A 56,624-nucleotide genomic window follows, 5' to 3' on the forward strand; every position below is an offset into this window, starting at 1 on the left:
CAATAGAAATTAATAAACAATAAAAATTCAAAATTGTAGGGCATCTTTCGGACAGGCAGTAACGCAGCGCCCACATTTTATACAGTCTGATTTTGCATCGTCCTGAGTGATTTTTAGCTGCATGGGACAGACTTTTTCACATTTCTTGCAGTTAATGCATTTTTCCTTTTCGAGTTTAAGAAGATACTTTTTACCACCAAGCAGGCGTTGAGCTGTGCCCATAGGGCAGAAGGAACACCAGGTTCTTGGGCTCAGGTAACTGCCCAGAAGGGTTGCGATCGCAGTTGTTACCAGACACATCATCACAAACACCATGCCGATTTTCTCAAAAGTATTGAGACTCCCTATAGCGTTTACTATCCTGTATCCCATAAAGCCCATTAGCACGAAGAAAATTGGCAGGCGGACCCACAGGGAACGCAGAGTGGCAGGTATTTTCTTTTTCCTTGAAATCTTACTAACCCAGAAATCAACAAAACTTCCCCTGGGACAGAGGTTCCCGCAGAACCATCGACCTCTGAAAGGACTAATCAGGAAGATTGCTGCAAAAACCAGCAGTATAAAGTACCCGAGTGCATGATACCAGAGCCCTCCTATGGAAACTATAAGAACCAGAATTCCCAGGTAAGGCGTTATTTTAAGCAAAGTTAATCAAACTCCGTTTTCCCATTTTTCAAGTTCCTGTCCAAGTCGGTCAGCCCAGGAATTCACCACACTCATTATAATATTTTTTATTTTAGCCCTTGAGTTGACCTTATACTTGAAGACATAGCCCCCTCCATCTAGGTTCTGCTGCGACCTTTGCAGAATTTCTTTTTCGTGCAGTTTTTTGACGGAACGCTGAACTGTGGAAATATCCAGCTTCAGGACTTTTGAAAGATAATCGGTGTCAACCCACTGCTCTTTTTCATTCAAAAAATACTTCAAAACCTTCAGGTCTGCCTTTGTGAGATTAAGGGCACACTTGATCACATCTTCGATTTTGAACTCTTTACAGGCAAAGTCTATCATTCCAATCCCTCTAAATCACTACAGTACTGTAATATTATTGCCGTAGTATATATATAATGCTAAGTACTGTATTGTCCAGCCAAAAACAGGAAGTACTGCATTTTTAGTGCGTTTGTAACCTTACCTCCATGCAGAAAACTAAAGGTATTCCGCATGGAGAATAAGAGGAGAGCGCAAGTAAAGTCTCTTCGTTGCATCTTTAAAAAATGAGATATTTATCTGATAACTTCTTTATCTTATTCGTTTATAACCTGCATGGAAACATTTTTATACTTCCGTTTTAATCTGCGAACTGCGGTTTAATGAGCAGCCTTAAACTTTAAGGCTTTCTTTTTCACAGGAAAACCCTATTATCCTTGCATTTAGCTCATTAAAACCCACAACACTCAACAAAAGGCCGACAGGTTTCTCCTTTTTTCCTGCCGGCTTCACACACCCAGTTCAAGAATATTCTGGTCAGGAGAAGCTATATTCTTCAGTTTTTTCTATGCCCCTCATTTTCCGTTAGCTGAGACTGTTTTTCAAGCCTTCTTTTTTAAATCAAATATGTCCTGGATTATGTTCGGGATTCTACTCGTTTAGAATTACATTCCAAAGGCTGTCTGTGTAATTGTATTTTCTATTTCATTTTTCAGTTCCTCTGGAATTCCCCTGATCCCGACATCCAGGAAACCACGTACGATCATACCTACAGCTTCATCCTCGGTAAGCCCTCTGGCCATCAGGTACTCCACCTGGTCTTTAGCAATTTTTCCAACTGCGGCCTCGTGAGTAAGTTCGACATCGTCTACGTTTGCTTCAAGGATAGGGATTGCAAGCTGGCTTCCTTTGTCGGTAAGGACAAGCCCTTTGCATTCCAGGTGCCCTTTTGCTCCCTTTGAATTGGCTATCATCTCCCCTCTCGCGATTATTCTACCGCCGATTGTAATTGTTCTTGAAACCAGTTCCGCTTTCGTGTCAGGGGCATTGAAAATCGCCCTGCTTCCAAGGTCGAGTTCAGAGCCAGGATGGGCAATTGCTATAGTATTTAGCCTGGTTACTGCTCCTTTCCCTTCGAGCTTGACAGTTGGGTACATCTGGACAGAACGAACTGGTTTCAGGCAAATGTAGTTGCTAACATAAGTTCCACCTTCTTCCACATGAACCACTGTTCTCGGGCGAACTCCTATCTGCTCGGCCCAGTTATGGATCATTGTAAAATTCAGGGTAGCGCCTTTTTTTACGTACATCTCGGAAATTCCCATATGTATCCCTTCTTCTACTCCTTTTCTGGAGGTACAGCCCGTAATAATGTCAAGGCTGGCGCCTTCTTCGACGATTATGATGTTATGCACGGTCTGGTACACCTTTTTACTGTTCAGCATAAGGCAGGTCTGGACAGGCATTGAGGATTTCTTACCTGCAGGCACCCGGACAAAGTATCCATCCGCGTTTTCAAGGTAAGTTTTTGCCGTGTATTTATCGGTATCCACAGCTACAAGCTTCCAGGAGTAGTCTTTGAGCCATTCGTACTTTTTCAGGGCTTTTTGGGTAGATGTAAGTTCTATATTTTTGTCTTTCAGGGACGAATGCGAAACTGCATTATCGAGCACCAGCAGACTGCCGGATCTTCCTTCTTCGCTCGGGATTACCCCTACCTGGAACAGGGTTCTTTTGCTTTCTTCGTCAAGGGTCTGGAGGTCTTCTATAGGCTTGCTAACTCTGGAACCTTCCTCAAACTTCCCCAGCTCAAAATCCTCTCCGAAAGCCGCTTTTTTCTCGGCTGCACTTTCAGCTCTCTTTTTCAGGTTCACTTCATCAGTTTGCATTCCAAACACTCCTCATACCCTTTGCTCTTAATCTCTTCCAGCATTTTCAGGGGATTTCCTGAACACATAATTGTTCCGTTGCAAAGAATATATCCCCTATCTGTAGTTACATAATCAAGAATCTGGCCTGTGTGCGTGATTATGAGGGCTGATTTCCCTCTTATGCAACTTTCACCAGGGCATTCGACACCTTCTTCAAGCAGCTCTTTTATTGTCATTCCTACCTGTTCTATGCTTACGAGGTCTACTCCCGACTCAGGTTCATCCAGGAGATAAAGATTCGGGTTCTGGGCTGCAAGTTGCAAAAGTTCAGAACGTTTGATTTCTCCCCCAGAAAAGCCCACGTTTACGTCCCTATCCAGAAAACGATTCATATTAAGGTTCTCAGCAAGAGCCTCAGGATCTTTCTTTCCTTTCGATACCACCTTTATAAGATCTCTGAGTTTAATCCCGGACATATCTGGCGGGCGTTGCATCATAATTCCCAATCCGCGACGAGCTCTTTCGTCCATTGGCAAACTGGTAATATCTTCCCCATTAAACAGAATTCTGCCTTTTACAACCCTATATTCACTAAAGCCCATGATTGTTCTCATCAGAGCTGACTTTCCGGCTCCGTTTGGCCCAAAAAGCACATTAGTATACCCTTTTTTGACTTCAAGGTTAACGTCATGAAGCAAAATTTTTCCGTTAACCTCTACAGTCAGATCCTCTATTTTTAGCATCGATATTTTTCTCCCTTTATTTCATTTTTGATACGGTTCCCCTCTACTTTTATTCCGTTTTCATAAAAACAATGATTGAAAGTATATTTATTCAAAGTACATTTATATGGCAGGAAAAACGCCAAGAGCCGAACAATTCCGGTATCTTTTCCCACCTTCCGTTATTTCCCGCCAAATCTTATATTCTTTTTAGAGGACATTGTATTTCTAACTATACATTCTCTGTAAATTTATGTATTCTTTAAAATTAGGGTGTTAAAATTCAGAACTGTTAAATTCTGTTTCAAATACAGGACTACAAAACAAGATTTCCAAAATAGAAGTTTTTAATTTCTTTAAAATATTTCACTTTATTCCAGGTCCACACGCAGACCAACTTCGATTTCTACAAATTTCGCCGGAAAAATCTCCTTTATTTTTTCTCTATGAGCGGTACAATGCCCTGCTGCTATGAGTTCCATCCCTCCCAGCCTTTCAAACTCCTCGTTATCATGGAGCCCGCCGAGAATCCCCTTTACTTTCCCGTAATGGCTGGCAGTATCCAGGATTGCGGCAAGCCCGGGGTGAGCACAGCCTGTAAGTACGTAAGATCCGTTTCCAGTATCCAGAATAAGCGCCTGCTCCTTTACCCGGTCTCCTAGTTCCCCTGTACTCCTGATACCCTGAGAGATTTCTACAGGCTCTCTTATTTCGATAAGAATCGCCCTTTTCTCAATTTCTCTCTTCAGATTCTCCGAAAAAGAAGCAGGAACATAGACCTCAAGCCCAGGATTTGCCTGAAGAATCTCGGGAAGGCCTCCTATATGGTCCCAGTGCTGGTGAGAGAGAACCAGTTTTCTGATTCTAGTGGGATCAATGTTGAGCTTCTTCATATGTCTAAGAAGGAGCGGCCCATCCCATCCAGTGTCGAAAAGCAGGGTTTCACGATTTGTTTCAATGAGAGCTGCAAAACCCCAGCTTGCTGTGAAATCCTGATTGGCTCTGTTGTCATAGATGACAGTAAGCCTGAACATCGGGGTTCCTCAGATTTCTTTCATAGTTTTATATTCCATAACAGTAGAAACAGGATTAGTCTTGATTTTAATTCCGGTCTCTTCAAGGGCGCAGATGCCATTAATGCCTCCTACGATTGCAATCCCGAACTTTCCGGTTTCAACAGGTGCCCCAAGCAAGGTTTCATCAACCTCTCCCGGAGGAAAATAACCTGCAAGGCCGACTCTTTCTACCTTTTTCATAACTTCTCTGGCTCTGTCGTAAGCTGAGGAATTGATCTGCCGTAGATTGGCAAGGATTTTGCCTTCCCCTTTTTCAAGCACGTCAAGGACAGAAGTAGTCTTCCTGCTCATGAAAATCTGTATGGGATCAATTGAGGTTCCGCTGTAGGATATTAAATCTGAAAACCGTGCAGGTTTTCGATTTTCTATCTGAAGAATTCCGCCGTAGGCCGGTTCCACAGGTATGCCCGCTTTGAGAAGCAGCCCGTCAAAAGCAACACTGCAGACCGTAGCTATTCCTATTTTTCCTGGAGGCAGGGAAAGCAGTTCTTCATCTTCTTCGATGATCCTCACTCTTGGGCTTATCATATACCCTTCGTGTGCAGTATATGAAATCACTTCAATAACAGTCTCTAAATCGTCCTTATCAAAGTATGAAATATTTACAGGCATTACTCCCTCATTGGTCTCGGGGTTATATGTGGTTCTGAAAGCCATCTCTTCTATTCGGGATATTACAAAGCCAAACCGATCTGCGATGAGGGCGTCATTCATCTCCCTTTCTCCAAGTTCGGTAAGTGTACGTCCTGCATATCCGTGTTTGCTTGTGAACCCTCTCTCGTCCAGGATCCTCAGATGGTAGCGGACAGCCCGCTCTCCTATATCATAGCCCCGGTTATTAAGTTCATCAGCTATTGCCCGGGCACCTATAGGCTTGTCACTTTCGTGAATCACCCTCATAATTTCAATGAGTTTTCGCTCAATTTGCGGATCCATCATATTTAACACCGTTATACTTTATAGTAAAATGTTATCTGTGATCATGACAAAATTCTATAGTCTTTAAATACTCTTTGAGCAAAACCCATGTCTTTCGGCTTGCCCAAAACGGATTCAATTCTTATTTATATTCAATTATAGTAAATCTTTTCGTAGTTAATATATTTTGTCGCCCGAGTTCCGCCACCCGAGTCCCGTCACCCGAGTTTCGCTTCGGGAGCACGAAGCCCTTTTCGCTTCGCTCAAGAGGGCTGAATTATGGACAAGATAAGTTGCTTTTCAATTTGCTGAAAGGGGCTGATTTACCTGCAAACCTTTTCAAAAAAGGCTTGATCACAAACCTTTTTAAAAAACTGCTTGATCACAAACCTTTTGAGAAAAGGTTTGATCGAAAACCCTGGCAACTTTTGGATTTGATAGTCTTATCCCCAGACCCTATCTGCGTGATAAACCGGCGCAACGGTTTTGATCAACCGGCGCAACGTTTGCGGCTCAACGGTTGATTTTAAGAGTTATTTCTTTAATGTCTTGCGAGGTTATCTAGTCTAGATTGTTTTTTCCTTGCCCGCTCTGGTTATAGAGGTCTGGGTCAGTTACTGGTTATGGGATTTGTGTTGAAATTATGATATTTCATACAATTTTTATAATTCCTGGTTGGGGGGAGTAAAGTTCTCCTGCTTCCAGGAGGTTTTTGAGGATTGTTTCGAATTTTTCTTGAGTTATTCCTTTTTCCAGAGCTTTCTGTCGAAGTTCTTCTTTCTCTATTTTTCCGTCAGTGGTGTTCAGAATTTCGAGAAGAGTTAATTTTGGGTCTTTTTTTGCAGGGGGGGAACTGGAAAGGTTTTTTTCTGGAAGTTTAAGTTTTTTTACTGGGTTTTCGTTTTTGGAGATTGAGGGTTCAGACTCTCTGGAGGGAGAGGCCAGTGAAGAGGTTTCGTTACCTTTTCCGGAGATCTCAGCTTGCAGGCGAGTCCGAAAAAGCACTGCGTCTTCGAGATCTTCGGAGAAGTGGAATACCCTCAGTTTTCGGGTTTGCAGGAGAACGCCGCAATGCTGGCATTTCAGGGTCTTTTTTCCGGTTTCTATGATCTGGGCGTGCTGTCGGCATTTCGGGCACACAATCACAGCATAGCAAAGATTTTTGCGCTTTTGTCCGAATTCCAGCTCAATTCACCTTCCGTATCTTCTCTTTCTTTTCTGGAAATCCCTCATAACTCTCAGCAGGTCGACCTTTCGTACATCTTTCCAGTTGACATCTGTAAAATAAAGTTCCGAATAGACTGACTGCCACACCAGGAAGTCCGAAAGATTCTGCCCTCCCGAACGAATCATGATGTCAGGCTCGTGATTGACAAGGAGATAGGATTCGAGCATTTTTTCGTCCACCTCTTCAGGCCTGACAGTTCCCGCTTTAACTTCGGCAAGGATAGTCAGTACAGCCCTCATAATTTCGTCTCTTCCTCCAAATCCCAGTGATACATATATAAGAAAATCCTTTCCAGGAGCAGTGCTATTTACCTCTCCATCAACACCATAAATTCTATAACCTGTGCCGCTAGGAAGGTTAGAAAAGCTCTTTTCCAGCCTGGCTTTGAGCGTTGATGCGATTTCGGCTTTTAAAGCCAGATCAGTTTTCAGGATGTCTACATAGATGCTCACAACTTCGACCCTGAATTTTCTAAAAATACTCAGTACAGATATGAGCCTCTCCATTCCTTCAGGGTCAAAAAGGTCGGTTTCCTTGAGTATGATTGCTACATGTCTGGGAGTATTTGAAAATTCCCTGGCTATTTGCCAGGTCAGGAACCTCTCATAGACCGGATATGCAAAAGAAAGTAAATCCATCTGGAAAATATCCTCCCTGACAAGCTAAAGCAATCCACTATTTCATCTTTTCTGTTGTATATCTAAACTCCAGAGTCTTTTCCAGACCTGTTCCTAATGACCTGTTTCGGATGATAGCTTTTTCGGGTTTATCGGATCTATTATTGTGTTGTTTACTTTGCAGTGGATACGATCTTGATTACATCGCCATTTTTCAGTTCATGCTTTTCTCCAAGCCTGAGTCTTGTCCTTGCATCTACTGCATACAAAAATCGATCCCCTATATCGGTATGTATCTGGTAAGCAAGATCATGACAAGTGGATCCCCTTTTCATAAGGTAGGCATCAGGTAGAATATTCCCACTTTTATCGGACCATTTTCCTTCATCTTCTACGGGATATACAACAATGAGGTCCAGAAGCTCAAAGACAGTCCTGTTTATGCACTCCTGGACACCTGTACTGCCAAGCCTCTCAACTACTTTATGGATAGCTTCGAGCCCTTTTTTCTGGGCTTTTGTAAGCTCCCCTCCAAGTATCTCGAATTTCCTGTCTCCTGGACTGTATTTTATAAGCCCGCTTTTTGCTGCAGACTTAAGTGCCAGTTCGGCTGCTGCACTTGCAGGCACTACTATTCTATCAAGATCTTTAAGCCTGTCCAGGTTTTCTCTTGAGGCGATGTCGGCTTTATTTGCAGCAATGAGCAGAGGCTTGCTGATCTCCCTCATTGCGTCGCAGAGCCGGATCATGTCTTCTTCGCTCCATTTAACATGGTCCAGCCTTGCAAGCCCTGTTTCCATCAAAGCTGCACTTACATGGGATTCTCTTATTCCTGCCCCAGCAAGCTGTTCTGCAATTACAACTTCGAGCTTAAGCCCCTCAGCCTGGATTTTTCTGGCAAGTTTGAACCAGTTTCTTTCCAGAATTCCATAAAGCCACATTGTGATTTCCCTGTTCAGGAAAGCTACATCTTCGAGAGGGTCGTGATCTCCGATATCTACAGGGTTGCCCTCGGCGTCAGTTCCACCTGAGGCATCTACTACATGAATTATTGCCTGAGCCTGCCTGAGTTCATCCAGAAAAGTATTTCCAAGTCCCCTTCCTTTGTACGCATCAGGGACAAGTCCGGCAACGTCAATAATATCAATCGGGACGAGCCTGATGCCGTCCACACACTTTCCGCATCTCTTTTCCTTCTCTTTGCAGGGACATTCAACCCGCACATAGGTAACTCCGTGATTGGCATTGATAGTTGTAAAAGGATAATTTGCAATTTCAACGTCTGCAAGTGTAGCAGCTTTGAAAAAAGTGGATTTTCCCGCATTGGGTTTTCCTGCAAGTCCTATAGTCATTGACATAAATTATAAAAACGAACTTGTTGCATTTAATCTTTATTGATAGTGATGCCGGAGAAGCAGGATTTCTTCCTTAACTTTCAGACCGAGGTCAGAGTTGCAAATTCTGGGTTTAGCCGGCTCTTGAGGAATAAGGTTTATATCCTTGAATGTGCTTATGAATGTTGCTCGCTTGTGTCCCGATAGGGTAGTGGATATCCTTGAGGCCTGCGGAGCCTTAGACCTGAGTTCAAGTCTCAGTCGGGACGTAAATTCTTATTTTAATTTTCTGTTTTCTTATTTTGATCTTCTGTTCTTCATCGGATTTTCGTTTTTACTCTTCTCGATTCCTTCTTTGCTTCGATTTTATAACGGAAGACTCTGCACCTAGAGATACTCGACTGTTTTAACGAGTACAGGAACAGGATAAAAAATCAATCTGGCAAAATTATTGGGCGCGTGCTTTTTTATTGTCGAGGCAGAAAGAGTGAATTGAAAAAAAGCAGTGAGCGTATCTCGTAACCGGACGATGATATGGAAACAATTGGTGTACAAAAACAAGGATTATATCATATTCTGAACTCAGAATAGGGATGATTGGGGCATCATCGATAAAACCTGATGGGCTGGAAAAGAGCCGAGCTTCCTGTTTCTCCCAAAAAGCTACTCTTTATTTGAGAGTTAAAATACCTCTTAGAGCGGTTTATTTCCAGAATTGGAGAAACCTGGGGAAATTATCATACTCTGGTAATAGGTCTTGCTATACCTCTATAGTGATCGGAAAGTTCTTTTCCCCATTTGAGTGCACTTTCATCAAAACTTACTAGGTTATGATTATAGTAAATTCCACTGTTACAGAAGAGGGAAAGCGCCATGAACTTTTCCGTGACTATGCTTGAAGCAATTTTCATATTATTATTGTTGCAGACATAGAGTTTGGTATGTTTCAGGTTCAGAAAGTGCTCAAGTTCCTTCTTGTAGTCATTGAGCATTCTATCATAAACATATTCTGTAAATACCAGGGTTATGTCCGTGCCTTTTGCGGCAAGCTCTATGCACAGGGAAGGATAGATGGGCAGGAAAAAGGAGGATGAAATCCTCACTTTCTCAGATTCGCAAAGATGTTTTACAACTTCTTTTGGATATTCAAACACGTGGTTTCGGTCAGGATTTACTTCCATATAGTTTCCAAGCTTTCCTATCTCATCAAGAAACTCAGGAGGGATTGATGTCATATCCTGATTTATCCAATAATCGTGGTTTTTATCAAAAACGTTAAACGTTTCAAGAATTGTTTTCATCTTCGGAACCAGAATTTCGCCGATACTGGAAAGTTTGTAAAGCCTGTTACTCTCAACAATAAGATCCTGCTTCATCAGTATCTTTATCTGGGTCATTATCGGACTTGAACGGACATCAAGCGTATTTTTGATTTCTTCGATGTTCTTGGGTCCGTCCAGAAGCAGTAAAAGTAGATTTTTCCTTTTTTCTGAAAGAAAGAGAACATCCAGTAGTGATGAATCCATCTGATTCCCTCTCTTAGGTCTCATCCTATTATATGTGACATCATATATATCTCTATACTAGAAGACTCTGAACTTTTTGCCTTTATTCATGCCATTGTAGTTTTTGATGGAATAAAGGATCTTTAGGGCTTTAGGGTTTTTGGGGTTTTGGGGTTCATACTTTGAGGGTTTTGGGATTTATACTTAGGATACAAAGAAAATTACCATTTTTTTATGTATCATAATATCATATATCATAATATTACTTGTAAATATAATTACTTTTCATTATCTTCTAATAAATCCCTTAAATACTTCTATATGACAGTTCTCTTATAACACATATAACACATAACACCTCTTTACACATTTATTTAAAGAGTTGCTCTTCTGAAAGTATTTGGGGATCTTAAGATCTGTATCTTTTCATATCATATCTTGTTTACCAGTCTGGAAAGCCTCTTGAAATAATCAAACAGCTCCTGACCCCACAAAAGGGCGCTGGGTTCGGAACTCATAATGAATTGCTGGTCGAATTTGCCATTTTTATCAAAAAGACCCAGCATCATTGTCCTATCAGTTACGGTAACCTCAGTAAGCTTTATTCCTTCTTTGGAAACATACAGGCTTACATTATCCATGCCCATTAATTCATTTATCATATTTGTATGTTCGTTTGATAGATGATCCCAGACAGACTGAGTAAAATTCAGGGAAAGTTCGGCATCTTTTCTGCCAAGCTCAACGTACAGGGGGAGATAGGCAGGATTGAAATAAGAAGCAAAAGTCGAAGCATGTTTCGCATTAGCCATCCTGTCAATTATTTCTTGAGAGGGTTCATATATATGATTAAGGTCGGGCTCTATAAAGGTACAGTCTCCCAGTTCAGATATACGTTCCAGTAGGCGGCGCGGGATTGCATTCAGATCGTGGCCTGTCCAGTATGCGTTGTTTTTCTCAATTACCTCAAGAGCACTTATCAGGGGCTTTATCTTCTTGATAATGAACTCTCCCAGGACTGTGAGTTTATACATTTTGTCTTCCTGGACAATAAGATCGTGATCTATCAGTTTCTTTATCTGGGGAAGGATCGAGGTGGCTGTGACATCAAGTATGTTCTTGATTTCATCAATATTTTTTGAGCCGCTATCCAGCAACATAAGAAGGTTTTTTCTCTTATCAGAGCGGAAAACAAGATCAATAAGCGAAGAATCCATGTTCTCTTACTTCCTGTTATTCAATAGCTTACAGTTCTAGCCGATCCTTCTTTTCGGCAGGCTGGTTCTATAGCTGTTCGTTTTCAAATTGGGCATTTCTCCGGCTTTTCAAATTAAATTTTATATGTAAATAATATTATTTCTAATTAGTTAAAATCCCAGGGTCACAGACTCCTACAAAAATCATTTTTGTCTCCATTGGTGTATGTTTCCAGCCAGGTGGAGAAAGGTATTCCTTACTTGTGCTTATTTTTATTGAGCCTTCCGGAAGTCCAAAATCCTTCATTGAATCCAGAATAAGTTCTTCGCCAGTTTTATAGGAATATTCTACCGCCATCCGGTATTCTTCAAATTTTTTCCTTCCTTCGGGGGTAAATACAAGGAAGTTTTGATCCGGATTTTCCATTGAGAATGGCCTGATAATTATCTCAATTCTCTTAATACCTTTTCCTACGAGGGCTCCAACTGCGTTTCCTACTTGGGCCTGTTCAGGAACTATAATTTCTGCATCAATAAGAGCTTTGAGGTTTTCATAATAAGCCTTTACAGGACCTCCGAGCAGGACTACAGGAATATTTAATTTGTACTGGACAGGAACATCTTCCTCCAGCATTTTTTTTATTCCTTCTTTTCCTCTTCCTTCCATGATAAAGGACATCAGGCTGTAAACCATGTTTTTTGCAACTTGCTGCTTTATTTTTTTGCAAAAGGCATGGACTCCCATTTGAGTGAAACGTGAAAGCTTTTTGGCGCCAATCTGGGCAGTTTCTACATCCCATTCAGTATACTCCCCAAGCACATGCAGGGCGTCAGTCGGTGTGAAGCCTATAGCCTGGATCACACGCTGCTGAATCAATGAATCAAGAACTTCTGGAGAGGGAAATCGCTTCATTTTATTTAAAATCTCGTAGATAGAAAGAGGTTCGTCTCTTATGAACTCAATTAATTTTCTCTCGCTTTCTGTGGGATTAATAGGATCTGCTCCAGTACTGACAAAGAATTTGGTGGGCTGAATATGCTCATTGAGCATGGTTCTCAGGGGCACGGGATTCTTTTCGAGTTTCTCCTTAAAGTTCGGGTACCGTACAGCAGCAACGCAGAGGGGCATAACTCTTCTGGGGCCTATCATGATGCATTTTTTAAACCACACATGACTATCCCCGCCGTTTGCCGAACTCTCCATACGTATGGCTTTTATGCGTGTTTGCCAGCCATCAACCACTGCTCCTTTCTCACAAAGCTCAGGAGCGCCTTTTTTTATTATGGAGACGTCTGTACTTGTCCCCCCAACATCGATTACAGCGCAGGTATCTAGTCCTGAAAGGTGAGAAGCTCCAATTATACTTGCTGCAGGGCCTGAGAATATGGTTTCAATGGGACGCAATTTTGCACCTTTTATATCTGTAACCGAGCCGTCACATTTCAGCATAAGGATTTTCGCATCAAGGTTTCTTTCCTTTATTTCAGATGTGATGGAATGGATAAATTTATAGGTTATAGGAATAAGCTGGGCGTTTAAAACAGCTGTAGCTGCCCTTTCATAGGCTCCAAGTTCCTGAGAAAGTTCATGCCCGCAAACCACAGGATGCCCTGTCAATTTAAGGACTATCTGTTTTACTTTAAGCTCATGATCTGGATTTCTTGTACTGAAGTACGAAGATACCGCAAATGCAGAGACTTTCTTTTTAAGGCTTATTGCAAACTGTTCTACGGCAGTAATGTCCAGAGGTTGCAACTCATCTCCATTACTGTCATGTCCCCCTCTCACAGTAATACAGTAATCTGCGGGGAGTTCCCTTGGGACGGTATAGTCCCCTACCAGGATCAGGCCAACAGGATATCCTGTTTTTTCAAGAATGGTATTTGTCGACAGAGTTGTGGAAACCGACACCAACTTTACTTTGCTGAGATACTCCGGATTCAGTTTGTCAATTGCATTTCGAATTCCGACCATAAGGTCTGGATAGGTAGTAATTGCTTTGCTGGTATCAAGGATCCGGCTGTCCGAATCTCTTAAAATTACAACATCGGTGTAGGTTCCGCCTGCGTCAATACCCAGACTATATTGCATGTCAAAACAGCCCCATTTTTACTTTATATTACACAATTCAGATCCTTTTTTAGCTGTATACATCCTTTTTATCCGGATTTGTAAAATTATTCTCAAGATATATATTCCTGTTTACAACATCCGACTGATGATATTACGATTTATCTTTATCCTCTCAAGCCGTAATCGTAGTTTTTGGGATTCCTATCCCTACGAAAACAAGTTTTGTTTCCAGGGGCACATCAGTCCAGCCGCTCGGCGCCAAATGCATCCGGCTTACGTCTATTTTTATATTCTCCTTTTGAAGTCCTGCACTCACCATGTAATCCATAACAAGCTGTCTTCCAAGCTTTTCTGCGAACTCAACGGCTTCACTATAGCTTTCAAATTTCTTTCTTTCAGATGGGGAAAAGACAATGAACTCGTTTTTTGTTTCATACGGTAAGATATCTTCTGCAGTACATTTCTCGTGAGCCTCGTAATCTATATTCTCAGCCTCACCTTCAAGGGACTTAATAACTTTTGTTTTTATAAGAATCTCTACCCTTTTAATTCCTTTCCCAACAAGGGCTCCGACAGCGTTGCCAACCTCCGCATGCTCTGGAACGATAAAATCAGCGTTAATCAGGCTTTTCAGATCCTCAACATATGCCTTTACAGGTCCTCCGAGAAGCACCACAGGAATTTCAACCCTGAAGCGGGTAAAGTTCCTTCCGAGAAGAACTCTGTCAATCTCGTTTCTCGGCATCCCTTCTATAAGGTAAGCAATAAGATCTTCGGCAATATTACGCGCAACCCTGCGTTTTGCTTCCGCACTGAAAGTTTCTGGGCTCTGTTTTAGTATCCTCCCAAGCATGGAAGCCCCAATTGTTGCAGCCTCCACATCCCATTCGGTATATTCTCCAAGCACATGAAGGGCATCAGTAGGGGTAAAGCCTATTGCCTGGATCAACCTTTTTTGGATTAGTGAGTCCAGCATTGATGGGGAAGGGCGTTTTTTCAGGGCTATGAGTAGGTCACCGAAGGAAACAGGCTCTTTTCCGATATGTCTGTAGATTTCTCGCTCTCCTGCCTTCAGTTCGATAGGCCTGAAGTCGGTCCTGACATAAAATTTTGTTACTTGGATGCTCTCGCAGAGATATCCTTTTGCAACCTTGTTCGATTTCAATTTATCTCTGAAATCTGGGTATATGACCGAAGCCCGGCAGAGTGGAATTACCCGGCGAGGGCCTATATGAATTCGGTCGCCTTTTACCCAGATATGGCTGTCTCCTCCGGTTGCAGAAGTCTCCATACGGATGGCTTTTACGCGAGTTTGCCAGCCTCCTACAACAGCACCGAAATTACTGAGTTGGGGAAGCCCGTTCTCCATCATAGCTACATCCGTGCTCGTGCCGCCAACATCGATCATGGCACAGGTATTGAGCCTGCTCAGATGAGACGCTCCAACAAGGCTTGCGGCAGGCCCTGAAAATATGGTCTCAATGGGTTTTTCTAGGGCTTCTTCTATTCCCACCACTGACCCGTCGCATTTTAGCATCAGCAGGTTCGCGTTTATACCTCGGATTTCGAACTCCTCAACTATTGCTTGGATAAACTTGTGAGTAACAGGAATTAACTGGGCGTTAAGAAATGCAGTTATAGCCCTTTCATAGGCTCCAAGATCCTGGGAAAGTTCGTGCCCGCAAACCACAGAGTGCCCTGTAAGTTCCTTTACGGTTTTTTTGACAGCAAGCTCATGTTCTGGGTTGCGGTTGCTAAAATATGAAGAAACCGCAAAAGCCGAAACCTTATCTTTTACCTTGAGGGCAAATTCTTCTACGGAATCGAGGTCAAGAGCCTTCAGTTCTTCCCCATCACTGTTATGCCCGCCAGAGACCGCTACCCAGTAGTCTGTAGGATGTTTCTCAGGAATAACATAATCTCCTACCATAATTAACCCTACTGGAAATCCGGTGTTTTCCAGGATAGTATTTGTAGATAGGGTTGTAGATACGGATACTAGTTTAATGTCTTTAAGATGCTCAGGGTTTAGCGCATCAATAGCGTTTTTCATTCCAGGGAGGGGATCGGGGTAGGTAGTCAGCGCTTTGCTGGATTCGATCACAGCTCCGTCCGAATCCCTAATTATGACTGCATCAGTATAAGTTCCACCTGCATCGATTCCAAGACTGAAGTGCATTTTTAGCCTCTTTTGTGAACTAAATATAACTTCCCAATATTTCCAGATCTATTCTAACTTCGGGTAATTAATTTTCTTAGCAATCAGTATTCAGCATCTCTGTGAATCCAGGTATCGGTTTATACCTAATATATGTAGAGTCTGGATATCTGTTAAGCATTGCAGTAGCTAAATGGATAGCTGCTAAAATAAATAGCGACGGGTTTGATGTCTTCCGAACTGTCGGTTTTCGCACTGGGTTTTCCACACCATTATTACAATATTATTTTATTTTTTCTACGTTTTTATCTTTTTAAAATAAACTTACCTTTTCACCTTTATTCTCATTAGAGGATCTATCTTTGATTTCGAAATTCTGGTTCTTTAACGGGATGGGCTCTATTTTTATCAGTACATACGTATCTTCCGTAAAAGCCGCTTTCAGTCTTTTTTCTACCAGGTTTGCTATCTCTGCGGCTTCTAGGACACTCAGGGAGTTATTCACATTGACACTGGCATTGATTGCTATGCCATTCCCTATCCTGCGGGTTTTAAGTTCCCCGGAACCCGTGACGTTTTCGGTTTTATTTATAATCTCCCTTATTCTAAGGTTATTTTTCTCATCAAGGGAGGCTTCTATCAGCTCGTTTACAATCCTGTAGAGAAGCCTGCCTGAAGTTCCAAGGAGATAGAGGCTTAAAAGAAGCCCAGCAAAAGAGTCAGCTATATCAAAGCTTTTTCCAGACAGGAACGTGAATCCTATCCCTGAAATAACAAAGCAGGATATTAATAAGTCTTTTATTGGGATGATTGATAAGCCTTTTACGGGGATACGAGCTTTCGAGGAAACCTCTTTAGCCTGTGCTTCAGGAGTTCCTGTCAAAACAGCCATAACATTTCTTAATACAAAGGCTGCGATTGCGGCATAGAGTGCAATGATTTCAGGAGTTTCGGGCTCTTTATCCTGCAAAAACGTGAGCAATTCCCCAGAACTCAGGAAAATCGTATGAAAACTTGCAAAAAGAAGAATAAAAGCCCCTGCCCCCATACAGAGGGTTGTGAGTTTTCCATGTCCGTAGTTGTGGTTTTCATCTCCAGGCTTGCTTCCAATAGAAAAATCCAGGAGTTTTATACACTCATTGATAAATTCGGAGAAGGAGCGAACTGCATCAGCAAGAAGCAAAGTACTATTTCCCAAAATCCCGGCTAACAGCTTGAAAAGTGTGAGCAGCAAACTGAAAGCAAGCCCTATGTAAGATTTATTGCGGGTTTCGTCAAACTTTTTATCCGCTTGCATTCGAAGTTCACCGTTAATTAATTTTCCAATCTTCCTTCGTAAAGCGGACCTTTTTATGCAGGCCGACAAATCAAAAAAAACTGTATTATCTCTAAAAATTAAATAGGCCCTCGAGTGCCTGTATTTTTCTAACGCTGTCACAACACAGAATTTTAGCCACTAATGCAATAATATTGGGGAGGACTGGAAAGCGCAGACTTAAGATCTGTGCTTGCCTGAAAACTTATTTTTGGCTTATTTTTGGCTGCTTTTTCTGTTTCTTCCTGCCTTTATGGGTTTCATACCGATCTCGAGGTTGGCGCAGGTTTTTTCCTCAAGTGTTCAAGAGTTTTACTTAAATGCTGATTGTTTTACTATTAAAGTGGGATTACAGTTTTTCCGTGGATTTCATTCATTACCATGCCCAGAGCTGTATAAAGAGCTCCAAGACCCATAATAAGTCCTACATAGCCAGCCACTACAAGCAACCCTGTACTTCCGGTTGCGTTTACAACAGCCAGCAATATAAATAATAAAAATAACGTAAAAAATACAAACTGAAGGGCATGGACTCCGATTTTCATAGTAGCGATCAGCATCACAAAGGTATAGACACCCCAGATTAAGAGATACGCGGCCATAGCAGTTCCGGAAGAAGCCTCAGCCCAGCCGATTGCAGGCATAACAAGCAATCCGGCCAGCGAGAACCAGAAAAGGCCAAAAGCTGAGAATGCAGTCCCTGCAAAAATATCTCCTTTTTTCCAGGACATAATTCCTGCAAATACCTGGGCGAACCCACCTAGAAATATTGCCATGGAGACAATCATTGATTCTACGGGATATATCCCTATGTAGCTCAGACTTAACAGGACTGCCGCAAGGCCAAGGCCAGTAAAGCCAAGGGGGGCAGCATTCGCAGTCTTGTCAACTATTATGGTAGGATTTCCCACGTTTTCGCTCATGGTTTCACCTAAAGCCAGTTTTATATAAAAATTAAAAAAAAGAAGTTTAGGGCTTAGAGCCCGTAGTTTTCTGGTTTGAAAACTGCAACTTCCTGTTTGAACTTGGTCAGGTTGTCGCTCACGAACTTGTCAGCATCGTCGGTGAGGGCTTCGAGGTCGGCCTTAACCTTTGCAAGAGCATTGGTTTCGAATCTTGTAAGTCTGAGCTTACCAGATTTGGCGCCTTCTTCGACAATGTTGCAACATTCGATTGCAGCGTTCTTTGCACGGAGATAGTTGTTCTCTCCGTCCTTGACAATTGCCTGTCCTACCTTGTAGGCATTGTCGTAAGCAAGCACATAGCCCTGTGGGTCTCTGAATTTATCAGAAAGCACGAGAATGTCCCTGAGATCCTTTGCTTTTCCAGTCTTAAGTGCAACGTTCATCATCGAACAGTCATATGCAAGTGTCTCTGACCAGCACTGGACAGTTGTACCACCGAATTCACCGTGGTATTCAACTGATTCGTTGGACCAGAGGTCACAGCATTCCATGATCAGGTTACCCATCAGGTCAGAGTGGGCGCAGGTAGAGGTCTTACCTTCTGTGGTCATCGGCATACCTGTGATGCCTTTGATAATAACGTTCTCATATCCACAGTCCTTTCCAGGGCCTACTGCACCAGCTTCGTATGCACAGAGAGATCTTGCTGCAGAGATTGCCCTTGCAACGATTGCAGTTGTGTGGGCAAGGTTCTTGTCGAGTAAACCGCCTGCAATGAACATTGCAGTGTTTGCCTGGGCGCAGTCTGTGTCACCTGCGGCAACAGTTCCAGTCTTCTTTGCGATGTCTGCAATGTCGGACCAGATCATTTCCATGTCCATGCTACCGAGAACACCGATACCGAAGAGCATACCTGCAGTGTCATTTCTCAGAATGGAGTAGTCGAAGACTTCCTTACCACCCATGCTCTCTACGGAAAGCAGGTCTGCACCATTATTGGCAACTTCTTCAAAGGCTTCAATGAAGGTGTTATACTTATCTCCTCTAAGCTGGAGGAAGTTGCGGTCTTCACGGATATCACCAATAGTGTGGCGGAGTGCACACTTTATGCCATATTCGTCATGGTACTCTTCCATGATGGTCTTCTGAGCATGTGCAACAGCACCTCCCCAGTCGGGGTTGTTGGACATCTGCTGGACGTGTTCGGTTTCAAGCACAACAGAGGGAGCTCCAATTTGGACCATCCTTGCCATAATATCGGTGGTGATCCTTTCATACTCTTTTATGAGCTTTTCTTTGGATGCACCGGCTCCAGGTCTTGGGGCATAGTTAACTTCGGGGGATGTGTAACCTCCACCTATTTCGAGGCCAAGGCCTGCCTTTACTGGGAATTTTGCTTGCCCAAAAATTAGTTCATCTGCGCTAGCATAAGCCATTGAAGTGTATTTTTTTACCATTTTTGCTCCCTCCTCAGTGTTTGTGGAACTTCTCCCTTAATGCTGTGATATCTGTAGTACCTGCAACGATTGCGTCAGCAATCTTAGAGGCATCTGCAGCTTCTTCACCATAGACTCCAAGTTCATACTGGGACACGAAGTCCTGGTTGACAGCACCGCCACCACATGCGAACGGGATCTTTATGCCCTTTTCAAGGAGCTTGTCATTAACTTCCTTGAATGCATACATGGTGGTTGTCATGAGAGCAGTACCTGTGAGCAACATCGGCTTCTCTTTTTCAACTGCAGTGATTACTTCATTTACAGGGACATCTCTTCCAAGATCAATCACTTCATAGCCGTTTGCTCTGAGAAGAGCGGTAACAATGTTCTTTCCAATGTCGTGAACGTCACCTTCTGCAACATGGCAGACGACCTTACCCTTTTGCACGGGAATTTCGGTAGTCTGGGTCTTGCAGAATTCGATGCCTGCTAGCATTGCATCAGCGGACATCATAACATTCGGGAGGAAAATGATACCATCATCGTAGAGCTGGGTTACAACTCCCATTCCTACCATCAGGGCATCATCGATAAGGGCGATTGGCTTCTTGCCTGCATCGATTGCAGCCTGAAGTGCGTCAACTACGTCATCCTCTTCTCCCTCATAGATTGCTTTTGCAACCGGGTAGATGAGGTCGTCTTTGGGATAAAGCTCTTCTGCGGCTTCATCGGGGGTCATTTCCTTTTCGAGGGCGACGTTGTAGCGTACTAATATGCCGTCGATGTCTTCCAGTTTCAAATCCAACATATTTTAACCTCCATTTAGTAAAAGAGTCTCGGATTGCTCAGATCGTTGACCCTGCAAGTTACATCTCCCTGAAGATTCTAAGCGTTTTTTACCGAACGCTTCTTGAATATAATGTGGAATTCGAAAACCTCCAGATCGAATTCCTTCCATTGGGGGATTTGGATAACTTTGAGTGGTGTACTGATCATTCAAAAGCTGGATTTCAGCCCTTTCTCTCGTTTTTCAAGCTTTCTGAAAAGAGCTTTTGAGTTACTTCCCGTTTTTATCCCGTTTTTTAAGCATTTTTCAGAAAGCTTTCTAGTCGCCAGGTTCAGATATCTTCTATTTTCTGGCTCTAAAGGATCTTCTTTCCAGTTAATTCTGATAAGTGTACTCCCTTTAGTATTCCGGGATGCACTTGCAGATCACAGTTATATTTTATTGCATATACCTTCACCGATGCTAATTTTTGAATTGCTATAATTTTATAATTCTCTTCTCAATTTTCTCTGCAAATGATTTTATAAAAAAGAAATCTTTTTTTGCCCATATTGATCTAATCAATGAGATCAAAATTTATGGGTTGATTATTCTCATTTTCGGGAAGTTTTAAATTGCAGAGGGTGAAGATATGGAGGTTTTTATTTTGAGCGCGGAGGTTATCAAGTAAATTTGTTTTTTACTGGAGGTTTGAAACAGGCAAAATGAGATAATCAAAGTATATTTTTGAAAGCACACAAGTGAAATGAATCTCCTGTTCAGTTCTCCTCAGAAATTCCCTAATCTCTTGCTTTCGGTGGGAACTGTGTGAGAGCTTCCATAGCTCCGATCTTTTAATTCTCTGGAATTTATTCAGATTCGTTTTTTTGCCGTTTTTTAACTCTTTTTTAAACAGAGGCGAACTATTTTCCTAGCAGGTTATTCGGTCTCTGTCTTTAATTTCTTATTAAGCAGGCTTCTTTATAACTGTTTGAAATTCTGCTGTTTATCCAGAGCCAGTTTTCTCCAGATGGCTGAAAGAGTACCTTACCTCTCTATCTAAGGGGTCATCTTCCGGACAGGGGCCGATGACCCTTTTATAATATATAAAGTTTTTGTGTGTCAAATCACAGTTGTCCTTTACCGGAAAATTTATTCCTCTATCATTTCCTTATCCATGCCCAACTGTCCTTACTCGGAAATTTTCTAACCGGAAACTTTCTTCCTCCTAGAGTTTTCTTCTCCCTGCCGGGCTGATAAATGAATCATTCTTGTCCCCTGGTTCACCGAAGGTTCAATAAAGAAGTCCTAAGTTGTCAAACTCTTCCTTTATAACCTGCAGGCCCTCTTCGCAATCCTCAGGAGATTTTCCACCTGTGATCACCAGTTTCCCAGAGCTGAATATGAGAACTACTACCTTGGGAGCCTCGAGCCTGTAAACAAGCCCAGGAAATACCTCTGGCTCGTACTCGACATTCTCCATCCCAAAGGCTATAACAATGGTATTCAGGTTCAAGTTCGTTTTCAAATCAGCGGTGGCTACAATGTTCTGAATATGAATCTCAGGTTCTGGATTTATTTTCTCGCAGCCAATGGACTTGAGTGTGTTAGCCAGATTGATTATGGCTATATTAGCGTTCTCGACGTTCTTGGCTCCGGTACATACTACTTTTCCGGAGGTGAAAATAAGAAAAGCAGCCTTTGGATTAGCAATTCTGTAGACCAGTCCGGGGAACTTCGCTTTGTTATATTCTGCGCCTTCCAGCCCGGCCTCTATTTTTTGCAGGTCGAAATCTTCCGCCAGGGTGGTGGATGCCACTACATTCTCTATGGTTATTGTATATTCCATACAACATATATCTTAAATGTTTTATAGAAGCTATTGTCGGTCTAATTTCTACAAAATGGTAAAAATTAGTGGTTTGTATAGGACAAACAGTCTAACGCAAATATTATCAAAATAGCAAAATTGGTCGTCTACCAGTACACTCTTGATGTTTTCATGATCAAGTTTCCAGTGTAAGAATTATTTCATTTTCGTGTGTTAAAATAGGTCTGCTGTAACAACCGAATTGGAGCGCTAAAAGCTTAGAAACATCATAAAGAGTATTCCCAAAAAAGAACACCAACCAAATAATAAAGAAAAGCCAAAGTTTTCCAGCTTAAGAAATGGTCGTTGCCTGGCTATTATAGCCTGGTCTTTTTCTTTCCACTTTTTTGAAGGAAAGCTGCCTTTCTTTCAGACATCTGCTTATTGCCATCCACAGCTTTAATAAGTTCATCTCTGGGCACGGACGTTAACGCAGAAAGTATCTTTACTCTTGATTGAGATTTTCCTTCTTTTTTAAAGACTTCAATTTTAGGAGAGCGAAGCAGAATCCCCATCACTTCAGTGATGGGATGAATGCGTTATCTCTCTCATAATGTGTTTACTGATAATGTTTTTTTACTTTCGAGGCTATTACTATATTGTCGAACTCTGCTTTGGAGGCTGGAAGTGCCACAAAGGTCATTCGACTTTGCTTCGGAACTTAAACTATAAGGTTCTACAGAGAAGTTCTGTAGGTAAAAGTTTGAACGTTGACAGCGAGAACCAATTAAATAGTGGCTCTTGGGCAGAATAGCCTCGGTTGAAATACCGTAGATGCCTGCCGTTTCAACGGCGGGAGCTGTCACGGATTTTATGCGCAGAAGTTACAATTTCCTTTACAAAATTTTCCTGACGCCTGAAAGAAAGCTTAATGTGACTTATGAATTCGGAGTTCAGCTCTTCTGCCTTATTTCTTATGCTTTCCATAATCTACTCGGAAACAGAAATCGCTGTTTCGATGGAAATCTTCTGTGAAGCGATTTCAAATTAGGATGAATAAGCCGTAACTCCAGACACTTGAATTGAGTTTTCCCTGCCCATAGTCATTTTTCTCCTGCTGGTTTCTTCCAGTAGTCCGAGTAATTTGTCTAAACTTTCTCCTCCCTGCCGGGCCGAAAAATGGATCATTCTTGCTCTAGGGTTTAGTTTGCGCAGGAACAGGCAGATTTCTAGGAGCTCTTCACAATTATTTATAAGTTCAACTTTATTAATGCCCAGGATCTCAGCCTCACCTATCTGTTTTTTCATGAAAGTCTGCAGCTCGCCTGTCTCCTTACTCAGGCGGCCAGCGTCCACAAGATTCACTATCGGGGCAAAAGTTATTCCCGAAATTCCTATATTCTCAATATTTCTTTTTATTTGTCCAGGAAAAGCTATTCCTGTGGGCTCTATTATAATAGTGTCTGGATTGTAAGATGCGATGAGAGTTCGCAGGGTGTATTCCATGTTGATTTTCAGGGTACAATAGACACAGCCACTTGTAATTTCCCTGGTTTCAACCTCACCTTTCGAGATTGTATCTCCATCGATCCCTATTTCTCCTATCTTGTTAACGATAACTGCCACTTTGTGCCCCTGTTTTTCCAGGTGTTCAACAAGTTTTCTTATCAGTGTGGTTTTCCCGCTTCCCGGGAATCCTCCTATTAATATACATTTCATACTATTACACCTTCCATAGGTTAAGCAAGAGTCCAAATTACTCTCTGGGTAATGACAATGTCTCTAGAGGGTGTCGAAAATGGAGAGATACTGCCACCAGCGTTTAAGTAATTTCCTCCGGATTTATCTCCAGAGATCGTTACTCCTTTTGACTCTATGATTATCAATTAGAAATTGTCTCAATTGTATATAGCTTAACCGACGCTGTTTTTTATTGAGGTGCAATATTTTCCCCTTTTAAAAATAATCTTTTCCTGATATTTCATAGTTGCCTGAATTTTTCAACATATTACATTTTCAACATTACAGGAGGGATAACAAAATTACGCAGGATAGAAAAAAAGAGGTCATTAAATATTGAAGGGTATTGAAAATTTGAAGGCTTGAATTTCATATTTAATATATAGGAATCCAGAGTCCTGAGTATCCAGAGTTTTAAAGAGCTTAGTCCTGCTTACAGGTCAGTAGTTTATAATATTCGGTGCAAATCAATAAAAGAGCTTTATTTCAATATACTTTAAATATCATCTCCGCAATATCTGTTATGTATTATCCTAAATTAAATATAATCTTCACAATGTTAATTTAGTTCTGGTTGAAAATTATTTCCCGTTTTTAAGACGAGAGCGTTTTATCAATTGATACAAGGATATATGTTTCTAGCAGGATCCGAATAAGCAATAATAAAATCTTAATTGCTTTTAATATTGATTAACGTGATATGTATCGATTGATATGAAACGCTTTTTATTTCATCATCTCTTGATTAAAGGCTGAAACTATGCTGCTCCATGATCGCTGTAGGTTTTAGGCAAATTCTGGCGAATTTATTCTGGTTTAGGCAATATGTGAGTAATTGGAAGCTGATAAACATGAGTTCCCTTGTAGACCTTATTTTTTTCTCTGAAAAAAGAAAAAATCTTCTTGTTCAGTTAGCTAACGGGCCGATGGATATTAACGAGATAAAAGAAGTTCTTAACGTAAAATCCTGTGCTCTAATGCCTCAGATTAAAAAACTGAAAGATATGGATATGATAGTGCAGAAGGGAGATATCTACCAACTTTCGGATATAGGAGAAGTAATCGTTGAGAAAATGCTCCCTCTTAAATCCCTTCTTGACGTTTTTGATGGAAACAAGGACTACTGGTCAAAGCATGACAGGTCTCCTATTCCCAAACACTTAATTAAGAAAATTGATATGCTGGAAAAATGTAGCTTGGACGAACCTGATCTTGACCACATTTTCGAGTTTCCAGGGTATTTGCGTGACAGGCTAAACGGTTCAAAAACTGTAAAATCCTTTTACTCCTATTTCTGTCCTGAGTGCCCGTCGATCCATGCTGCCTGTGCGGAAAATGGGGCCGAAGTACACCTTATGCTCGATGAAAAAGTACTTAATAGATTTAAAAACGATTTTGTAGAAGAATATAACGTGTTGCTTGAAAATAATGTATCGCTTTATATATACTCCGGCAAAATAAGGCCCTCTTCCTTCATGGTTACAGATAATTTCTTGATGCTGAAACTATTCGGAAAAGAAGGGGAATTCGATCACAGGAAGATTACGAGTTTTACTCCGAGTGCCCTTGAGTGGGGCAATGAACTGGCTCAGTATTATATAGACCGTTCCACGAAGATCAATTAAGGCAATGACGGTTAATTAAAATTATAAAAATCAGTTAAAACCGAAGATCAATTAAAAAGCCGTGAGGAAAAATTTATTTCACTAATTTCTTCCTCTTAGTTTTTGCTTTTAATATTTGAAATTCTCTGCACGTGACCGTGATCACCATGCTTATGCTCTTCATGATGATCATGTTCATGATTATGTTCCGGCTCGATTTTATTTACTTTTATTTGTTTTCTCTCAAAGACCTCATGTACCGAATTCTTTACAGCAGCTTTAACAGCTTCCTTGTCAACGTTTGAGACCGCTGAAAGTATCTTGAGGGTAGGGACAGCTCCTTCCTTCGATTTGATTACATCTTCCTGAGGCTCTTCATAATATACTGTAACACTCTGTTTCACGGTTTCTGAGCCATTATCAAGGAAAAGTTTGATGTGTCCTACAAATTCGGGATTTAGTTGCAGCACCTTCACTTTTATTGTGTTCATCAGCTCGGTTGTTAATTCCCTGGCAGCCTCAGTACTGAGATTTCCATTTTTAACTGCAAACTCAGCAGAATAACTGCCTACTCTTGAGGCTTCAATTGAATTTTCAGTCTCCTGCGGTGCAGAAGGTTCGGCTTTAGAAGGCCCGGCTTCTTCTGTTATTTCAGCTCTCAGAGCTCCTTTGGATATTTCTTCGAGATCCGGAAGCACTATTCGCATGAAATTCTCGAAACTCTCACCTGTATCCTTTCCTGAAAGCAGGACTACCATGGCTTTTGGATTCAGCTGTTGGACCGAAGCTTCAAGGATCGGAAGTCGGATAGGTTCTATTAAATCTATCTTGTTTATCCCGAGAATTTCCGCATCAATAATCTGCCTCATGGCAAATTCTTTTACTTCTTTCATCAGGTGCTTGAAACGGCTGCCGTCAATCAGGGTTACAAGAGGAGCGATTTTTACCTGCTCGCCGAGGTTCATAAGCTCGACTTCGTTCCTAATAACATGTGGGAAAGCTATTCCTGTGGGCTCGATCATTATAATATCTGGCTTATATTCTTTTACAAGAAGGTTCATTGTTGTCCTTAACCCTACTTTCAGAGTACAGCATATGCATCCGCTTGTGATCTCTTTCGTATCGAACCCAAACCTCTTTATCACGTCTCCGTCAATCCCGATTTCCCCTATCTCATTCACGATAATGGCAACTTTTTTCCCTCTTTCTGCCAGGTATTTTCCCATATTGATAATAGTGGTGGTTTTCCCGCTTCCTAGGAACCCACCCACTACAATGACCTGCACGTTTTTTCCTCCCTTCGTATCTTCTGGTCTACTGCTTATTTCCCTTTATTCGTTTTTACTCTCAATAAGCTTACCCTTTTTACTTTTAGCTTACTCCATTTACTTTCCTGCAACTGTCAGATTTTCCCATTTAAATCTATCATCAGGGCAGGCGTGCAGACAGCGCTGGCAATTTGCGCCATCACAGAGGTCAGTCCTTATTTTCACGGTTCCGTTTTGTTCCATTCTCAGGGCTCCGGTTGGGCAGACCTTTACGCACTTACGGCAGCCTTCACACCCCTCAATTACCATAGTAAGGTAAGTCCCGACTCTTTCGAGAACTTCAAGCCCTTCTTCTCCGAGTATGGGAATATCTCTTTCAACCTGGCGGTCAATTTTAAGAACAGAGGAAGGCTCACCAATCATGGGTAATTTTTTCTTTTTCAGGAACTTCTGCAGCATCTTGAAAGCCATGCCCTCGTTCCAGTATGCAAGTTCCAGCAGATAAGCTTCCTTAAAAGCTTCGGAGGTTGCAAACATTACATGGGTACCTACTATTTCCTTTGCAATTGCCTGCAGTTCCCAGAGTCTGTCTTCAGAAAGCAGAATTTCCCTGGCAACTATCAGAGAGGTATTTCCTATCTGGGAAACATAATTCGTATTGTAAGGGATCATGCCCACTTTATGAGCTTTTGCAGCATCCATATAAGTACCTGCAGCTCCTGACATGTAAGCTGTCTGAAGTTCTTCCATTCCTATACCCGCGGCTGCACAGAGAGTGATGTGCCCGGCCCTGAGTGCTCCTATGGCTCTTCCGGCTGCGATAAGGTCTTTATTCGTGAATATTATCCCGTCCTGAAGGTGAATAATGCCATCCGGGGTCTGAATCTTTGGCAGCACAATTAATTTATTTCTCATAGCTGTTTCTATAAGGGCAATAACTCCAGTGCCTGTGATACCTTTTGCAGTGAGCTCTTCCTTTTCCACTATTTCCCCGGTTTTAGGATTTACAAGGTCTCCCTTGGTGGTATTCATATCCCGATCGAGTACGTAGCAGCGCAGATTATCTCCTTCAAACTCCACGTCACAGATTGTGTGAGGGGAAGCAATGGACCCGCATTCTATCTCCTGACCTTCAAGAGCAGGACCAGCAGCTGCCGAACCGGTGTATATAATACCGTTTGCTTTGAGAGCCATTTCGGCATTTGTTCCGTAATCTGTTGCAATCGCGATATCGTTACTCTCAATCATGCCAGCCTTTATAATAAGCGCAAGCGCATCGGCTCCAACTTCATGTTTAATCGCCGGGGGTACCAATAGTTTGCAATTTACAGCTTCTTCAAATCCTTCTATCTCGGCCAGAGGTATTATGCGAGCGTCCCTATTCTGTTCCTCTATGTGGTATTTTTGCTTTTTACGCTCTCCGGCGTATGCCAGATCCTCAATTGGAATTCCCTGAAAGATGGAAAGCTGGATAGGGTTTCCGCAAATTGCAAATTTTTCCATTTCTGCCAGGTTTACTCCAAGTTCGGTCAGGATATTTTTTACTGCTGTTGCTGAGAGCCCGTGGGCCTTATCAAGTCCGTAATGGATTGCAAAGTCAAGATGGTCCATTACGTTTGCTCCTGGCAGGGGATTTCTCAGTGTTATGACAGTTTTCTTAATCTCACCGGTCTCTAGGTCAATTTTCTGGGCCCTAAAACCGCTGGTTCCGAGGTCAATTGCAACTCCTATTCTCATATCTTAACCTCCTTTAAAAAAATTAAAAATTCTTAACCCGTACGTTCCAGACAGATCCTAAACTTAATAATAGGTAAAATTATAAACTTAATATATCTAACAAGCTTATGCTGAATAAGTTCTAAAGCTATTTATACTGAATCATTTATCCAGACTGTTTCTCCTCAGCTTACAGCCTGCTAGGGCCGCTTGGCTCTGGAGTGCTCACTCCGCCTGTCAAAACTAAAAATACAAAGTGGAACACAAGTTCCAGAAAACCTAAAAGCTTTGGAGTTCTGGATGTGTTCGTGAAAAAAAATAAAGAAATTTTGGTGCCTTTTCAGGCGTAATACTCGTCTCTTGCTGCAACCATTGCTTTGATATTCTCGAGGGGTGTCATGGGTGCAATTCCACAGCCGGGTGCAAGCACATCGACTCCGCCTTCAAGAGCTGTTTTTGCTTCAGCTTTTATCTTGTCAATAGGACCAGGCAGCAGGGTAAATGGACTGGAGATGTTCCCTACTAATCTTGCTCTGTCTCCAATGACTTCCTTTCCTTCCTTTGCGCTACCTATCTTTTCTTCTACACTGAGTCCTTCAAAACCGCAGTCTGCCATGTCACTGAGGATCGCGTTAACCTTACCACAGATGTGGAGTACAGTCACGGAGTTCACACTGGCAGAAAACTTCTGTAACCTTGACTGGAGGAACTGTCTAAAAGTATCAGGGCTCATGAGGTCAGGGGAAGCGACAGGATCTGCAATAGCGATAATATCTGCACCGGCTTCAACCATTGCGTTTGCATAGGCGATTGCAGCTTCTGTGGAGATATCAAGAGCCTGTTCAAAGAGATCAGTCTTTTTAATGGACCATTTCATGAAGGATTTTACACTTATCAGGTCGGAAGCTAGTGTAACCGGGCCTTCCATTCCTCCGATAATTGGCACATCAGGTCCTACCTTTTCTCTGACAATTTTAATGGCTTCGAGTACGGCTGGAATTCTGTTTCTCTGCAGGAGATCTGCAGGGACGGCTGCGCCATCGAGGTTTTTGGGGAAGGGGCTAGCTATGACAGACGGCTGCCTGTTCTTGGTACCCATGTTGATTTCACAGCCCATTGCTTCACCAAGCACGGTAAGACAGTAGGGAAGCCTCACAGCTTCAAGTCCACTAAGTTCATAGTTGGCAATTGCCAGCTTTGCCATAAGTTCAGGATTGGTTTGGGCTTCAGGCCATGCAGCTCCAACTTTATCCATAAGTTCTACAATCCCGGTCTGGGTCACGGCGCAAACAGGTACTTTGTCAACAGGCTTGCCTTCAAGGGCAGCTAAGAGTCTCGTTTTGAGTGTAAATTCGCTCATAGTCATACCTTTTTTAATTTATTTATATTATTTTTATTAATTATTATGTCTACTTGACAATAATATATTTAGATCTTTTCAATCCAAAAGGTTTCACACCCCGGAGTAGAAAATCCGAGTTTTGAAACGAAGTTAAAATCGAAGTTTTGCCTGGGAAATCAATAATAAATTCGAATTTCCTTTTCCACCTCGCCCGAGCAGAGATGGAAATCCGGTACTAAAAATAATTCTCAGGCTACTTACGATCACATTAGAATGCGGCATTTTTTAGTTAACAACTTATAAAACCTATTTGTCAAGAATATTTTCTTGCCATATTTTAAATAAACAAGGTCATAAATTTTGACCTCGCTGTTCGGTGTTTTACGATAATTGGATTCTCTACTTTTTACTCCATTTTAGTGGATCAAGTTTGATCTGGTAACGCATCAAGTGTCATTTCCTCTCTTACTTTAGATTTCGAGATGGTTTTCGGAACTTATGTCAAGTTTCTTATTCTTGTATTACATAAAATCACAAAGGGGATTCGATGGGGAAGAATCTAACTGGAGGTAACGGCAAGATTTGTTCTCCTCAGGGGAACGAGCATAGTATTTCGCTTCAGGAGTTTCTTGAAAAATTAAACGTTGACGAAAACGGACTTAGCGAGCAGGAAGCTGCAAGTCGGCTCAAAGAGTGTGGACCCAATGTTCTCGAAGAAATAGGAAAAGAAAGCATAATAAAGAAGTATCTCAGGCAGTTCAGGAATTTATTTTCTATCCTGTTGACTATGGGAGCGATTCTATCTTTTATCGGAGAGTATATTGAGCCCGGGCAAGGAAACCTGTATATCGGAATTGCTCTTGCAGGCGTTGTAGTTATCAATGGAACTTTTACATTCATACAGGAATACCAGGCTGAAAAAACAATGGAAAGCTTTCGGCAGCTTCTTCCACCCCATGCCAGAATTCTAAGAGAAGGTAAGGTAAGGGATAGCCTGGCATCAGAGCTTGTTGTAGGGGATATTATTCTTCTTGAGGAAGGAGATAAGGTTCCTGCCGATGGACGCTTGATTGAAACTAACGCTCTGAAAGTTGATAATTCAGCCATTACCGGCGAATCAGAACCTCAACTTCGATCTCTTGAGCGCACTCATCCAAATATGTTAGAGTGCAGAAACATGGTTTTTTCAGGGACTCTGGTACAGAGTGGAAACGGGAAGGCAGTCGTTTTTGGAATAGGGCATAATACCCAGATCGGAAGCCTTGCAACTCTCACACAACAGACTTCAGGCGTTGACACTCCTATCCGAAAAGAACTCAACCATTTCATAAAGGTTATATCCACGATTGCTGTTATTATGGGAGTAGTCTTTTTTATACTTTCGTTTTTTCTCCAGAATGTTTTTTTTGCAAGCCTTATTTTTGCCATTGGAATTATAGTTGCCAATGTTCCCGAAGGACTTTTACCCACAGTTACCCTTGCCCTGAGCCTTGCCTCCAGAAGAATGGCTTCGCAGAATGCTCTCATAAAACAGCTCGAATCAGTAGAAACTCTAGGTTCGACTACTGTCATCTGCGCTGACAAAACTGGGACTCTAACTCAAAACAGGATGGCAGTTAATACTCTTATGATCGGTTTTGAATGTCTAATTCTTCAATACACTCTGAGTTCTAAGAAAAAAGCTGCAACGCAGGAGGTCGAAGAAAGCAAAAACAAAGCTGTTACTGAAGAAATTGCAGATTCAGGAACACAAGGAGCTTGCGTTACAGAAAAACCTGCATGGGTTCCTGAAAAACTGTCGTCTGTTTTCATAAGAGTTGCAGGCCTTTGCAACAATGCGAAACTTCGTGAGTCTCCTCCAGGGTATACCGGTGACCCCACCGAAGGAGCACTTCTTGTTTTTGCAAATAGCATAGAAGATATAAAAAGACTACAGAATGATTATCCAAGACTGGAAGAATTTCCCTTTGATTCGCTTACCAAAAGAATGGAAGTTATCTGCCGCACTCCTGAAGGAAAACTTGAAGTTTATCTCAAGGGTGCCCCGGAAGTAGTTGTGAAAATGTGCAGTTCATCCCTGGATTCAGGAGAAATCAGAAAATTGGATGAAACTAAGCAACAAGAGCTTCTTGACCGGCATCTGAGCCTTGCAAAAAAAGGAGAACGAGTTATTGCCCTTGCGTATAGGCAGATAGAAGAGCTAAAGGAATATACAGGGGATTTCATCTTCCTCGGATTTGTAGGAATTGTAGACCCTCCACGCCCTGAAGCCAGAGAAGCTATTGCAAAGTGCCATACAGCCGGGATCAAAGTTGTCATGATCACGGGTGATCACCCGGTTACCGCAGAATCAATTGCAAAGGATGTAGGACTTGCAAATGCTGGAAACCTTGAGATTGTTACCGGAGACGAGCTGGCTACGCTTTCAAGCACAGATCTTGCGTCAAGATTAAAAAATCCAAGCATTGTATTTGCCCGTACTTCTCCTGTACAAAAGCTGAAAATCGTACAACTTTTTCAGGCTGAAGGGGAAATCGTTACCATGACAGGTGATGGGGTCAATGACGCTCCTGCGATCAAGAATGCGGATATGGGCGTCGCTATGGGCAGTGGAACAGATGTTGCCCGTGAAGCTGCAGATATGATACTGCTTGATGATAATTTCGCTACTATTGTGAATGCTGTAGAGGAGGGCAGAACCGTTTTTGATAATATAAAAAAGTTCATTGTGTATATTATTACCCACACCATCCCTGAAGTTCTACCTTATATAGCTTTCATCCTTTTTGCCCTGCCTCTTTCTATGCCAGTACAGCTTATTCTGGCAATTGATCTTGGTACAGATATGCTGCCTGCACTTGCTCTTGGGGAGGAAAAAGGAGAAGAGGATATTATGAAAAGACCTCCCAGATCTAGGAACGAAAAATTATTAACTCCTCAGGTGCTTCTTACAGCTTATGGGATAAAAGGACCTATCGAAGCTATTGCAGGCTTCTTTTGCTACTTTTCCGTACTTTTTGGAGGAGGATGGAATTTTGGCGAGCAGCTTGCAAACAACAATCCCCTTTATATGCAGTCAATAACTGCTTTCTTTTCAGCAGTAATTATATGCCAGATTGCTAATGTTTTCGCTTCCAGAACCCGGTTCCAGTCAGTCTTCACAATGGGTTTATTTAGTAATCGTACGGTTCTGGTAGGGATTGTAACTGAACTCCTGATTCTAGCATTTATTATCTGGAATCCGTCGGCAAACCTTATTTTCAATACTCATCCTCTTGATCTCAGATATTTACTGATTGCTATTCCTTTTGCAATTTTATTGCTCGGAGTCGATGAGTTAAGAAAATATCTGTTGAGAAGGAATATAAGCTGGGCAATCACATACCTTAAATGGTAAATCAAGGTTACAGAAAGCAGGATTTACGATGAAACTTGCAATGCTAGTCAGGGTAGAAAAATAAGTAAGTCCTAGTTTTTTGTTTTTTTACATTAATAACTTTTATTTAATTATTAATATCTGTTATCAATTGAATAATACCATAGCTCCAGAATTAGTATTGTTTTGTTAATTTCAGAATACCAAAATTGTATTATTTTGTTGATAACTGCTTTTTAAGTCTTTTTTTCTATAAAAATTCTAACGTAAGCTCCTAATTGGTATAATATGCGTTATTATTCTCTAGTTTTGATTCTCGAAAGATACTTTGTTATGAATTCATATAGAAAACTTTTATATAGATTCCAATTTAATTTTATCTGTTAATGTTATTTTATTACATTATAAAGTTCCTTTCAAACCCAACCCATAACCCACTTTCGGCTTAATTAACCCAGGACTCGACCCCGAGCTTAAAGTATGAACGTTAGTAGAAAGATCCTTGATATTACTCTGGATGTCTTCCTGCCGGATACTAATGGCTGTTTTGTCCTGAAGCAGCTAAAGAATGACCCTTGTACGGTTTCTATACCTGTACTTATCGTCTCTATGACCGATAATAACGAGCTTGGAGTTACCCTCGGAACAACCTACTCCTTTACGAAGCCGGTAAAAAGAATTGACTGGTAAACTCTCTCAAAGAAATTGCCAGACAGTTCCGGTTCGAATATCCTAAAGTTCTTATAGTAGATGACGACGAAAATAATGTAGAACTGCTAAGTTCGATGATTGAGCTCGAGGGCTTTGAGGCTATAAAAGCCTATAGCGGGAGGAAAGGTCTGCAAAAGCTTTTCTCTGAACCACAGCCTCATATTCTGATTCTTGACCTCATGATGCCGGAAATTAGCGGGTTTGATGTTATATCCAGCATGAGGGCCGATGTACGCACAAAAGATATTCCTTTTATTGTATGCACTTCCGGAGAACTTACTGAGAAGAATATCGAGGAACTGAATTGTGAGCTAAAAGGGCATCTTATTTCTATTCTGAAGAAAGGTACTTTCGGAAGAAAAGAGTTAATTAATAGAATAAAACAATTAGCTATGCTGGAGAGTTGTAATGATGAAAAAAATCCTGATTGTTGAAGATAATCCCATGAACATGGAACTGGTCCTGGACCTTCTGGAGTTCTATGGACATAACATAACTAAAGCCGAGGATGGAATAAAGGCTCTTGAACGCCTTGCTGAAACAAAATTCGATATTATCCTGCTGGATATGCAACTTCCGAAGATGGACGGGCTTGAGGTTCTCGATCAAATTAAGAAAAATCCTGCGACTGCAAATATTCCTGTGATAGCGGTTACTGCCCATGCTATGAAAGGCAGTGAAGAACATTTCATAGAAATGGGCTGCGTAGACTATGTCTCCAAACCCATAGATATCCACAAATTCAGGGCTCTGATCAATAAGTATCTGGGAGAAGACTCATCTTAATTTCAGAAGGGTAGTTATAATCTCTCCAGTTGTGTGGACCTGTCTTTATAGTATGAAAAGAGCTCTTCACACCATTTCAGTGCACTCTCATCAAAGCTCATCAGGCGTTGATGGTCAAACTTTCCCTTCTTGTCGAAAAGCACAAGCGAGCAGAAACGCTCTGTCACTACGTTTTTTAAGGTTACACTTTTGTCACAGATGTAAATCTCAATATTTTTCGATTTCAAGAGAAATTTCAGATCTTCGTAGTAATCCTTTTTCATTCTGTCAAAAACGGGTTCTGTTAGGATAAGACATATTTCAGCCTCTTTTCTTGCAAGTTCCAGGTACATTTCAACGTGAAGAGGGTTGAAATATGAGAGAAACATCTTTACGTGCTTTGATTCCAGAAGGTTACTTCTAAAATCTTCAGGGATTTCGAAAAGCCGGTTAAGGTCGGGTTCAAGCATGAAATAGTTCCCTAATTCATCAATCCTGTTAAGGAGAGACTCGGGAATTGCGGTAAAGTCATGGTTTGTCCAGTAATCGTAATTTTCCTCAAAAACCCTTACGGTATTCAGCAAAGGTTCCATCTTTTCAACTACTATTTCTCCCATCTCCGAGAGCCTGTAAGTGTTTTTATCATCCTGTACTATCAGGCGTCCCTCTTTTAATTTCTTGATCTGGGGCATGATCGATGTCGAGTTGACGTTAAGAGCTGTTTTTATTTCGTCTCCGGTCTTTGGCCCTTCTTCTAGCAGGAGCAATACATCCTTCCTTTTTTCTGAAAGAAACGCTAGATCAATAAGTGATGTTTTCATTTTGTTCCATCTCCCCGGGAAACTTTTATATTTAGAAGAGATATTTCCCCTTTATTTCTTTTCAGAAAGCAGTCTGAGTTAACAAAAATTCTTTCATTTTCCAGAAGAACTTTGAAGGAATTTCTCGCAACATTACTGCGTTACTTTTTAATTGATCCTTTATATTTTTTTCCAAAAAAAACCCTTATTTTTTTCCCGTAGCTAATACATAACCCACATATTTTGAGGTTGATTTTTTTCGGAGGAGAATTTTTTTGCTTTCTTCCAGCCTTTTGAACCGGTATCGAATCTTTCTGCTTAAGAGGTAGTACTTCGTCATTTTCAAGATCGTGCCTATAAGGTACTCTACAAAGCTCCAGGTTCCTCCCATCGCTTCTGCCATATATTTTGTCTCTTGAAGGTACCGGATAGGTTTGTACATTCTTACATTAACATCTTTCAGGCCTGCTCTTTCAAGTTCTTCTTTCCATTTTTCAGATGACAACAGGGAAAACGGAAGCCCTGTTATTTCTCCAATTATTTTTTCAGCTTGAGCGATTTCTTTGGTGGCTTTAGCAGGAATCTCCTTTTCTCTATACATTTCGTTTATCCCTACGTAAGCCCCCGGCCTCAGAACCCTTGTGAATTCTTTGAAAGCTCTTTCCCTATCCAAAAACTGGGACACAAATTCTGTTATCACGGCATCGAAAGTTCCTGCTTCAAAGGGCAGGACGTGAGCATCCCCTACTCTGAATTTTACTTTGTCGGAAACTCCCTGGCTTTTTGCCCTTTCTTTTGCTTTCTCAATCGAAAGTTCCGCAATATCAATTCCTACTATCTCACAGCCAATTTCTCTGGCAAGGTAACAGGCAGAAAAACCGGTCCCACACCCTACCATCAGGACTTTTTTCGCAGAGTCGATCCTGCATAACTCCGCAAGTTTTTTGGTGGAGATAAGGCCGCCTACATGATAATAAGGTACTCCCAGATAACTCATAAAGTCGTAATAGCCCAGGGCTTCAGCTTGTTTAACTGAAAGTTTTAGTTCTCTGTGTGGAATGTCTCTTTCGGCCTGCATATCCAATCTGCCAGTTTCTGAAATAATTTAACATTCCAAATGATGTTAGTTTTCATTTTCCTTATTTTTTACCAGGGCAAAGATCCCACGCAGGATTTCTTTCGGAGAGGGAGGGTTTCCAGGAATTTTTATATCCACAGGCAGGATTTTGTCAACTCCGCCAAGTACGGCATAAGAGCCTTTATAAATTCCCCCATCACAGGCATCATCTCCTACTGCGACAACGAATTTGGGGGAGGGCATGGCTTCATAGGTTTTTAGAACGGCTTCGGCCATATTCAGGGTGACTGCACCTGTAACCAGCAGGACATCAGCATGCCTTGGAGAAGCCACAAAAGAGATCCCGAACCTCTCAACATCATAATGCGGGGCTCCGAGGTTTGAAATCTCAATTTCTGTTGAATTGTCGCTGCCTGAGTCCAGTTCGCGGATTGCAAGGCTGTGCCCGAAAACCTTGTTAACTTCAGTTTTCAGTTCGGAGCCTAGGGCTTCAAGTTCACTATCGGAAAACTCAAATTTTTCAGTTACTTTCGGGCGGAAGAAGTATGTAAGTGGGTTTACCATCCATTTCACCTCAGAGGTCGGTTCCTGCATAGGAGAGGTTTAGGCTTTTATTTATAAGGGGAAAATCAGGAACAATATTCCCGAGTACTGCATGTTCTACAGCTTGCCAATTGCAGAAAGATGCGGTCCGCACTTTGTAGCGGTCAATTACCCCTCTTCTAATATAGATCCAATGCAGGTTCTGGCCCCGTGCAGCTTCAACCATTGAAAGGACGTATCCATCCGGAATATTTGAAATTGCAAATTCGATTGTCTCGGAAATGATTGCGCCTTCCGGGATTGACGCTATAAGCTTTTTTATCAGGGAAGTTGAATTAATAACTTCGGCAGCTTTAACCTCGAACCGAGAAAGGACATCGCCTGCGGTTTTAATCGCTCTTTCAGGAGTTATGTCTTCGTATATACCATAGGGATGGTCAAACCGGACATCATATGTAGCTCCGGCCGCTCTGGCAATAGGACCTGTAATATTAAGTGGAGCGATCAGTTTTTTTTTCAAAACCCCGGTTGTTGAAAACCTGTCAATAAGGGATGAGGAAGCATGGACAGCCTCAATAGCGGATTCAAACTGCAGTACAAATGTTTTCAAATAAAGGTTGAGTTTTGAAAGAGCCTCGCCTGAAATCTCCTTTTTTACGCCTCCTAAATCTATGGCGCCTCTCATAAATCGGGAGCCAGTGAGAAGTTCGTTTTGCCTGAAAATGTTTTCGCGGAGAATAAGGAAAGGCGTTGTCATTCTTGGGAATCCTATATCGGTAATCATACCTGAGAGATCACCCATATGCGAGTAAATGCGTTCCAGCTCAAGGAGAATGCCCCTTAAGTAGTTAGCTCTTTCCGGAACTTCGATTCCCGCAATTTTTTCTACGGCTGTACAAAAGGCAACGGTATTGGCAACGGTTTCGTCCCCACTTATTGCCTCGGCAATCGGGACACAGGCAGAGGTTTTCTTTCCCTCGGCAAGCTTTTCGATTCCCCTGTGTTTATAAAAGAGCCTTATTTCGAGATTGAAGATTGGTTCTCCAATGACGCTGAACCTGAAATGTCCAGGCTCGATAATTCCTGCATGTACAGGCCCAACCGGAATCTGGTAAACGCCTTCGCCTCCCACCTGCTTGAAAGGATATGCTTCCTCCGGGTTTTCGACAGCCTGGATTTTTCCGTTTTTAAAGGATTTCAGGAGAGGATGAAAGCCTTCAGGATACACCTCGTGTAAAAAGAGCCTTCTTTTGTCAAAAGCATCCGTAAATTCTATCCCAAATCCGTCCCGGATCTCCCGTTCATACCAGCAGGCTGAAGGGAAAAGAGTGGCAATAGAAGTCGTTTCCGTTTTTACATACCGCATAAATGCAAATACGTCAGTAGAACCGTTCAGCCTGAAAATATAAAAGAGAGTAAAACAAGGGCTTTCCTCAAAATCCTGAACGCAGAACAGGCTTATAAGGACAAAACCCTTCTCGGAAAGCTCAGGTACTATTTTTAAAAACTCTTCTTCTGCCAGGGGAATATAGAATTCCCCATTTTTTCCCCTCCTGATTTGCGGTTTTGTGCCTGAAATGTCAATCATTAAATCCGTAGCATATTGGGTTTCCAGAACTGCAGGATTAACTGAAATCTGGCAATTATCTCTTAATTTCAGGCCTGCCGGGCTCAGGGAACCAGTTATGTTTTTGGTTGAGTTCATCTTCTCTTTGCCTCCTATTTACAGGTATCCAAGCTCATACACAATTTCGTTCAACAGGTTTTTCAGAGATTCTGGAAAGAAAACTCCAAGTACCAGAATCATGAAAATAATGGATATTATTGGGAATTTCATGCCGCTTCGGACTACATAGGGAAGAGGCGGAGTTTCCAGCCCTTCGGTTCCAGCCTCTTTCGAGCTCCGGGTAAAGGCTTCGATTAAAAACCTTGCAAATGCAGCAGATGCAATGACCAGGAGGAGAAGAACTGCAAAAACAAGCGATTTCGAAAACCCGAAAGCTTCCAGCAGGATAAAGAATTTGGCCGAAAAGATCGGGAACGGAGGCATCCCTACTATTGCAAAGCTCCCAATAACGAATCCCCAGCCTGCGATTGGCTGGAGTGAAAAGACGTCTTTTACGTCCTGAATCAGATTGCTCTCATATTGCCTGTGCAGAATGCCTGCCGAGAAGAAGAGTGCGGCTTTGGTCAGCGAGTGGGCAAGGATATAAAAAAGTGTCCAGAAGAGAGCAAGAGGCGTTCCAATGCCTATTCCGAGGAGGAGGATGCCCATATGTTCTACACTTGAAAAAGCAATCAACATCTTCAGGTTTTTCTGCAAAAGCATATTCAGGACTGCAACTGCGACGGTAAGCAGCCCAAAACCTAGAAGGAACTGAGATATCATATCTTCGGCCTGGGTCTGCCTGACAATCGAGTACATCCGCAGAATTCCGTATACGCCTATATTTAACAGGACTCCAGATAAAATTGCGCTTACTGCTGAAGGGGCTTTTGAGTGGGCATCCGGAAGCCAGGTATGGAAGGGGAAAATCCCGGATTTTGCTGCAAAGCCAATAAACAGAAATACAAAACTTGCAGTCAGCATTTTAGGGGATAGGAGGGCTGCGTTTTCAAGCAGTAGGGTCCAGTTCAGAGTCCCGCTGCCCAGGACTTCCCCGGAGAGCGTGTATAAAAAGATCAACCCTATGAATGAAAAAAGCATGGCTCCAGAGGCTATGAAGATATATTTGATGGCAGCGTCGATGTTTTCTCTGGCAGACAGGATTGCCACGAGTGCGGCTGAAAACACTGTTGTCAGCTCGGCAAAGATCCAGAATAGAGCAAGATTGTCCGAAAAGAAAGCCAGGGTTACTGTCGTAAGCAGAAGGCTGAAAACCATATAAAAGATTTTCAGGTTATTCCTGTGCAATTCCTGGGCCTGCATCAGGCTCTCTACATAGCCGTTTGCGTAGACTGAAGCCAGGAAGAACAGCAAAGCCGCAATAAGAACTTCATAGAGGCTGAGATGATCCACATAGAAGTATTCGCTTCCAGTTTCAAAGCCCGGCGCTGTGATGGTGAGTAGCGCATAAAACCCGATTGCAAGAAAAGCGAGAGTATGCAGAATGAAGAAGACGTTCATTGCTCTGTGAGACTTTGAAAGCAAGATAAGGGCAAAAGCTACGGCTCCGACTGCCAGATAATTGAGTATTATCATTAATTATCCCTCCCTGACCAGATTTTAAGCGTTTGGAGGTGCTGGTGATATTCTTCTATTGTAGAATCGAGACCGATTGCCAGAATAGTTGTTAACAGTACAAGGATCATCAGGTCTATTACTATCAGGATTTCTATAATAAAGGGGAGATCCGCAACAAAAATTCCGAAAAGCAGAACCCCGTTTTCCATTGTCAGATAACCTATGGCCTTTGTAATCACTTTTCTCCGGCTGAATATCACAAGCATACCCATGAGTGTTAGGGATAAACCTATAACAGCTCCCATGAAAAACAACTTTCCCAGGACATACTCATTGAAGAAGCCTGAAAGGAAGACATATGCAAGCAGGATCAGGCCCATGCTAACAAGTAGGGACGCTGTTGGCTCCAGGTAATTAAACTTCAGGTCCCGGCTGATTTTGATTTTTTCTCCGATAAGATTTATAAAAAGGGGAATTAGCATCACCTTGCTTACAAGTGTAAGAACTGCAATCGCAAGCAGGGTCTTGTTGCCTTCAATCAGGTAGAGAAACTCTGCGATCAGGACCAGCAGCAGGGATTGGACGGCATAGACGGTCAGTAGAGAGGCAATATTCCTTGTGGAAAGGGTAAAAGCTGCAGTGATCAACACAAATACAAAGAGAATCCTGATTATGTCTTCGAGGAATGCCGGATCTGCCAGGAAAGAAGATATCATGCAAACACTTCCATCAGGATGGTAAGCGCGGAAAAGAAAAATGCCATCATATAGAAGCTGGGCAGCCTGAAAAGCCGCATTTTTGCAATGGAAGATTCAAAAAGGCCTATTACTCCTGCAAGCAAACTGGCTTTTACAAGGAAATAGAGGCATGAGACCGCAAGACCTGCAAAGGTAACCTTGGTTGCAAGCCCCCAGGGAGCCAGGATATTTATCAGGACTGCCATCAGGATTGTCTGCTTAACGGCGTGGGCAAGCTCTATTAAAGCCAGGTTTTTTCCGGACTGTTCCAGAATCATGGCTTCGTTAATCATGGTAAGTTCAAGATGCGTTGCGGGGTTGTCCACGGGAATTCTTCCGGTTTCCACTATGATGATGATAAAAAGGGAAATTGAAATAAGGGTCAGGGTAGGGCTTTTCGGAATCGTTGACCCGGCAGTTATTGCAAACATTTCATGAAAGTTTACGGTTTTTAATACATATGCAAGCGCGGCAAAGGCTATGACCATTGTAGGTTCAATAACGGCCGAGAGGCTCATTAAGCGGGAACTTCCCATGCCTCCGAAAGTGCTGCCTGCATCAAGCCCGCATAGTGCCGTAAAAAAGCGTTCTATTGCGAGCAGGTAGAGGAAAACTATTATATTTCCGATTCCTGCCGGGGCTTCGGGAATAAAGACGATTGGGACAAAAAGTGAGGCCAGGATAAGGACTGCCAGGTTGAGATAGGGAGTAATTCTCATAATTCCTGAGGAGTTAGGCGAGTAAATAACCTCTTTTTTCATAAGTTTGCGCAAATCGAAATAGCTCTGCAGTAAATTCGGGCCTTTTCGTCCCTGGGTAGACGCCTTGACCTTTTTAATCAGGCTCATAAATAGTGGTGATACCAGCAGAATAAAGCCAGTGTTTAGCAGAGTGAATAAGAGGAATGAAGCATTCATGCGAAATACCTCGTAAATGTCATCAGTGTTAGTACCGCAATGAAAACATAGAGTACATAGGTGTCCAGCTTCCCATTCTGCATTTTGGAAACCTGGGAAGAGACAAGGCTGACCGCAGAGGCTACAGGAAGATATAGACGCTCTTCAAAGAATTTAATCAGATGAATTCTGGCAGTCCCGTTCTTAAAAATGCTTTCTCTGGTATCTGAATATATTCGCGTACTGGAGATCTCAGTCCTGTAAATCTTTTTGAAAATGACTACAAGAGGCTCCGAAAAACCTGCAGAGGTATATTCCATTGTAGGGTGCTGGGCCAGGATTCCGCATCCCCAGGTTTCTTTACTCATCCTTGCTTTCGCAGGGCCGGAATTTCGAACCGCAAGCCATACAAGCCCGCAGGCGGCTGCAAGAATCAGCCCTAGAAGCAGCATGTCTGGAATCCCAAGGTCAAAGCCGAGCAGAGCCAGAATTCTGGATGAAAACAGCCCTGAAAGGATGCAGAAAGCTGCAGGTATAGTTTCTCCTAACAACATGGGTTTTGGGACTTCGGTAGCTTCATGTGCATATTTCGTTCTTGGAAGGGCAAGGAAGGTAATTCCGAAAAGTTTCACAAAAAGAGCTGCTGCAAGCGCACTGGTAAGGGCAAAGACCGACAGAGTAATAATTAAAAGCACCTTTAGCAGAGGGTCCGGAATCGCTGAAGAATTAAAGTAAACCTGAAAAATCATTAGTTCGCTTACAAAACCGCTTGTTGGGGGAAGGCCGGCAATTGAAACCGAACCTATCAGAAAAAGAGTGGCGGTATAAGGCATACGTTTTATAAGGCCTCCGAAGGCTTCGATATTCCGTGTGCCTGTCGCATGAACCACCGAGCCTGCACCGAGAAAGAGCAAACTTTTGAAAAGAGCGTGGTTAAAAGCATGGAAGCAGGCTCCTACAAGGCTTAAGAGCGCAAGGCTTTCAACTCCTTCCAGTTTAAATATAAGATACAGGCCAATTCCTGTGAAAATGATCCCTATATTTTCTATGCTGCTGTAAGCAAGCAGCCTTTTTATATCGCTTTCCTTAATGGCGTAAATTACCCCCAGTATGGCTGAGAGAGTCCCTGCTATAAGGATCAATGTACCCCACCAGAGTTCTGGGGTGGCGACTGAAAGCAAAAACCGCAGGAAACCATAAATTGCAACTTTCAGCATAACGCCTGACATCAGGGCCGAAATGCTCGAAGGGGCTGCAGGATGAGCATATGGCAGCCATTTGTGGAATGGAACAAGCCCTGCTTTGATTCCGAAACCTGTAAAGAGGCAGAGGAAAGGCAAAGTCAGGGAGCTTGTCGGATAATCCAGCTGTCCGAATTCGGCAGAGCCCGTCAGACTAAACAGACTCATAAAACCCATAAAAAGGAAAGCTGTACTCAGGCTTGTCATTATAAAGTAGAAGAGCCCTGCTTTTTTGTTCTCTTCCGAGGTATAATCGTGGAGTACAAGCATTAAGGAAGAAAGAGACATTATTTCCCAGAAAACCAGGAAACCTACCATATTTCCTGCAAGCACGACCATCAGCATTGAAAGGATAAAGAGGTTTGTAAGGGCTGCCTGAATATCTTTTCTGGCTTCACTTTTAGCATGCTCCACATATTCAACGGAATATATTGAAACCCCTAACGTAACGGCTGCAATCAACAGAATAAAGCCTGCTGAAAGCCTGTCTGTAGCGAGGGTGAAGTCCAACCCGGGAAGAAATCTGAAGGCTGGAAAAGAAGGCTCTTTTCCGGTGTAAAGGATGATGCCTGCAAAAATCAGTAGCAGGATCGAAGAAAGAAATGATAGGACAAAAGAAGCCTTTCTTGAATTTTTACTGTGGTACAGGAGAGGCAAGACAGTTCCGGCTATAAGAGCTATAATAGCACTATAAATGAAGGCTTCGAGCAAATTCATTCACTCCTTAAGCCAATTAACCGTGCGTTCAGCCTTTTCATCCCGTATACCACAACACGTAAAATTATTAAAACTGTCTTTTCTATTAGAAATTATGAAAACAATCTTGTGATCCGTATTATACATTCCACCCAAAACTTCTTTTTAGAGAGTTCTTTTTTCCCGGAAACTTTTCGCCTAATTCTTCCTAACATTACACAGATTTACATTATAAACTTTTTTGTAAACAGCGATCCATTTTCATTTTTGACACTTGCTCTCTAAAAATAGGAAGCATAGAACTTCTCAAAGTTTAATAAAAAGGCTTTTTTCCTCTCTTGAAAGGAAAAATCTTCATTTTTCACCTCATAACAGAACATATATATTAAAAATGTTGAGAATATTTTAATTGACCATGATCTTAAATGACAGTGATTGGAGAGGAAGAACGCTCTTAAAAGAGAAAAGTTTGTATAAATAGATGGTTTCAACTTTTTTATTCTTTCAAAACCCGGTACACCAGATGTACGTATTGCTTTTCCACTATTTCGTCTCTTAAAAGTTCAAGCCGAATCCCGTTTTTTTCCAGAGTCCTGAAAAGATTTGTCCCATTCTTCCCTACAATTTCAGGGGTAAGAATAAGGCTGATTTCTTCTACAAGTTCATGTTCGAGTAGTATACTGTTCAGCACTCCTCCACTATCCGAAACTACAAGTTCAAAACCATACTTTTCGTTTGCAATCTCCAGTGCCTGTCTGATGTTTACACGGTCTGTTCCGGTCCGTATGAAATCGTAATTTCTTTCTTTGAGGTAATTTATATAAGCTTCAGGAGTCCTTTCCGAGACCAGAACGATTGCATCTTTGCTGAATTCGGAACGCCTGAACACGTGCATTAACCCTTCAAGGATTCCCTTTGAGTCCGCGATCAACCAGTATGCCCTGGGATCATCCGGCTGGATTTCAGGCTTCATGAAGTCCGATTCTTCTTCAGGCGGAATTTTTTCGCAAAAGAACTGGGTTCCGGTTTTTGCCGTGTTCGAGCCGACTATCATGGCATCGGGCAGGTAACCGCTAAGGATTTTGTAATGAATCTCAAGATTTGCTTCGAAGCCCGTAGTGGAGCCATCGAGACTGACACTGTTGTGAATGATTAGTTTAGGTATCATACTATCCCCTGAATTTTTCTTATTTCCCCAATTGAATTCCTATTACCATTTTTATGCAAAATTACCACTTTATTAAACGCTGAATCTACTTTTAATTTATTTGAAGTTTCTATTAAATATCGAATAAGTTATCTATATTGGAACGTATTTAATTTGGATGCATACTTTGGAATTTGAGAGTGTATCAAAGTCTTTCTCAGAAAGGAATGTTCTTGAGGATATCTCGTTTTCAGTGAAGCATGGCGAGATCTTCGGGCTTCTAGGGCCAAACGGGGCAGGAAAGACAACGCTTATCAGGCTTCTTCTTGATATTATCAGACCGGACTACGGGGAAATACGTGTTTTTGGGGATTTCCTGGGCCCTGCTGCAAAAAACAGGATAGGATACCTTCCCGAAGAACGAGGATTGTATAAGAAAACAAGACTTCTGGATATGCTGGTTTATCTTGCACAGCTTAAAGGCATACCAGAAAAACAGGCTCATTTAAACGCCGAATCCCTTCTCCAATCCCTGGAATTGGATCAATACAAATATAAAAAAGTTGAAGAGCTTTCCAAAGGAATGCAGCAGAAGATCCAGTTTCTTTCTGCAATTATCCATGAACCTGAACTCGTAATCCTTGACGAACCCTTTTCCGGACTTGATCCTTTAAATACAAAGACCGTTATGGACAGAATCCTGGGGCTCAGGGCAGCAGGAAAAACAATAGTCCTTTCCACACACATGATGGAGCAGGCCCAGACACTTTGTGACAGGATCCTTATGCTTAATAACGGCAGGAGAGTACTTTACGGCCCTGTGGATGATATTAGGAAGGAACGTGGAAATAACTCTCTGATTGTAGAATTTGCAGAAAAAGGAGATTTGAACGCAATTCGGGAAATTTCTGGCATAAAGAAAGTAACAGAACATGGAAAATCGGTTGAAATTTTCCCTGAGGAAGGAGTAAGCGTCCAGATTCTCCTTGAGGAGCTTGTCCGGAAAGCAAATCTCCTGCGTTTTGAAAAAACGCTTCCCTCTCTGAATGAAATCTTTATCGAAACCCTGGAGAGTGCCTCAAATGAATAGTTTTCCCGGGAAAACTTTTATTATTGCAAGACATGAGTTCCTGAAAACAATAAAGCGTAAAGAATTTCTTTTTATGACCTTCTTTTTCCCAGTCCTGTTTGCAGGAATCAGTATCCTTCCGGCAGTGCTTTCAGGCATGAACCCTGCTGAAGACCAGAAAGTAGGTTATATTGATATGACCGGCTCCTTTGGATTTCCAGAATCAATCCAGAGCGAAGGTCTGTCTCTAGGATCCTCAGGAGCAAAAACCTCAGTTACAGAGTTTGTAATGTACAGGGAAATTTCCGATGCAAAGCAGGCCTTACAGGCAGGCCAGATTTCTTCCTATCTCGTTATTCATGAAGACTTTCTTAACACCGGAACAATAGAACTGTATAGTCTTGAAAAAGCATCTGTGTCAAATTTTGAATTGTCTTCCAAACTCTCTGATATTGTTATTACTTCCCTCCTTAAGGACAAAGTGGATGAGCCGACTCTCAATAGAGTCCGAGATCCGGTTAATATAAAGTTTTATAATGTAGGAGAGAGCGGAGAGTCTTCTGAGCGGGGTATTGCTGATATTTTTGCCAGCTTTGGTCTTCCTCTTCTTACAGCTTTTCTCCTTCTCTTCAGTATTTTTTCGTCGTCCGGCTTCCTGCTTCGCGGCGTTGCCGAAGAAAAGGAAAACAGGATAATAGAGATCCTACTGTCTTCCGTAACTCCTTCCGAAATCCTTACAGGCAAGATCCTCGGGCTTGGTGCAGTCGGCCTTCTGCAAATCGGAATCTGGCTTGCAGCAGTAGTTTTCGGAAGTGGCTATGCTCTTCCTATACAAATCGAGCCTGACACTCTCCTTTTCGCTTTTATTTATTTCGTGCTTGGCTTCCTCTTTTTTGCCAGTATAATGGCAGGAATAGGAGCAGTTACTGGCTCCCTTCAGGAAAGTCAGCAGGTTGCAGGAATTTTCACTTTTGCAGCCGCATTACCCCTAATATTTATGCAGCTTATCCTTACAAACCCAGGCAGCCCATTTTCAGTCTTTCTTTCCCTCTTTCCTCTTACCTCGCCTGTAGCCATGCTTACCAGGATGGGAGCAACAACCGTGCCTATTTCTCAGATTCTTGCCAGTATCTTTATTCTGTTGATTTCAGTTCATGTTGTGATCCTACTTTCGAGCCGGCTTTTCAGGACTTATCTGCTCATGTACGGGAAAAGACCGAAAGTAAAGGAAATCTGGAAGAATATCTGGACAGGATCAAGATAAAGGAAAGGACAATAAAATGGTGCTTTTAATTGTTATGTAGAACTCTTAAACTCTTAAATTGATTAAAAGGGTTTTTGAGCGCTTTGTCTTCAAAGGGAGCCAAATAATAAAGTCTCTTCCTACAGGATACCTTGTAAAAATATCGGAATAATAAGACCCCATTTTAGGTAAACAAAGGTGCTCAATTGATTAATATAATAACTGGTTAAATAAAATGCAATTTAATCGTTAATATTTTATAATATTAAATACATAATATAAATTGGTTCATAAGGGAGTACTGTGAAATGGAGGAAAATGCCGGACAGCTTCAAAACTGATCCAGTAATGAACTTCATTAACATAGAACAAACCTTGTGAACCACCTGACTGATTTTGATTCAACTTTTGTTCATCAACTTTTTTGATTCAACTTTTGTTCATCAACTTTTGTTCAACGTTAAATTTACGAACAGTTCATTTCTCAGGCTTTCTTTTACTTTCTTTTATATCCTCAGTTTTGTTCTACTCTCAGTTTTTCACTTTCACGGTGAGTCAAGCAGTTTCTCGATTCGTACAGTAATTTTGCTCTTTGCCCTAGATCAATGCAGAATATCATAGGGTTGTTGTGGTTTGGGCTGTTGTTGTTTGCTTGCCTTGGCAGCAATTTTTTCGGCATCAGACAATTTCCTATAGCAGTCTCTTTATGAGGACAGAGGAGAATTTCGAAGCTTATGATAGTTCTGCTTGAATGCAGACTGGAGCGATATAGTTTACCACCTGGAGAGCGATACTTTCAAGGAAGTTTCGGATACTCCAGGGAATCTTATCCACAGTATGGGAGGCAAAGTTCAGGCTGCCTACAATCTCCCCTCTGTACTTAAGAGGGATTATAGCAACAGCTTTTATTCCTTCTCTCTTTACTGCGTCAACCGTTGTATGGGAGTAGAATTCCAGTGAGTATATGGGCTTTCCAATCAAGATTTGCCTTGCCTCCAGAGAATCTGCCTTATATCTGGAAACTTTTTCCCTAAACTCAGGGGAGATTCCCCTATATGCTACCAGGTTTATCTGGTCCAAGAGTTCATCCTTGAGATATATACACCCTGTATCGAGTTCGTTTATTTGAAGGCAGGAATCAAGAACATGGGAGAGTATTGTCTGGAGATTCCAGGTAGTACTCAGTTCTTTTCCGAGTTCTCTCTGGATTTCAAGCATTTTCTGGGCTCCTTTTCTTTCGGTAATATCAACTACAAGGCCCTGAAGATGGGTTGCTTTTCCGTCCTTGTCTCTCTGGATAAAGGTTTTCTCTTCTACCCAGAACATTTTTCCGTCCCCTGTGAAAATTCTGTATTCAATGTCGAAAGAATCCTGTCTCTCTGCAATGTTGCGTTTGAGGGTTTCAATAACTGAGCCTATATCATCCCTGTGAATTATGCTTTTATAAGGGACTTTTCCTGAAGTAAAATCTTCTACCGTATATCCCAATAGAGTCACATTTTCTGAGACGTACTCCGTTGGTAGATTTTCTTTGTTTTCCCACAAAAAAGCCACTGCCTGGCTGTTATTGATTATGGTTCTTAACATCTTCTGAGTTTCTAAAGACTTTCTGAGGGCTTCTTCGCTCTTCTTCCTCTCAGTTATGTCCAGCACAAGCCCTTGCAGGTGAGTCACTTCTCCGTCAGGACTCCGCTGGATAAACGTTCTCTCGTTTACCCAGTGTAGGTCTCCGGCTTTTGTAAAGATTCTATACTCTATATTGAAGTCAACTTCACCCCTTCGGATGCGGTCTTTAAGTAAATCTTTAACTCTCTTCAAGTCATCGGTATGAATGATATCTCCATACAGTACCCTGCCTGAAATAAAGTCCTCAACTGTGTACCCAAACTGGACCACATTTTCAGAGACAAAGTCTGAAGGCCATTTTTCTTCGTTTTTCCAGAGAAATACTACCGCATGACTATTATTTACCACTGTTCTAATTATCTCCTGCATCTCAAGGACCGAAAGTAAATCCACAATCCCTATTGCCGCAATAACCTTTCCGTCCTCTGAGAGGATGGGGGAAACGGCTACGTTCCTACCCAGATATGTGCCTTCCTTAGGCACTCTGCGTATGGTCTCGCCTGTCCTGAGCACCTCTTCGAGTACAGGGCCTGTATATTCTCTGTCAAGGATTTTACCATTCTCCAGGCGAAGTCCCCTTCGCTTGAGGCTGCGGATAGTAGTTGGAAGCCCAATAAGGGAATGCACTGCAACAGCTATTGATTCAAGTTCCTCAGATCCTGCATCTTCAGATATCAAAGAAGTAATTTTTCCACCCCCAGAAAAATCCTGATCTAATTCTTTAAACTAAAAAGCAGAAGAGTTTCAACAGGACGAAACTAAAAACTAAACCTTTCATACATCCTTTTTTCCTTATCTTAATTCCTTTTTTAACGGTTATATAATTATTCTTAATTTTATTATTTATATAATTGAGATTTTTCCCAAACTTCTAGATTCCAATTCCCTTTGAGACGGTTCTTTTCTGGTTTCTCTTTCTGGTCTGGATCCAGATTCCTCAGCGAGTGTGGTTTCCTAACCGGCGCGAAAACGTAACAGTTGCAGGTAATTTTGATATATGTTAGCAGACCAGTTAAATACTATACTTCATGTGATATTTTCAGCTAGGTCAAAGGCAATAATCTGGGTCTGTTTTCGCAGGAATTCTTCAGGTTAAAGGTTGAATTTATACTAGTTTGGTTCGAACATCAAGAGTGTTTAAATCATGAAAATCTTGGTTATAATGGGAAGCCCGCGGAAAGGCAACACATACAAAGCTGTGAAGAAAATCGAAAAATTCATGCAGTCTCTAGGTGATGTTGAATTTGAGTATCTTATGCTCAAAGACGCAAATCTATCGCAGTGCCGCGGTTGTTATATGTGTATTATGGAAGGAGAAGATCACTGCCCCCTTAAAGAAGAATCTTCGGTTCTTGAGCAAAAGATGCACGCTGCCGATGGTGTCATTTTTGCTACTCCGGTCTATGTTATGAATGTTTCTGGGTCCATGAAGACTTTCATTGACCATTTCGCTTATGTTTGTCATCGCCCTCGTTTTTTCGATAAAAAGGCCCTTCTTCTCTCTACCACAGGCTCTCTGGGTCTTAAGAGAGTTCTTGATTACCTCAAATTTATAGTTGGTACATGGGGTTTTGAGGTATCTCATAGTGTTGGCCTTGTAATTCCTGCAAGACAAATCTCGAAGAGGAACGAACAGGAGAATGACCGGAAACTTGAGAAAGCTGCACTTATATTTTACAATTCCATTATGAAAAAACGTCATTCTCCTGAGCTCATAGATGTACTGGCATTTCATTTTCAAAAGGTGAGTTTTGGTAAGCCTGGGTACACTGCTCCTGCTGACTATGCGTACTGGAAAGAAAAAGGCTGGCTCAATCCAAAAGCAAAATATTATGTGGATGTACCGGTTAATCCTGTTTACAACGCTATCGGCTTGATCTCCGAACAGATAATGAAAAGGAAAATGCGAAAGGAAATGGCCGAACTAAGAAAATAAATTCCTTTTTTAAATCAGTCTTCAATTTTTACTTTATACATAAGCTGATCCCAAAACCAACTTTATTCCTAAAATAGTAGATTTTTTGAACTGTTTTCATGATTAGAAGCTCAAGCAGTAATTGCAAATTCGAGATCTCAAGAAGCAATTTTGAGTTTTGGGATCAGCTCCATAATAATTAGATAATAGTCCTGAGCGTCCTATTAACTGCCTGGCCTCTAATGGCCTAGTTAACTCGATAGGCTACTAGATGGCTGATTCTGCAAATCTTGGAGCTCCTGTTGGCTATAAGATTTGACAGCCTTAAACCCAGATCTTTTATGTAAAAATCATGGATTAAGCTACATTTTAAAAAATTTAACAAAGCCATAAAGTTTGGATGGGTGTTATGGCATTTCACTTCTATCATGTTTTAATTCTAGAGCCTATCTTGGGAACTGTTAATGATGAAGGTAAAATGGCTTCTTAGATGAGCCTTAATCTAAGATGCCAGGGCTTAAGCAATGAGGTACAAAATCAAGTTAGTAATTACGTGTAAAGAATAATTCATACAAATATCTAGTAAAGTCAGGGAAAATAAATATGAGATAGACAGCAAGCTGCCCAATAGGACAACTAGGCTTATATCCAATACAACCTAATTCCCATATTCCATTTACACAAACCGCTTTCCCATGAATACACACAGGTTTTGGTCCCGTACAAGGTATTGCACTTGTCGCTGTGGCTGCCAATGACACTAAAAACAAGACTAAAAGCAAAATAGCCACTGCCTTTTCTAGCTTTTTGCAAAAGTATCCAAAATATTAAGCACATTTATTAATTATACTAAAAATTTGAAAATTTATATTCAATGAACTAAGGTATATCAAGCGAATAAATATATCCTACCTGTAGTAGAAATTTATATTAATAAGCCCATTTCTGCATTAGTGTAATTTTATTTGGCTCATATCTACTTCAGACATTCCCATTTTCCATTCTTAGGGTTACAGAACGCATGCTTTCCACTAGAACAACTAGGCTTATGTCCAGTGCATGTTTTTAATTTGGGTAGTTTGGGAAAACAATCCCATTTTCCATTATTACAGACCGCTGACATCCCTTTACCACAAGAAGGTTTTCCCTTACAAGTTTTTGAAGTTTGTGCACTTGCCGCAATGGCTGTCAATGATACTAAAAATAAGACTAAGAGCAAAATAGCCATTGCTTTTTTAATTCTATTCGATGTTTGAGTTTCCAAGTATAAACCCCCTACCTTGTTTTTTCAATTATATTTTATTATGTTATTGAGAATCAATAGCAATGTATGAGTATGATTTTTCAATGAATAATAGTACAGTAGAAATATAAATAAGAAACCGATAATAATTAAAACCTGAAGTTATTAAATCAAGTTTTTACATTTTTCTTAAAAATGTTATCTTCTTTAGCTGATTCCAGCTTTTTCAAAAAATTCTGGAGCGCAAAGGTATTGGGCCACGAAATTAAAAAGATACTTATGAACTAGTGCTCTTGCATAAAAATACAAAGTGAAGAGATTAATCATAACACATACTCAATTAGATCTGAGACATAACAGATAAGGCGAGCTTTTAAAGGATTTAATATAGGCCTTAAAAGTTTAGAGTGCGTAATGGGATACGCCCTCTAGCAGCTTTGTTCCTAAGATTCTATCTTCGGGAAGGCTCTGAAACCAGTATGCAAGTATTTGATCCTCCCATCTTTGCTTGGCATGAACCTGATATGCATTGGCTCGGGATTCTCAGGAATAGTTTGAGTGAATTGGTCCTTACCTACCTTCTCTAAAGCAACCTCACGATCCTTAGTCTTAATCATAAGCTTGTTATCTTTTATTGTGACACTGGTGATGTTCTCGGGTTGAGGGTTCTGATTCTGTTCCATTGAGTAGTTACCTACGTACCTGATCATCTCAGACTCGTTTGTTTCCATAGGCTTTGGTTGAACCTCCGATTTTAGAGGCAACATAAGCTCAAAAGCCTTCTTAGTGGAGTTGGGCATATTTCTGTCTGCGCCATTATCCAGGATAATCAGGGCGAACTTGTGCTCAGGCACCATCTTGAAAACGCAAGAAAAGCCTTCAAGGTTTCCTCCATGCTCCACTACATCAACACCTCGGTAGTTATGCAAAATTAAACCATAGCCATAGCTTCCATCAGGATAATAGCTATACAATGGAGTATGGGGCGTGGACATCTCATTTATCACCCGAGATGAGAGAACCTGCTTGCCATCCAAGGTACCATTATTCATCAGGGCCGTAGCAAATCTACCCATATAATTGACATTGGAGAAGAGGTATCCAGCAGGCCACTCGGGAACATCCTCCTCAAAAGGCCTATAGACCGTCACATTTATCGATGCATTTCCAATGTGTCCCATAGACATTGGATGGGTCACAGCAGTTTCCAGGTAGAATGTAGAGTTGTTCATGCCCACAGGCTTTAGGATTCTCTCATCCACTGCATCAGGATAAGGCTTTCCTCCCACGGTCTGGGCCAAGTAGCCAATCAGGGAAAAACCTGTGTTTGAATAAGAGAAGATCTCTCCTGGATCGGTGAAGAAACTGGAGTCGTTCAATGTCCTTATATACTCCTCCAGACCGGATTCAACGTCCCATTTATCTTTCTCATAATCTCCAGAGTCTTCTTTCAAGCCAGCTGTATGGCTGAGAAGCTGGCTGGCTGTAACATTGGACAGTATCGGGCTTAGATCTTTTATGTAACAGCCCACGGACTTGTTGATATCCACCTTCCCCTCTTCAGCCATAGATAGAAGTGTATAGGCAGTGAAGGGCTTTGTAGTGGAGCCTATCATGAACAGAGTCTCTGGTGTTACGGGCTGTCCAGTCTCCACGTTGTGGCCACGCCAAAACCTTTTGCATAAACGATCTTATCGCCGCTAACTATAGCCACGGCGCATCCTGGCGTGTTGGTTACGTTAAGTTCTTCTTGAATGGTCTTATCCAGGGAACTAAAATCGGTTACGTTAGAGGCATAGGTTATATTATTAGAAGCAGCAACTGCAGATGGTGCTATCAGGGCGACCATTAGCGCAATATATAGAAGCTCTATCGCTCTCATACAAATCTCCCCATTTGCGTTTATCTTGGACTATAACATCAGCTCAGAGCATATTGTATGTAAGTATTATAATAGCAAATTTTATAATTAATCTATTTATAATTTATAATCATACTTTGATCCTGGGGGGGAGTCAATTTAGCCAAAGCGCGTTTTTTGCAAAGAAGATAGTTCATTCTTTATTACTATTCATACTCCTGGCTATAGCTTGGCAGCCTGTAATGGGAGCAAGCGCTGACAATGAAAGTTTAGTCCTGAATACCAAAACTCCTATAATGACCTTTGAGGGCGGCAAGCTCTACAAAACTGGATCTCTGAACATAGTCGAGCTTCACGGTAGCTATAGGGAAATGGGAAGACAGTATGGGGCGCTACAAAAGAAGGAGCTGAACGAAATTTACGGTAATATAAGTGCCGACTTCTACAAAAATCCCGAGTTTACATATGATGTCATGCTGCAGGATGCAAGATATAACTTCAGGTTTTATCCGCAAAGATACAAGGAGATCATATACGGAATGGCTGAGACCTCAGGTCTGGGGCTTGATAAGCAGTTGATAGTCAATGATTTAGAAACCTACGTAAACTTACAGGAAGGGCAGTGCTCAGGAGTCGCTGCATGGGGCAACTATACCTCCGGTGGCCCGCTTGTCTTCGGTCGAAACTACGATATGGGGCCAAAATTCGCTAATTACGCAACTGTAGCTATCTACAACCCCGATGATGGAAGTATTCCCGTAGCAAGCATAACTTACACAGGAGTTATCTATGTGACCTCAGGCATGAATAAAGAAGGGATGTTCCTGGAGCTTAACAATGGCCAGATCTCCGAGAATATGCAGCGTGATAATAGAGTATTCTCTCCAGTTTCTTTATTCTCATTCCTGGAGAGTTCGACTGATCTCGATCAGATTGACGCACAATTCCATACATCCTATCCTGATAATGCGTACATAGTGAACGTAGCTAACGAAACAGGGGCATATTCTTACGAATGGGCAACCTCTGATGTCGTGCGCAGGGCACCCGATAAGGATGGCCTGCTGGTAGCCACAAATCACTTCGTCGATCCTTCCTGGGGATTAGCGCCTATTGCATTAGATGATCAGGACCCTGCATTTACAGCACATAGGCGTGCAAATCTGCTTGCCCTGGGTGAGAAATATAAAGGAAAGTTTAATCCCGAGGTCATGATGGAGACTATGAGCATTCCCCTGGAGAAAGGTGGAGCATTTAGAGCTCCTAACGTCACAAGTTATCAAATAGTCGCCGTGCCCAAAGAGCTGAAGGTTTGGGTCAGAGTACCAGAGGTGCAGGAATGGACTGAGGTAGATCTGAAGCCGCTATTTAACGAAAAATGAGTATTTTCTTGAGTGATCGAGTACGAGGTATCAATATGCTGATCCCAAGAGCATTATGGCTATTGAGCATTAAGCCACCTAAACGGCAGAGTCTCACAAGCATCTGCTTTTTTTCCCTGGTTATGGTATGCCTTCTAATGTTTCCCGCAATGACGCCTTTGGCAGAAGCTGGAACTAATAATAATGCGACTGGGTTCTCAGCTACCCTCACTGGCTATGAAAATGCGGATAAATTCTTACCTGAAAATGCAGCAGCATCGATGTTCAATGTCAGCATCACCCCTAATTGGATAAATCGCACTAATTCCTTCTGGTACACAAAGAATGACCGTGAAGGCAAGAAGTTCATGCTCGTAGATACTGTAAATCTAACTAAGGATGAAGCCTTCGACCATGAGCTGCTTGCTAAGGCTCTCTCTAACGCATCCAAAACCGATGTCAACTCATCAGATCTTCCCTTTGATAAGATCACATTCCTGCCTGGCATGAGCAGCATACGTTTTTCTGCATTCACCAAATCCTGGCAATGTGACCTCCAGAGCTACCGTGTCAGTAATGCTTCGCCCTGGGCTGAGGAATCTAAGGGAGAGTTGCTTTCACCTGATGGAGAGCTTGCTGCTTTTGTAAAGGATCACAATATATGGATTAGGGAGATGGAAACGGGCAAAAATTATTCTCTGACTAGCGATGGCATTAAGGACTATGGCTATGAGGATTCAGATTTCTTCAACGATACTGTTACTGATGAACGCTTGGGGATAAAACCTGATCTTCCTGAATCTACAATATGGTCTCCCGATTCAAGGAGAATAGCCACATTCAAAATGGATCAAAGGAATGTCACTCCTATCTCGCTGCTGCAATATGTGCCCGAGAATAGTTCCAGGCCAAAGGTTTGGACATATAAGTATCCTATGCCAGGAGACGAATATATACCAATGTATGAGCCCATGGTGCTGGACGTAGTTTCGCGGAAGGTCATTCCTGTTAAACATAGTGCTTATCCTGAGACAAAGGAACTAACATATTCTTATTATTGGAACAAAGCAGGCGATACTCTATACTCAATTTACGATGAGAGGGATGAAAAGAAGCTTCACCTTCTGAGAATAGATCCTTCAACCGGTCAAGCAAAAGAAATCCTTAACGAGAGCGCATCTACCTATATTGAGTGGCAACAACCGAATTTCAAGGTACTGGACAATGGCGGTTTCATATGGTTTTCTGAGCGCAGTGGTTATGGGCATCTTTACCTCTATGACAATAACGGAAGCCTGAAAAATTCCATTACGACGGGAAACTGGACTGTAAGAAATCTCTTATATGTGGATGAAAACAGGTCTCTGGTATACTTCACGGCTGGAGGTCGAGAGACAGGTAGAGACCCATACTATCAACACTTGTACAGGGTTAATTTGAACGGGAGCAACCTGGAACTTCTCACTCCTGAAGATGCTGATCATCAAATAAGCATGGCACCGGATGGAAGCACCTTTGTTGATACTTATTCCAGAGTGGATCTTCCGCCAGTTACTTTGCTGAAATCAAGTAATGGAAATACACTGCTCACTCTGGAA

Annotated in this window: 46 protein-coding genes and 1 tRNA gene; 11 read left to right on the forward strand and 36 right to left on the reverse strand. The window is 41.8% G+C overall.

What is annotated here, in order from left to right; all coding sequences use genetic code 11:
- Positions 1-27: 27 nt before the first annotated feature.
- The 9 genes from BP621_RS16785 to BP621_RS16825 form a co-directional block, all read right to left on the reverse strand.
- A complete protein-coding gene (locus tag BP621_RS16785; protein WP_292391876.1) occupies positions 28-645 on the reverse strand; it encodes a 4Fe-4S binding protein in 618 nt (205 codons plus the stop codon).
- A 6-nt stretch (positions 646-651) separates the two neighbouring features.
- A complete protein-coding gene (locus BP621_RS16790; RefSeq protein WP_292391877.1) occupies positions 652-1,011 on the reverse strand; it encodes a helix-turn-helix domain-containing protein in 360 nt (119 codons plus the stop codon).
- 584 nt (positions 1,012-1,595) lie between these two features.
- Positions 1,596-2,819 (reverse strand): SufB/SufD family protein, encoded by a 1,224-nt coding sequence (locus BP621_RS16795; protein WP_292391878.1) that lies wholly within the window; start codon positions 2,817-2,819, stop codon positions 1,596-1,598.
- Positions 2,801-3,544, reverse strand: a complete 744-nt coding sequence (locus BP621_RS16800; protein ID WP_292391879.1) for an ABC transporter ATP-binding protein — start codon at positions 3,542-3,544, stop codon at positions 2,801-2,803. The genes BP621_RS16795 and BP621_RS16800 overlap by 19 nt, the downstream gene beginning before the upstream one ends.
- A gap of 350 nt (positions 3,545-3,894) precedes the next feature.
- Complete coding sequence (locus BP621_RS16805; RefSeq protein WP_292391881.1) at positions 3,895-4,557, reverse strand: MBL fold metallo-hydrolase; 663 nt, start codon at positions 4,555-4,557, stop codon at positions 3,895-3,897.
- Between the two features lie 9 nt (positions 4,558-4,566).
- Entirely contained in the window at positions 4,567-5,538 is a 972-nt protein-coding gene (locus tag BP621_RS16810; protein ID WP_292391882.1) for a DUF128 domain-containing protein, read from the reverse strand.
- 630 nt (positions 5,539-6,168) lie between these two features.
- Positions 6,169-6,663 carry a DUF5817 domain-containing protein gene (locus tag BP621_RS16815; protein ID WP_292391883.1) on the reverse strand — a complete coding sequence of 165 codons (495 nt, stop codon included), beginning with the start codon at positions 6,661-6,663 and terminating at the stop codon, positions 6,169-6,171.
- Between the two features lie 45 nt (positions 6,664-6,708).
- On the reverse strand, positions 6,709-7,383 hold the full coding sequence (locus BP621_RS16820) for an undecaprenyl diphosphate synthase family protein (protein ID WP_292391884.1): 675 nt from the start codon (positions 7,381-7,383) through the stop codon (positions 6,709-6,711).
- A gap of 152 nt (positions 7,384-7,535) precedes the next feature.
- A complete protein-coding gene (locus BP621_RS16825) occupies positions 7,536-8,720 on the reverse strand; it encodes a redox-regulated ATPase YchF (protein ID WP_292391885.1) in 1,185 nt (394 codons plus the stop codon).
- A gap of 173 nt (positions 8,721-8,893) precedes the next feature.
- On the opposite strand from BP621_RS16825, the gene BP621_RS16830 reads away from it, so the two are divergent.
- Positions 8,894-8,965, forward strand: a tRNA-Arg gene (locus tag BP621_RS16830).
- A 468-nt stretch (positions 8,966-9,433) separates the two neighbouring features.
- Here BP621_RS16830 and BP621_RS16835 read toward each other — a convergent pair.
- The 12 genes from BP621_RS16835 to BP621_RS16890 form a co-directional block, all read right to left on the reverse strand.
- The gene (locus BP621_RS16835; RefSeq protein ID WP_292391886.1) at positions 9,434-10,222 is read right to left on the reverse strand and encodes a helix-turn-helix transcriptional regulator; all 789 of its coding nucleotides are present in this window, start codon (positions 10,220-10,222) and stop codon (positions 9,434-9,436) included.
- 410 nt (positions 10,223-10,632) lie between these two features.
- Entirely contained in the window at positions 10,633-11,418 is a 786-nt protein-coding gene (locus tag BP621_RS16840; RefSeq protein WP_292391887.1) for a helix-turn-helix transcriptional regulator, read from the reverse strand.
- 142 nt (positions 11,419-11,560) lie between these two features.
- Positions 11,561-13,489 carry a hydantoinase/oxoprolinase family protein gene (locus BP621_RS16845; RefSeq protein WP_292391888.1) on the reverse strand — a complete coding sequence of 643 codons (1,929 nt, stop codon included), beginning with the start codon at positions 13,487-13,489 and terminating at the stop codon, positions 11,561-11,563.
- 154 nt (positions 13,490-13,643) lie between these two features.
- Positions 13,644-15,650 carry a hydantoinase/oxoprolinase family protein gene (locus BP621_RS16850; protein ID WP_292391889.1) on the reverse strand — a complete coding sequence of 669 codons (2,007 nt, stop codon included), beginning with the start codon at positions 15,648-15,650 and terminating at the stop codon, positions 13,644-13,646.
- 292 nt (positions 15,651-15,942) lie between these two features.
- The gene (locus BP621_RS16855; RefSeq protein WP_292391890.1) at positions 15,943-16,926 is read right to left on the reverse strand and encodes a cation diffusion facilitator family transporter; all 984 of its coding nucleotides are present in this window, start codon (positions 16,924-16,926) and stop codon (positions 15,943-15,945) included.
- 356 nt (positions 16,927-17,282) lie between these two features.
- The gene (locus tag BP621_RS16860) at positions 17,283-17,867 is read right to left on the reverse strand and encodes an acetate uptake transporter (protein WP_292391891.1); all 585 of its coding nucleotides are present in this window, start codon (positions 17,865-17,867) and stop codon (positions 17,283-17,285) included.
- A gap of 53 nt (positions 17,868-17,920) precedes the next feature.
- Positions 17,921-19,306 (reverse strand): methanol--corrinoid protein co-methyltransferase MtaB, encoded by a 1,386-nt coding sequence (gene mtaB / locus BP621_RS16865; protein ID WP_292391893.1) that lies wholly within the window; start codon positions 19,304-19,306, stop codon positions 17,921-17,923.
- Positions 19,307-19,319: 13 nt separating this feature from the next.
- Positions 19,320-20,096, reverse strand: coding sequence for a methanol--corrinoid protein MtaC (mtaC, locus tag BP621_RS16870; protein ID WP_292391894.1), 777 nt, complete (start codon positions 20,094-20,096; stop codon positions 19,320-19,322).
- A gap of 1,252 nt (positions 20,097-21,348) precedes the next feature.
- The gene (locus tag BP621_RS16875) at positions 21,349-21,903 is read right to left on the reverse strand and encodes a TATA-box-binding protein (RefSeq protein ID WP_292391896.1); all 555 of its coding nucleotides are present in this window, start codon (positions 21,901-21,903) and stop codon (positions 21,349-21,351) included.
- Positions 21,904-22,241: 338 nt separating this feature from the next.
- Complete coding sequence (locus BP621_RS16880; protein ID WP_292391897.1) at positions 22,242-22,439, reverse strand: hypothetical protein; 198 nt, start codon at positions 22,437-22,439, stop codon at positions 22,242-22,244.
- A gap of 271 nt (positions 22,440-22,710) precedes the next feature.
- Positions 22,711-22,851, reverse strand: coding sequence for a hypothetical protein (locus BP621_RS16885; protein ID WP_292391898.1), 141 nt, complete (start codon positions 22,849-22,851; stop codon positions 22,711-22,713).
- Positions 22,852-22,911: 60 nt separating this feature from the next.
- Entirely contained in the window at positions 22,912-23,583 is a 672-nt protein-coding gene (locus BP621_RS16890; RefSeq protein WP_292391900.1) for a CobW family GTP-binding protein, read from the reverse strand.
- Positions 23,584-24,455: 872 nt separating this feature from the next.
- On the opposite strand from BP621_RS16890, the gene BP621_RS16895 reads away from it, so the two are divergent.
- Positions 24,456-25,229 (forward strand): helix-turn-helix transcriptional regulator, encoded by a 774-nt coding sequence (locus BP621_RS16895; protein ID WP_292391902.1) that lies wholly within the window; start codon positions 24,456-24,458, stop codon positions 25,227-25,229.
- A gap of 95 nt (positions 25,230-25,324) precedes the next feature.
- Here the strand turns inward: BP621_RS16895 and BP621_RS16900 are convergent, their stop codons facing one another.
- From BP621_RS16900 to mtaA, 3 genes are all read right to left on the reverse strand, one after another.
- On the reverse strand, positions 25,325-26,494 hold the full coding sequence (locus BP621_RS16900; protein ID WP_292391904.1) for a CobW family GTP-binding protein: 1,170 nt from the start codon (positions 26,492-26,494) through the stop codon (positions 25,325-25,327).
- Positions 26,495-26,593: 99 nt separating this feature from the next.
- Positions 26,594-28,213 carry a methylamine methyltransferase corrinoid protein reductive activase gene (locus tag BP621_RS16905; RefSeq protein ID WP_292391906.1) on the reverse strand — a complete coding sequence of 540 codons (1,620 nt, stop codon included), beginning with the start codon at positions 28,211-28,213 and terminating at the stop codon, positions 26,594-26,596.
- A 319-nt stretch (positions 28,214-28,532) separates the two neighbouring features.
- Positions 28,533-29,552 (reverse strand): methylcobamide:CoM methyltransferase MtaA, encoded by a 1,020-nt coding sequence (gene mtaA / locus BP621_RS16910; protein ID WP_292391907.1) that lies wholly within the window; start codon positions 29,550-29,552, stop codon positions 28,533-28,535.
- Between the two features lie 529 nt (positions 29,553-30,081).
- Between mtaA and BP621_RS16915 the strand changes: the two genes are divergently transcribed.
- The 4 genes from BP621_RS16915 to BP621_RS16930 all read left to right on the forward strand — a co-directional run bounded on the left by BP621_RS16915 (position 30,082) and on the right by BP621_RS16930 (position 34,407).
- Positions 30,082-32,931, forward strand: a complete 2,850-nt coding sequence (locus BP621_RS16915; RefSeq protein ID WP_292391909.1) for a cation-translocating P-type ATPase — start codon at positions 30,082-30,084, stop codon at positions 32,929-32,931.
- 459 nt (positions 32,932-33,390) lie between these two features.
- Entirely contained in the window at positions 33,391-33,600 is a 210-nt protein-coding gene (locus BP621_RS16920; protein WP_292391910.1) for a hypothetical protein, read from the forward strand.
- Between the two features lie 95 nt (positions 33,601-33,695).
- Complete coding sequence (locus tag BP621_RS16925; protein WP_292391911.1) at positions 33,696-34,055, forward strand: response regulator; 360 nt, start codon at positions 33,696-33,698, stop codon at positions 34,053-34,055.
- The gene (locus BP621_RS16930; RefSeq protein ID WP_292391937.1) at positions 34,033-34,407 is read left to right on the forward strand and encodes a response regulator; all 375 of its coding nucleotides are present in this window, start codon (positions 34,033-34,035) and stop codon (positions 34,405-34,407) included. The genes BP621_RS16925 and BP621_RS16930 overlap by 23 nt, the downstream gene beginning before the upstream one ends.
- Before the next feature lie 14 nt (positions 34,408-34,421).
- Here BP621_RS16930 and BP621_RS16935 read toward each other — a convergent pair whose 3' ends face one another.
- The 9 genes from BP621_RS16935 to BP621_RS16975 all read right to left on the reverse strand — a co-directional run bounded on the left by BP621_RS16935 (position 34,422) and on the right by BP621_RS16975 (position 44,729).
- Positions 34,422-35,207 (reverse strand): helix-turn-helix transcriptional regulator, encoded by a 786-nt coding sequence (locus BP621_RS16935; protein WP_292391912.1) that lies wholly within the window; start codon positions 35,205-35,207, stop codon positions 34,422-34,424.
- A 184-nt stretch (positions 35,208-35,391) separates the two neighbouring features.
- Positions 35,392-36,264 carry a class I SAM-dependent methyltransferase gene (locus tag BP621_RS16940; protein WP_292391914.1) on the reverse strand — a complete coding sequence of 291 codons (873 nt, stop codon included), beginning with the start codon at positions 36,262-36,264 and terminating at the stop codon, positions 35,392-35,394.
- A gap of 45 nt (positions 36,265-36,309) precedes the next feature.
- Positions 36,310-36,828, reverse strand: coding sequence for an NADH-quinone oxidoreductase subunit B family protein (locus BP621_RS16945; protein WP_292391915.1), 519 nt, complete (start codon positions 36,826-36,828; stop codon positions 36,310-36,312).
- Between the two features lie 10 nt (positions 36,829-36,838).
- Complete coding sequence (locus BP621_RS16950) at positions 36,839-38,512, reverse strand: NADH-quinone oxidoreductase subunit C (RefSeq protein ID WP_292391917.1); 1,674 nt, start codon at positions 38,510-38,512, stop codon at positions 36,839-36,841.
- An 18-nt stretch (positions 38,513-38,530) separates the two neighbouring features.
- Positions 38,531-40,009 carry a proton-conducting transporter membrane subunit gene (locus BP621_RS16955; protein ID WP_292391919.1) on the reverse strand — a complete coding sequence of 493 codons (1,479 nt, stop codon included), beginning with the start codon at positions 40,007-40,009 and terminating at the stop codon, positions 38,531-38,533.
- Positions 40,009-40,707 carry a hydrogenase subunit gene (locus tag BP621_RS16960; RefSeq protein ID WP_292391921.1) on the reverse strand — a complete coding sequence of 233 codons (699 nt, stop codon included), beginning with the start codon at positions 40,705-40,707 and terminating at the stop codon, positions 40,009-40,011. Before BP621_RS16960 ends, BP621_RS16955 begins: the two co-directional genes overlap by 1 nt.
- A complete protein-coding gene (locus BP621_RS16965) occupies positions 40,704-41,645 on the reverse strand; it encodes a respiratory chain complex I subunit 1 family protein (protein WP_292391922.1) in 942 nt (313 codons plus the stop codon). Before BP621_RS16965 ends, BP621_RS16960 begins: the two co-directional genes overlap by 4 nt.
- Positions 41,642-43,582, reverse strand: a complete 1,941-nt coding sequence (locus tag BP621_RS16970) for a proton-conducting transporter membrane subunit (protein WP_292391924.1) — start codon at positions 43,580-43,582, stop codon at positions 41,642-41,644. The genes BP621_RS16965 and BP621_RS16970 overlap by 4 nt, the downstream gene beginning before the upstream one ends.
- A 475-nt stretch (positions 43,583-44,057) precedes the next feature.
- On the reverse strand, positions 44,058-44,729 hold the full coding sequence (locus BP621_RS16975) for a RibD family protein (RefSeq protein ID WP_292391925.1): 672 nt from the start codon (positions 44,727-44,729) through the stop codon (positions 44,058-44,060).
- A gap of 157 nt (positions 44,730-44,886) precedes the next feature.
- Between BP621_RS16975 and BP621_RS16980 the strand changes: the two genes are divergently transcribed.
- Positions 44,887-45,798 carry an ABC transporter ATP-binding protein gene (locus BP621_RS16980; protein WP_292391926.1) on the forward strand — a complete coding sequence of 304 codons (912 nt, stop codon included), beginning with the start codon at positions 44,887-44,889 and terminating at the stop codon, positions 45,796-45,798.
- A complete protein-coding gene (locus BP621_RS16985) occupies positions 45,791-47,041 on the forward strand; it encodes an ABC transporter permease (protein WP_292391927.1) in 1,251 nt (416 codons plus the stop codon). The genes BP621_RS16980 and BP621_RS16985 overlap by 8 nt, the downstream gene beginning before the upstream one ends.
- A gap of 711 nt (positions 47,042-47,752) precedes the next feature.
- Here the strand turns inward: BP621_RS16985 and BP621_RS16990 are convergent.
- On the reverse strand, positions 47,753-49,324 hold the full coding sequence (locus BP621_RS16990; RefSeq protein WP_292391929.1) for a PAS domain-containing protein: 1,572 nt from the start codon (positions 49,322-49,324) through the stop codon (positions 47,753-47,755).
- Between the two features lie 466 nt (positions 49,325-49,790).
- Here BP621_RS16990 and BP621_RS16995 point away from each other — a divergent pair, with 466 nt between their 5' ends.
- Positions 49,791-50,582, forward strand: coding sequence for a flavodoxin family protein (locus tag BP621_RS16995; protein WP_292391930.1), 792 nt, complete (start codon positions 49,791-49,793; stop codon positions 50,580-50,582).
- Between the two features lie 1,665 nt (positions 50,583-52,247).
- On the opposite strand, the gene BP621_RS17000 is transcribed toward BP621_RS16995, so the two are convergent.
- Both BP621_RS17000 and BP621_RS17005 read right to left on the reverse strand, forming a co-directional pair.
- Entirely contained in the window at positions 52,248-53,459 is a 1,212-nt protein-coding gene (locus tag BP621_RS17000; RefSeq protein ID WP_292391931.1) for a serine hydrolase domain-containing protein, read from the reverse strand.
- Positions 53,438-53,686, reverse strand: a complete 249-nt coding sequence (locus tag BP621_RS17005) for a hypothetical protein (RefSeq protein ID WP_292391933.1) — start codon at positions 53,684-53,686, stop codon at positions 53,438-53,440. The genes BP621_RS17000 and BP621_RS17005 overlap by 22 nt, the downstream gene beginning before the upstream one ends.
- Before the next feature lie 53 nt (positions 53,687-53,739).
- Here BP621_RS17005 and BP621_RS17010 point away from each other — a divergent pair, with 53 nt between their 5' ends.
- Positions 53,740-55,047, forward strand: a complete 1,308-nt coding sequence (locus BP621_RS17010) for a C45 family autoproteolytic acyltransferase/hydolase (RefSeq protein ID WP_292391934.1) — start codon at positions 53,740-53,742, stop codon at positions 55,045-55,047.
- An 8-nt stretch (positions 55,048-55,055) separates the two neighbouring features.
- A partial coding sequence (locus tag BP621_RS17015; protein WP_292391936.1) for a DPP IV N-terminal domain-containing protein occupies positions 55,056-56,624 on the forward strand: 1,569 nt, incomplete at its 3' end.

This window comes from Methanosarcina sp. UBA5, assembly GCF_002505485.1.
Taxonomy (GTDB): Archaea; Halobacteriota; Methanosarcinia; order Methanosarcinales; family Methanosarcinaceae; genus Methanosarcina.

Coding starts and splice junctions, on each gene's coding strand:
- BP621_RS16790 (WP_292391877.1), bottom strand. CDS start 1,011: ATGATAGACTTTGCCTGTAAAGAGTTCAAAATCGAAGATGTGATCAAG.
- BP621_RS16795 (WP_292391878.1), bottom strand. CDS start 2,819: ATGCAAACTGATGAAGTGAACCTGAAAAAGAGAGCTGAAAGTGCAGCC.
- BP621_RS16800 (WP_292391879.1), bottom strand. CDS start 3,544: ATGCTAAAAATAGAGGATCTGACTGTAGAGGTTAACGGAAAAATTTTG.
- BP621_RS16805 (WP_292391881.1), bottom strand. CDS start 4,557: ATGTTCAGGCTTACTGTCATCTATGACAACAGAGCCAATCAGGATTTC.
- BP621_RS16810 (WP_292391882.1), bottom strand. CDS start 5,538: ATGATGGATCCGCAAATTGAGCGAAAACTCATTGAAATTATGAGGGTG.
- BP621_RS16820 (WP_292391884.1), bottom strand. CDS start 7,383: ATGGATTTACTTTCTTTTGCATATCCGGTCTATGAGAGGTTCCTGACC.
- BP621_RS16825 (WP_292391885.1), bottom strand. CDS start 8,720: ATGTCAATGACTATAGGACTTGCAGGAAAACCCAATGCGGGAAAATCC.
- BP621_RS16835 (WP_292391886.1), bottom strand. CDS start 10,222: ATGGATTCATCACTACTGGATGTTCTCTTTCTTTCAGAAAAAAGGAAA.
- BP621_RS16840 (WP_292391887.1), bottom strand. CDS start 11,418: ATGGATTCTTCGCTTATTGATCTTGTTTTCCGCTCTGATAAGAGAAAA.
- BP621_RS16845 (WP_292391888.1), bottom strand. CDS start 13,489: ATGCAATATAGTCTGGGTATTGACGCAGGCGGAACCTACACCGATGTT.
- BP621_RS16850 (WP_292391889.1), bottom strand. CDS start 15,650: ATGCACTTCAGTCTTGGAATCGATGCAGGTGGAACTTATACTGATGCA.
- BP621_RS16855 (WP_292391890.1), bottom strand. CDS start 16,926: ATGCAAGCGGATAAAAAGTTTGACGAAACCCGCAATAAATCTTACATA.
- BP621_RS16860 (WP_292391891.1), bottom strand. CDS start 17,867: ATGAGCGAAAACGTGGGAAATCCTACCATAATAGTTGACAAGACTGCG.
- mtaB (WP_292391893.1), bottom strand. CDS start 19,306: ATGGTAAAAAAATACACTTCAATGGCTTATGCTAGCGCAGATGAACTA.
- mtaC (WP_292391894.1), bottom strand. CDS start 20,096: ATGTTGGATTTGAAACTGGAAGACATCGACGGCATATTAGTACGCTAC.
- BP621_RS16875 (WP_292391896.1), bottom strand. CDS start 21,903: ATGGAATATACAATAACCATAGAGAATGTAGTGGCATCCACCACCCTG.
- BP621_RS16880 (WP_292391897.1), bottom strand. CDS start 22,439: ATGGGGATTCTGCTTCGCTCTCCTAAAATTGAAGTCTTTAAAAAAGAA.
- BP621_RS16885 (WP_292391898.1), bottom strand. CDS start 22,851: ATGGAAAGCATAAGAAATAAGGCAGAAGAGCTGAACTCCGAATTCATA.
- BP621_RS16890 (WP_292391900.1), bottom strand. CDS start 23,583: ATGAAATGTATATTAATAGGAGGATTCCCGGGAAGCGGGAAAACCACA.
- BP621_RS16895 (WP_292391902.1), top strand. CDS start 24,456: ATGAGTTCCCTTGTAGACCTTATTTTTTTCTCTGAAAAAAGAAAAAAT.
- BP621_RS16905 (WP_292391906.1), bottom strand. CDS start 28,213: ATGAGAATAGGAGTTGCAATTGACCTCGGAACCAGCGGTTTTAGGGCC.
- mtaA (WP_292391907.1), bottom strand. CDS start 29,552: ATGAGCGAATTTACACTCAAAACGAGACTCTTAGCTGCCCTTGAAGGC.
- BP621_RS16915 (WP_292391909.1), top strand. CDS start 30,082: ATGGGGAAGAATCTAACTGGAGGTAACGGCAAGATTTGTTCTCCTCAG.
- BP621_RS16920 (WP_292391910.1), top strand. CDS start 33,391: ATGAACGTTAGTAGAAAGATCCTTGATATTACTCTGGATGTCTTCCTG.
- BP621_RS16925 (WP_292391911.1), top strand. CDS start 33,696: ATGATTGAGCTCGAGGGCTTTGAGGCTATAAAAGCCTATAGCGGGAGG.
- BP621_RS16930 (WP_292391937.1), top strand. CDS start 34,033: ATGAAAAAAATCCTGATTGTTGAAGATAATCCCATGAACATGGAACTG.
- BP621_RS16935 (WP_292391912.1), bottom strand. CDS start 35,207: ATGAAAACATCACTTATTGATCTAGCGTTTCTTTCAGAAAAAAGGAAG.
- BP621_RS16940 (WP_292391914.1), bottom strand. CDS start 36,264: ATGCAGGCCGAAAGAGACATTCCACACAGAGAACTAAAACTTTCAGTT.
- BP621_RS16945 (WP_292391915.1), bottom strand. CDS start 36,828: ATGGTAAACCCACTTACATACTTCTTCCGCCCGAAAGTAACTGAAAAA.
- BP621_RS16950 (WP_292391917.1), bottom strand. CDS start 38,512: ATGAACTCAACCAAAAACATAACTGGTTCCCTGAGCCCGGCAGGCCTG.
- BP621_RS16955 (WP_292391919.1), bottom strand. CDS start 40,009: ATGATAATACTCAATTATCTGGCAGTCGGAGCCGTAGCTTTTGCCCTT.
- BP621_RS16960 (WP_292391921.1), bottom strand. CDS start 40,707: ATGATATCTTCTTTCCTGGCAGATCCGGCATTCCTCGAAGACATAATC.
- BP621_RS16965 (WP_292391922.1), bottom strand. CDS start 41,645: ATGAATGCTTCATTCCTCTTATTCACTCTGCTAAACACTGGCTTTATT.
- BP621_RS16970 (WP_292391924.1), bottom strand. CDS start 43,582: ATGAATTTGCTCGAAGCCTTCATTTATAGTGCTATTATAGCTCTTATA.
- BP621_RS16975 (WP_292391925.1), bottom strand. CDS start 44,729: ATGATACCTAAACTAATCATTCACAACAGTGTCAGTCTCGATGGCTCC.
- BP621_RS16980 (WP_292391926.1), top strand. CDS start 44,887: ATGCATACTTTGGAATTTGAGAGTGTATCAAAGTCTTTCTCAGAAAGG.
- BP621_RS16985 (WP_292391927.1), top strand. CDS start 45,791: ATGAATAGTTTTCCCGGGAAAACTTTTATTATTGCAAGACATGAGTTC.
- BP621_RS16995 (WP_292391930.1), top strand. CDS start 49,791: ATGAAAATCTTGGTTATAATGGGAAGCCCGCGGAAAGGCAACACATAC.
- BP621_RS17005 (WP_292391933.1), bottom strand. CDS start 53,686: ATGAGAGCGATAGAGCTTCTATATATTGCGCTAATGGTCGCCCTGATA.